Source organism: Streptomyces sp. 3330 (assembly GCF_031456635.1).
Classification (GTDB): Bacteria; Actinomycetota; Actinomycetes; order Streptomycetales; family Streptomycetaceae; genus Streptomyces.
In genome coordinates this window covers 1-42,301 of record NZ_JAVDVA010000044.1, presented here as the reverse complement: position 1 = coordinate 42,301, position 42,301 = coordinate 1, and the positions used below count along the sequence as shown (strand labels likewise).

Sequence of the window (42,301 nt, the reverse complement as noted above, 5' to 3'; positions counted from 1 at the left end):
GCGCTACGACAAACGGGCCTACACCTACCTCGGCACAGTCACCCTCGCAGCACTCATCATCTGGCTCCGCACATGATCCGAGAAACAGCGCCTAGGCGGCGGGCAGGGACACGCGTGCCCAGACGGATTTCCCCCGGGCTTGGGCGTCCGTGGTCCAGCCCCAGGTGTTGCTGAGGGCGTTCACGATGGGCAGTCCCCGGTGGCGCTCGGCCATCGGCGGAGGTGCCGTGAGCCGGGGTCGGAGGTGGCTGGGGTCGCGTACAACGCACAGGAGAGTGCGAGGCCGCAGGGCAAAGGCCAGCCACACTCCGGCTTGCGGATCGTTGTCCTTTGCCGTGTCGGGCCGGCCGTGGCGGACGGCGTTGGCGACAAGTTCAGAAGCGATCTGGACTGCGTCGTCGCAGATGCTGTTCAGATTCCAGCGGCGCACGGTCTGCCGGGTGAACTGGCGAGCGATGTAGCAGCAGTGGGGGGAAGCCACGGGGATCCGGCGGGCGGCAAAGGGAGTGCTGCCCAGACCTGAGCGGACGGCGAGGTTGGGGGTAGAGGCCAAGGGTTCGCCGAGGAAGAGCATCTGCTGTCTTCGTTCGCTGTGTGCGGCAGACGTGGACCGTGGCTGGAATGTGTCCTCGTGTCGTGGCGTCATCGTCCGTCCCCCGGAACTGGTGCCGCGCTGTAAGCACGACGTGCCGTCTTGACCGTCACTATTCCGGGCCGCTCCTCGTTCCTGCAAGCGCGTCTCTGCAATTGCAGAGCTCGAATATTCGCACAGACGGTCGGATCTGCTGTCGGCCCTGAAGGGCTCGGCTGGCTGGATCCGGGTGTGATTTTGAGGGCATGGTGAGGTATGCAGCGGGTGGAAAACGGCGTGAGCGCAGGCGAGGTGCAGGAGGTGCGCTGGTACAAGAGCCGTGACAGCGGGGGGAACGGCAACTGCGTGGAGCTCGCCCGTCTTTCCGGCGGAGATGTGGCGGTGCGCAATTCCAGGTTTCCTGAGGGGCCAGTTCTCGTCTACGCGCGCGAGGAGGTCGCTGCCTTCCTCGGGGGAGTAAAGGACGGCGAGTTCGACTTCGCGCTCTCGTGACGGAGAGTGCATTCGTGGCCATTTGCTGACTCGGTTGGGTTCTGGCTGCCATACTTGGGCCCTCAATAGCCTCATAGGAGTGCCCGTATGGCAGCCAGCCGGAAGGCGCCGTCGATCCTCGGATTTCCGCACCGCCCGGAGTTGGGCCCCGCAGCACATCGCAAGGCGGTTGCCGGACACCTGCGACGCTGCCGCGAGCACGCGGGCATTGCGCCGCCGAAGGCTGCCCGGTTCATCAACATCTCCGCAGCGACGCTCAGCCGCATGGAGAACGGCAAGGCAGTCTTCAAAGCCACCGAGGTCGAGCGGCTTTTCGATGCCTACGGGGTGAGGGATCCGCTCGAGCGCGCCAGGATCGACGAGCTGGTTCAGGAGGCGGCCAAACCGGAGGCGTGGCAGCCGTACGCCAATGCAGTACCGACACTCCTGCGGCCGCTGCTCGCCATGGAACCAGCCGCCCGCCGCATCATCTCCTATGAACCTCAGCTGGTGCCCGGCTGGCTGCAGACCGAGGAATACGCCGAGATCGTGATCCGGGCGGCCCACCCGACCAAGCCGGCCAGAGAGATCGAGGAACGCGTGGCTGTGCGGGTGCGGCGCATTGAGATGTTGCGCCGTGCCGAGACACCGCCTGTCCTCCTGGCGGTAATGGACTCTGAGGTCTTCCGTCGCCAGGTCGGCACACCCGGGGTGATGTACCGGCAGATCCAGCACCTGCTGGCTCTGCTGGAGGAGCTGCCCTACCAGCTCCATCTCCAGATCGCCCCGCTGACAGTGGGCGCGGCCGGGGCCATCGGCCACCCGGTTGTACACCTGCGCTTTTTCACCCCGGAGTATCTGCCCGACATGGTGTACCTCGAGCAGTACGAAGGAGCTGTCTACCAGGAGAAGCCTGCGGAATCCGAGCGTTACCAGGCCATCCTGAACAACCTTTGCGGAGTGGCCAATCCGGTTGAGCAGACACCGGCACTGCTGGAACAGGCACTGGCATCCTGGCGGTGACACCACACGCCGGCAACGCCGCTGCGCGGGTTCAGCGTCTGACGAAGCCGACCCCGCCGTACTCCTCCCACTCCCAACTTCGCTGAGCGGGGGCGTCAATTCGGCCAGGCCGCCACGTGGAGACCTCCACCAGCCCCGGTTCGATCACATCCAGAGGTGCACAGAAGTCCGCCACGTCTGCCCTTTTCCGCACCCGCCCCCAGTGGCCTTGTGTCTGCTCGTCCATGAAACAGCTCACTGTGTCACGGACCTCGGCGGAATCGCTGACGAGTTGGCACACGACCATCACGCTGCCGGCCGGCAGCCGCTGTGCGACCCGGGCCACCAGGTCTGCCGGCCGGTCGCGATCCGGGATGCAGTGCAGCACCGAAACGAACAACGCTGCCACCGGCTCGCTCAGGTCGATGAGCCGGTGCACCGGCTCACTGGCGAAGATCTCCGCGGTCTCCCTCATATCCGCCTGAAGCACGGCCGTGTTCTCGTTGTTTGCCAGCAGCACGCCGCCGATGGTGCGGACGATGGGATCGCTGTCGATGTACACCACCCTGCTGGAGGGGTTCACCCGCTGTGCGATCTCGTGGACGTTGTCCTGGGTCGGCAGCCCCGATCCGTGGTCGATGAACTGTCGGATGCCATGCTCAGCGGCGATCACATGTACCACGCGGCGCAGGAACTCCCGGTTGTTCAAAGCGAGTTCCCGCATGCTGGGCACGTGCTCGAGGAGCTCCTCGCAGGCCGCTCGATCTGCGGGGTAGTTGTCCTGCCCGCCCAAGAGGCTGTCGTACATGCGGGCCACACTCGGAATCGTGACATCCACCCCGTACGGCAAGCTCACGCGCGTTCCCCTTCTGCCCGCACGCCACGGCAGCGTGTTCCCTCATTCACGGAGTGTAGAGAAATAACGCAGCGGTATGCCGGTCAACAGCCGCATCTCACCTCTCAGGGAAGCGCGGCAGCAGACTGTGGAGGTCTCCTGGACGTATTCCGAGTACCTCGGCGATGCGGTCACGGCTTAGATGCATGCGCTTGTCCAGGACGTACGCGTCACGCCGCAGCATCTGCACGACATGGTCGGCGGAGACGTCCGCCGGACCGTACCCCAGTGCACGGTCGACGTGGTCGTGCAGGATGCGCCAGGCAGCCGCGGCAGGGCGGGCGTCGCCCAGGATGGCCGTCCAGGACATCGCCAGCTCGGTGAACGCGGCGGTGACGGCCGCCTCGGCTGCCCCGGGCCGGCCGATCCGTAATGCGGCGTACAGCAGGTACGGCTCGTAGTGACGTTCACGGAAGGCGGTATAGGCCGTCAGAGCGCTGCGAGGGACCCGGTGATCCCGGTGCAGGAAACGGTCTCGCTGCCCTGTGCTGACGGACTCCGGGGCTGACACCCCGGACCGGGCGGCAGGGCGGTGCCCGCTCACTGCTCCTCTTCCGGCACGGCAATGTGCGCCGTCCCCTCCGGCGAGCGCGGGTCGTCGCACATCAGGAAGGTGTAGTGCACTGCCTCCCACAGCGGCTTGAAATCCTGAGGACGTCCTCCGAGCGCACAGACGAAAGCAGCCATGACCTCCCACTCCGGAACGTCAATGCCCGCCAGGACACGGCGCGCCATGAGCGCGCTCACTGCGTTCGAACTCAGACGCTCGATCCGTTCCGGCGAAGGCGACTTGGCCGCCAGATAAAGGCCGCGTACCGCAGCGTGCAACTGCGCGATGGCCGCCGCAACAGGCTGCCGCCCTTGCGCAGTCAGCCCGTGCGCCGACTCGAACAGCACGCGCAGGTCGGCCGGGTCGGCACCGAAGAGACTCGCCAGCGCACACGTCAGGTCCCAGGTGGGAAGGCGGTCTCCCGACAGGACACGCGAAATGAACGACGGCGAGAGCATCGTGGACTCTGCCACTTCACGGATCGTCTGACCGCTGGCCACCTGCAACTGGGTCAGGGCCGAAGCCAGCTGGGCGACAGGGGCCTCGGCACCGTGATCACCAGCCGTGTCCTCCAGACCATCAGCGAGACGGACCGGCTGAGAGCCACGCCACCGGGCGGGAGCAGCCCCTTTCTCGTTGGCGTGGAGGTCCATCATCCTGGCCACCCGCTCAGGCCCCCACCGAGCCCGCGCCGTCTCCGCAGCGACATGCGCAGCCCTGGCCACCGACTCCCATTTCTCACCCCGATGACGGGCATCCTGCACCGCAGCTGCGGTATAGATATCCAGCTCCCGCCGGATCGCCTCGGCCCTCTCCAGCAAGGTGCCGAGCTCCTCCTGCCGCATCTCGCTGTCCAGCAACTGCTGTGCCAACCTACGCACCTCGGCCGCCACCGAAGCGCCCAACGGCCCCTGCTGGGCCGCGGCCGGGGCTTTGCGCGCCTGCCTATCGCGCTGGGACCGGCGGCGGCAGGCAGGGCTGCAGTAATGCCGGGGCCGGCCGGCCCCGGGCTTTTGGACCATAGGGCCCGCACACACCGGACACTGCTGCCGCTGTGACGGATCAGTCGTCACGTTCGTATCCTTCTCCTGTATCCCGCTGAGGCGGGCAGCGCCCGCCTCAGCCTGTGAACCCGAAGCCGGGTGGCTGGTGCCGACCTCAGCAGGCCAGCCACCCGGCGAGTCGGGTCAGTCCACTCGTGCCCAGAGGAATTCGACCCGCGACGTCCGTGATGCGGCCGCACCGACGGCAGCGAACGCCACGCACGTGGCAGCGGGCCACTGGCCCGGCAGAACAAGGGACAGAGCCACCACTACGGCAGGGGCCAGGCCGACCGTGACAGCGAAGGCACGCAAGCGTGCGTAATTCCGGACGGTATTGCTACCGTCCACACGCGTCCCGGACACCACGGTGCCCGGGACGACATTGGGGTCAGTCATCTTTCACCTCTGAATTGACGGCTGGTCAAAATGCTGAGAGGTCCTGGTCTGTTGGCACCACCCTTGGGCCAGGGCCTCTATCTCGGCGTGACACTAGCGCGCCCTGGGATCGCACGGCCAACAGAGTGAGGCATTAACCCGAAACCCAGCCGTATCGATGTGCGAAACAGCTTCGGCAATCAATAAATTCGTTCAAATGCGTCTGTCGTGCACCGAAAGGCGGCCGCATGTGATCGGAATTGATCAATTTCGCCTGCAAGCTTTCTGATACACCGTCTACGGGCGCGTGAAAAATCAGATGGAGCGCACTCCGGCGCGCCCGCGGGCGCACAGGCCACCGCTCCGCTGAGCATCACAGCCCCGGTGCTTTCGCGGGGCGCAAGATAGGGGCTTCTCCGGGGGCTGTGATCCGCAGCAGCTGGCCGCGCCCGTTTGGCCTGACGACGCGACCGACCCACAGGAGCGTGGCGGGCTCCTGTGGAGCAGCTCATGCCCCCGGCCGTGACGGCGGGCCCAGAAGCGTCTGGCATTCAGAGGGCGTCAACCGGCCCCTCGGGCGGCGCATTGCCGATGCAATTGAGCGCTCGGCCTCTGTGGCTGCTCCATGACCGGGCCGCGCACATGGTCAACTGCCAGGGCTCCTGGATCCGACCCGTGGCGGTCCGGCCTGCCGGAGTCCCGCTGCACCAGCTCGCGAACCCTGGGCCGGCGGAGGATGACGCATCCGCCTCCGCCGCTGCTCTGTCGTGTACGCCCCCTTCCGGCGGGTGGCGCGCTCCGCAGGTGCAGGGCGCTCTTTGACGACCTTTCCATCCGCACTCTAGAATCAGTGCCGAATCAGATATCGAAGTATGCATGCATGTTGAAGGTGGTGCACATGCTGTTGACAACCGGCCAGGCAGCCGAAGAGCTCGGCTGCGCCATCACGACGTTCCGGCGCCTCGTGCACGCCGGATTGCTGCCCGGGCTCTCCCGTCGCGGAGTGCGCGTCATGATTCCCCTGCACACGGTGCAGGCCCTCAGCGCACGCCACCACGCCCCCCTGCATCAACTGAGCACCCACGAAATCGCCGTCCTGCGTGTCGATACCGCACAGCCCGCCGACGACACTGACCGTGACTGGATCGGCTTCTCCGCCACCCTCACTCCCGACGGCCTCCTGAGAGCGCTGCGCGGCTGGTGGCGGTGCAATGCGGCGAGCGTCGCAGCCGGGGAAGTGCTACCGGTCACCCTGTCCGGCTATGTGGTGGCGGTCCTGACCGGCCTCGAACGCTGGGAGAAAAACGCCGAAGGCCGCCATGCCTTCCCCGACGCCCGCCTGGCCGGCTACGTCACCGACCTGGCCGCCCCGCACACAGTGATCACCTCCAGCATTGATACCGACCGCCGACTTGCTGAACTGCTGCTAGGCACCCGGCTCACTTCCCACTCGGGCGGGGCCATCGCCTACGTCTCCACGCCCACTACCGACTGAACCCCGGCCCGGACAAGGAAGCCCCCCGATGGACGCACAGAGCTACAACACAGCGCTCACCGAGCTGCGCACCATGCGGGACGAGATCAAGAAGGCGCGGACGCAACTGGCAAAACTGGAAACTGACCGGAACAAGAAGATCGTCCAGCTGGCCTCCTACGAGAAAGCAAAAGCGGAGCGGATCGCCCCTGCGGCCGGCCTGGGCGTCGCCGACGTCGTCGCCATCGCCCCCGCCCTGGCACCCGACAGCCTCGCCGAAAGCGACATCCCGCAGCCGCTGTCCCCCGAACCGCCCACAGCTCGCGCCGCTGACGAACCGGCACCGCACTCGCCGCAGCAGGGAGCAACCGCCCCCGCGATGACCACCACTGCCGGACCCTCCGCTGCGCCACCCCTCCCGGCCCGGACCACAGCCCCCGACCCGCCCGCAGTAGGCGAGACCCCCCGGAAACTGCCCACCATCCCCGCGAGCAACAGCGGTGACGCCTGGTTCACCCACACCTCAGGCCTGGCTTCCACCCGACCCAACTTCACCCAGCAGGCCCGCTCCACCGTCTTCCTCGACACCGACACAGGCGTCCTCGTCCACCGCAACCAGACCCACCGCCTCGACCTCGCCGGCCGCTCGGCCGCCGACATCCTCACTGCCGTCTTCCACACAGTCCCCGACGGCGTGGAACGCATCTACATCACGGCCGGGGACCCCTGGCACCGCGACGCTGACCGCCACCCCTACCTCCGTGACGCGGTCGCCGCCTGGCTGAACGCGCCCGCATTGGACTGGCGTACCGACACCGGCCGTGGACGCGACCGGATGGCTGGGCATTTCGTCCACGCCCGCAACCCTGTCGGCCGCTACCAGCGCGACAACAGCGACAGCCACGTGGAGATCCGCTCGGTGGGGGAGTGGTTCGACCTCGACGGCGACGACCCGGCCACCGTCCGCGACGCGTTCGTGCTGCTGTGGCAGGCCCTGCGCCGCCACTGGAGCGATGCCGTCCTGATGGGCTCGCCCTCCCAGACCGGCCGTGATCTGTGGACCCGCACCATTCCCGCCCGCGGCCAGCACGCCGACGGCTTCCCCGTCCTCTCGGAAGAACTGCGCAGCCTGCTGCACGCCACCGCGGGCCAGGGCCGCAACGAACTCCTCACCCCGCCCCGCGTCCCCGAACAGCTGCCTCAACTCCTCGAGTACGACCGCACCTTCGCCTACGCCAAACACACCTGGAAACCCCCGGTCGGAACCCCCCGCCGCATCACCGCCGCGACCTTCGCAGCCTGGTCGCAGAAAGAGCAGATGCGGGTCCTGTACGGCTGCGGGCACTGGCAGGTACGCGTGACAGTCCCCGCCACCTGGGAGCACGTCGGACTCCTGCCCGCCCCCGCCCCGGGCGACCGCGCCTGGCACTACCCCGCCGAACCCGGCACCACCTTCACCACCTGGGCCGGAGGCCCCGAAATCCACACCGCCCTGTCCAACCCCATCCAGCCGTGGAAGATCGAGATTCTCGACGGCATCCTCTGGGACGACGGCAAACCCCTCGACGACTGGGCCAAAAAACTCAAAGAGACCTGGACCAACCTCACCGCTCAGGCCCACTTTCAGGGCGATCCCCACCAGGCCCGCGCCGCCCACCTCGCCTCCCGCGCCGTGCGCTCCATCCTGTTGTACGGCATCGGCTCCTTCGCCCAGCGCCCCCGCATGGTCACCGGAACCACCCCCCGCAACCTCGAGCGCGACGTCCCACCGGACGCCGAAATCATCGGCTTCGACGACGAACTCATCACCTGGCAGAAACCCACCGGCTTCACCCGCGACCCCAACGCCCACCCTGAATGGGCCGCAGCGATCTGGTCCGGCGCCCGCGCCGCCCTCCTCACCCAGCGCCACCGCGACGACGACACCTACGCCGGAGCCCTGCACACCCCGCCCGGCAGCGTCATCGCCTTCCGCACCGACGCCCTCTACCTCACCCAGCCCCAGAACTGGCCCTACCACCATCAGCCCGGCGACTACCTCCTCAAAGGCCACCTCACCGGACCCCTGGCCGCCCCCACCACCGAAGAGGAACTCCTCACCGCACGCAACGCCGGACGCGCCGCCCTCACCACCGCACGGGAGACGTGATGCCACCCCGCCCCCGCCGCAACCGGCCGCCACACAAGGCCGAGTTGAACGAAGCGGCCCGCCTCGCCGACCGGCTCCAGGCCGCCGGCTACACCAAACGCGACATCGCCCGCATCATCAACCGCGACCCGTCGCTGGTCTCGCAGTTCTACACCAAGAACAAAGGCGCGGCCTTCGTCGCCGCCTTGCGCGACGTACTCACCGCCGTCGAAGCCGGCGGCATCACCGACCTGCCCGAACTGACCGAGATCGCCGCACGGCACATCACCCGCCGCACCACCACCTCCGGCGCCCGGGCCCGGGTCCGCACCAAGGCCGTCCTGATCACCCCCACCGGCTCCGGAACGGGCCGCGTCGGTGCCCAGGCCATCGCCTCCGGCTCCGCCCGCCTGCGCCCCCTCATCGCCGAAGCCGCCCGCCAGGGCCTGCGCCTGGCCTTCACCGTCCGCCTGGCCAAGACCGCATACCTGCGCCCCTCTGGCAGCCGCACCGACTCACCCGGCATTCGCCGCGACGTCATCCAACGCGCCGACCACACCGAAGAACACTCCTACGGCTCCGCCCAGACCGGCGGCTTCGACGCCGCCGACATCGCCCGCCGCGTCAACGCCGCCGCCGGAGACGTCACTGCAGCCATGCATCAATGGCTGGTCGAAACCGGACGCATCCACCCCGACGCCCACATCCTCCACCTCGAAATCCGCACCTGGTGCCCGCGCTGACCGGCCCACCACAACACACCAGGGCCTCCCCGGCACACCGACGTGCAGACGTGGCAACGATGGACAGCGGTAGGTTGAACACCATGGTGCTGTCGTCTGGGGAGCGCGTGAGGGCCGCGATTGCCGCGCTCATGCAGTTGACGGGGGAGACGCAAGCCCACCTCGCTGTGGCCCTGGGAGTCAGCCAGGCACAGGTCAGCCGCCGCCAGTCCGGCGCTGCGGCGTGGCCCCTGGATGACTGCGACCTCGCGGCGGCCTACTACGCCATCGACGTACTCGATCTCCGGGCCGGCCCCACCCGCGCGTGCGAAAGCATGCCGCCGACGCGTCGACCCATCCCGCAGCCCCAGTAGCCACCGACTGCGTAATCCGTACCGACGAACATGGCGGCACGCTGCTGGACTTTGCGGCCAGCCTCGGCATGCCCGCCGTCCCCGCAGGCCAGCAGAGACTCCATGGCCGTGGTGAGTCGGAACGCGGCTTCGCTCAGGTGTAGGTGTGGCACTGTGGATGTGCCGCCGGAGTTGTCGAACGTATGGCACTTGGCGAAGAGGAAGTGATCGGCGGCTCGCGCGAGTTGGTCTTGGCGCCGTGCACCGAGCCCGGCGGCGCGGGGCAGGAAGGCGCTGCAGAACGCGGCAACGTCCGCCTCGTGCCAGCGGTTAGATCCTCTCTCTGAGGCCCGAAGAGTTGATCGCGCACCGCGCGACCAGTCCAGCTCCCCGCGTGCGCCGAGTTCGGGCAGCGCTAAACGGTGCAGCTCGGCCCATAGGCGGGTCGGCAATTAACTCGGCGAAGCACCGATGCGCGGTCGAAGCCGAAGTGTCGAAGGTTGGCGGCAGTTGCTGCCATGTGTAGTCCGTCGTGGTGTCAATCCAAGCCTGAGGTGCGCCCGCGGCGCACCTGCCGGCGGTAGTACGTGATTGCGCACATGCCGACCACGATCAAACCGGCAGCACGGGCCGCTTCGATCGCAAGGTCACTGCCAACCGGGGCGCCGCTTTCCACGACCGTTCGGGCCGCGCTGAGGGCGTGGTACCCCGGGACCCAGTGCGCAGCAACCGTCAGCCATGTCGGATAGGCGGACGGAGGAACGAAGAGGCCCAACGCCAGCGAAAGGAACCACATGGCGAGGTTGATGACGGTGAAGATGTCGCGCACGTAGAGAGCAAAGACACCAAGAAGCATGCCGAGGGCAGCGCTGGAGAGGGCCCCGCACAGCAGGCATCCCAACAGAACAGGCAGCACGTCGTCCGGCAGTCGCACATCGAGGAGCAGCATGCCGACGGGGAGGGTGACGCCCCCAGCGAGCGCCCCGAACAGGGCGTAGGGCAGGGGGCGGAGGAAGAGGGGCCCTAAAGCGTTTGGGCTGATGAGGAGAGCGTGCAGGGTGCCGTAGTAGCGCTCACTCGTCACGGACATCACTCCGCCCGAGAGAGCAGGCAGGCATGCGGCAAGCATGACGCCGCCGGTCAGGTAGAAGGCTCCGTCCTCGACGCTCATGTAGTGACCGAAGAGGCCATAGAACAGAAGATCGAATACGGGTGCAAAGACGAATGCCAGGAGGAAGTCGCTTGGTCTCGACCAGTTGAAAAGAGCTCGGAAGGACAGGTAGTTGGACACCACCACGTGTCGAACTACGGGAGCTGCGTCTAGCGAGGGTTTGCTCGGCATGGTGCGGCTTTCGTGGCTCACCACAGGTGCATACCCCCTCGGGATCGAGACGATTGAGCCGCAGCGTTGACGGCGGCCCATCCGATTGCCCCGTAGAGAAGGCTAAGGCCGAGGCAGGCTGCGATGGCGCGCGCATCCCAAACGCTCCGCGTGGCCGCCCGCAATGCCTCCGCTCCGAAGGTCATGGGCAGAAGCCTGCTGATTGCTTGCACAGGGTCGGGGAGAGTGGAGACGGGAATCAGGACACCCGAGAGCAGCCACAAAGGAGCTACGACGGCTTCAGCCACACTCTCGGCTTTCCGTACCCGGACAAACACGGCAGCGACCATGAAGCCCACTGCGCTCATGGCGAGAAGAGTGAGTGTGGCGGCCACTGTCAGAGCAGGCAGAGCGGTAGCATTGATCCGTGCGTCAAATAGAATATATCCCCAGGCGAGAGTGCCGAGCATGGCCTCGAACCCAAACAGGGCGACAGCGAGGGTCATCGTTGCAATCGCCGAGGGGAAGCGTCCAGGCGCTGCCAACAGGAGTTCGAGTATCCCAAGGCGCCGCTGTTCCTTGATCAGGCCACCCGCTCCGTACATGACTGTGGTCCACATGCCCATGAGGCCTGCCCCCAGCGTAATTTCCAGAGGGGTGATCCGGCCCGACCCGGATTCCGCGATCAGATGCGCCACGGTCGCGTAGAAGAGGGGCAGCAGGAAGGTGAGAGTGATCTCAATCCGTGATCGCGAAAGGTATAGCAGGTAGAAGCGGACGTTGGAGGCGAAGTATCCCAAACCTGCACGGCGATCCGTCATGCGCTTTCCTTGTCGAGGGACTGACTCACCAGCGTGACGTACTTGTCTTCAAGAGTCGGCTCGCGGAGCTGAAGATCCAATAGCTGTACTCCGGTATCTGCTGCAGCGGCCTCGCCAACGACTCGGGACGCCTCGACTCCGGTCTGCGCCGCGAACCGAATGGTCACCAGTTCGCGCCCGCTGAGCGGCTCTAGATGGCAGTTGACGACGTCGGCGCGATCTTCAAGGGCCCGGCACAGGGCCTGGGCGCCCCCAGTGACCTCCGCCCGAACGACGGGGCCGGCATTCGCGAGCGCGCCGAGGTCCTTGCTGGTGCCCTCGGCGATGATGCGCCCGCCCGCGATGACGGCCAGACGGTCGCACAGATCTTCCGCCTCGAACATGTAGTGCGTGGTGAGAAGGATCGTCTTCCCGGAGTGCTTCAGCCGTCTCACAATGTCGCGCACATCGCGTGCGGCCAGCGGATCGAGACCGTTCGTCGGTTCATCCAGGTAGATGATGTCCGGATCGTGGAGGAGCCCGCGGGCTATATGCAGCCGCTGCTTCATTCCTCGGGAGAACGTCTCCACCCGATCGTTCTGACGGTCCGTTAGGCTCAGCATCTCGAGAAGTTCGTTGATGCGCCTGCGTTGCTGTCCCGGGGCAATGCGGTACAGGTTCGCAAAATATCGGAGGTTGTCACGGGCGCTGAGTCGATCGTAGAGTCCCTTGTCGCCTCCGAACACATAGCCGATCCGACTGCGGACCTGATCCGGGTTGCGCACCGAGTCGAGGCCGTTGAGGTAGACCTCCCCGCTCGTCGGAACCAGCAGGGTCGTCAGAATCTTGATCGTGGTCGTCTTACCGGCTCCGTTAGGTCCGAGAAGACCGAACAGCTCGCCCTTTGACACATCAAGGTTCACACCTCTGAGTGCCTCGAATTGCTGCACCCTGCGGTTCATCCGCCAGGCGGATCCTTTAACGACGTCGAAAGCGCGTCGGACATCGCGCATGACGATTGCGGACACTGCCTGCCCTACCTTCTTCAACCAGAATCGAGAGAATTACCGCGGAGCCACCGTGTGAAGTTGCCAAGCAGGTCCGGGTCGTCCCTCGCCAAGATCTTGATCCCCGTAGCGAGCAGCTCATGCGCGCTCCTGAGCAGAGAATCCTCATTCGCCCCGTCGCCAGCAGCCCTAGCCCAGCAGTCCATCACCTCGCTCAAAGGCGTGCCAGGCACACCCGCATGAGAGGTTGCTGCCTTCACGAGTAGATCATTGAGGCCCGACACCCTGCGCAGGTAGACGAAACTACTGAGAATGCCCAAGAAGGCTCCGGCCAGGTCACGTTGGTCTCCGAGGGCCAGGCGTCCTGCGATTCTCTGCGGACGGAACGGACCTTCGCCGGCGAGCGCACAAGCCAGCGTCGACCACGTCACGGCTGCGACAACCTGTTCCGGGGTGTCACAGCGGGCGGCTGGCTGCGCGACGTGTCCTGTTGGGTTGACTACGATGGTGACGCGTGAACGCCCCCACATAGCCGACCCGGGGGGCAGTGACAGCCGGATCTGGCCCAGTGCGTCCACCACATGGCAGCGGTCAGGAGTCAGCAGTTTGCGCGCGACGACGAGCGGGCCGTGTTGCTCCGTCTGGTAGCCGAAGAGGCGTGTGACGGCATGGGGCAAGTGGTTCAGCGCCTCGGCCACTGCCGTTTGACCAGGCCCCCAGTGATTCGTGCAGACCAGCTCGCCCACCGTGCGGTCGGCCAGCACCCGGGGAACCACGATGATGGATGGCCCGCGCACTGTAGCGGCAATGCGACAGGCATCGCCCGCGACCGGTGACCAGTCCCTGGCCATGAGGGCATATTGCAGCGCGTCGGCGGTTGACTCGCGCAGCCAGTCCCCAGCAACCTCGCGCAACCGTACGAGTTCGGGCAGGCCGTCTGCCACAGGATCGCTCATGCACTTTTGCAACGACTTCAGGGCGACGGCAACCTCGGACGCAAGAGGTTCAATCGGCAAGGTTCACCGCTTCCTCTGCAGTGGTGCGCAGGCTTCGGAGGGCGACGACCGCCCCCAGGGAGGGCGTTCGCCCGCGGATGGAAGCCTGTTCTGGCACAGGTGTTTCCGTCACTGCGAGATTGAGGTTCTCGGCCGCTGTCTCCATGACTTGCAGGAGGTGGCCCAGATCGAGGAACACTGTCGGGTAGGCGGTGCTCGCCCGGTACCGCCACTGCACTCGACGTACCGCGAGATGGACGGCTATCAGCACGTAGCCGGGTGCTACGGGGGCGATCGGAATGCCAGGAAGGCGCACTAGCGCGTGAGCCACGGGGTCGTACCCGAGCGTGACGGAGCTCCCGTCGCGCTGGGAGTTCATGATGACGGTGAGGTCGAACGGGTGTGCCGCACCGTGCGACGGAGGGACCCGGAGAGTGCGGGGCAAGGGGCCGAGGGCCGCTGGCCGTAGAACAGCATTGCTGTAGTAGAGGACGTTGCCTAATGCATAGTGCGGACGTTCAGGCGCATCGTGGACGGGATGCGGCAGAAGAGTCCGACGCAGCCCGAGCGGCCACTGGACGGAGACGGCAGGAGGAGCTTCTGCGGCAGCAAATTCCTCCATCTGCCGGAGATCGGTGACCTGTGTATCAGGATCCCTGTAGTCCGCAGGCAGAGCCAGGTTGGCCAGCCGCCAGTCCTGCAGGACCGGTGCCTCCGCGCGAGGGAGTGGGTGGGACGTGGTCGGCACCAGTAGTCCCGCGCGCCGGAACGAATCCACACAGCGGTCAGCTGCTGCTTCGGGCACGCCCGCAGCGATGGCAGCTGCCGCAGCCGCAGCCGTGTTGACGGAACCCAGTTCGACCAGTCCGCGCAAGAAGTCCCAGAGCGTCTCGTTGCTGATGCCCAGTTCCCGTATGGCGCCTTGGTAAGGGTCATCAAGAAACCAATTGCTTGCATGGTGCAGAAGGGAAGCGGTGGGCGAGACGGTCCATGCCTGAAGTGGGGCAGTGATGTCAGCCTCCCAGGAATGCAGGTGCCAGCCCGCTCGGGGTACGGGTGTCCGGGGTGAACCTTGGCAGTGCGGGACAGAGCACGCGCAGAACATGCAGGCCTAGTGCGTCAGTGAGTTCGTCGCCGCAGTCCACCGTGGCGACCGGACCGTCGACAACCTTGAGGATGGAATCCCTGGTACCCGCCTCCTCCGCGTGATCGATCGGTTCCTCCCTGCCGGGCTCCGTACAGTCAGAGCGGGCGGGGAACTGCGCGAGGAAGCGGATTCGGAAGTCCTCGTCCACTGGGGTGTGGCCGATTGGAGGCCCGAACACTATTTGTCCCTCTCGCGTTACCGCGGGCTGAGGAGCGATGTGCATTTGGAAGGCTTCTCGCCAAGCGGCGTTGACTGCGGCATCAGCGGTGAGTGCTGTTCCGCCGCCGAACGCGGCTGTGGGGCGTATCCCCCGCTCGGTGAAAATCACGCATCCCGCCACGTGCCAGTCGCCGTGACGCAGATGCCAGACCTCGCACGCACTGTCTGGCAGAGCCAGGGACGACCCTCGCATCAGGTCAGAAGCCATGCGGGAGTGGATGGAACAGCGGGTACTGTCCGGCTGTGTCCACCATCTGTGTAGTACCGAACGTTCCAGCCATTCACGCAATCCGTGCAGAATCGCACGCTCCTTGGATGTGTGTGCGGACATGCCCGTCGTGTCCGTAGTGACGGGTGGTGTGCCTCGCCACTGGGAGGCAAGGACGGCCTCCTGGAGCGGCAGCCAGGTGGGCTCGCCGTCCAACCCGTGCGCCTGGGTCCACCACATGGGAGCTTCTTCGGCGACGGCCTCAGACATGGCAAGGCCCGGGGGCTGCACCGCGAAGATGAGTTGCTCCCGCGGCCGCCTGAACGAGCAGCGCCGTTCGAATGCTTCGATCCAGCCCAGGGTAAGAGCCTGCTCTGCAGTGGCGGCCATGCCACCGCCGACAACAGCGGGAAACCCACGCGTCCCGCGAGGAACCGTCACGAGCACGTCCGACGACCACACCCCGGCACTCGCATCCTCCACCACCTGCTGCAGAAGCAGGGGTCCGAAAGGAGCGTGAACGCCCAGCCCATCGGGCTTGGAATCGAGGGCCTGCCACCGCTCGTCTCCATACGGATGCTCCCAGCAGTCGGGATGCACCACGAAAGCCTGCGACACACCGGTGCTTGTGGCGACGAACGGGTGTGCCTCTGCCGCCCATAGAGCTCCACAGGAGCGGCAATCGGTCGAGGGAAGCGAAAGTTTGGGAAGGTCAGGTCGGTGCGTCACGCGAGAGCCATCGCGTAGAGCGGAAGATGGAGCGCATCCGGCAAGGTGAACAGATGCCGCGCCACATCGTCGAAAAAGCCTCCGAGAGGACAGTGGGCGACGCCCCGGGTGTCGAAGGCCAGCGCCAAGTTCTGGGCCAGGTGACCGGCTTCGAGCAGTGCGTACCGGTAGCCCCGCTCCCCGTAGCGCGCGCCGACTCCGTTCATGTCGGCAGCGAGAAGCAGAACCGCCTGCACGGTGTCTGCGCGGAGCACGGTTGTGCGGAGGAGCTCCGAGAGGTCCGGCAAGACCGGATTCTCGGCGTCCTTAGCGTGGAGGGAAAGTAGGGATCGTACTGACGGGTCGAAACGGTACGCCCCGGGGCCTGCTCCCTCTATGTCGCTCACGTAGCAGTACACGGAGACGGAGTAGCAGCCGCCGGCGCTCGGGTAGGGCCGCAAGCCAGTGGTAGAGGCAGCCATGGCACTGGTCAAGGCGCCGACCAGTGTCTCCCGCGCCACCCTCGTGGACCGTGTGCGTCGGGAACGACGGGCACGCAAGATGCGGTCCAGATGCTCCGCATCGTCCGGGCACGCAACCGCCATGTCGGCCTGAGGCTGCGTCTCGGTTGCGGCCCTGGTATGCGCCCACAGGTCGGCAGGCCGCGGTTCCGGATAGTTCCCGTACGTGGATTGTTCGTGGAACGCCAGAGCGCCTTGCAGGTAGTAGTCAGTTGGAATGTCCATGATCCCTGCTAGCCGGCGGCAATAAGGTAGAGGCTCGACTCCTCGAACCGGTTGGTCCCGATGAGGTCATCAGCCAGAACCGGCTGGTGTGCGGGCGTCGGAAACGTCGTGAAGCCGAAGGCCGTCAGGGTCACGAGGTAGCGCTGGGCGAACTGCCCGACCAGGGTCAGCAAGGTGCGGTAGGCCCGCGGGTCGCCCTCGTAGCGCAACATGTGCCGTTCCCACACCGCTGACAGCAGCAGCGCGCACGAACCGCTGCTGGCCCGTTCCTGCCCCGTGAACGCAGTGCGAACTTCCTCCCGGAGATCTCCTGCTCGGACCAGTGAAAGGCGGTGCCCGGCCGGGTCGTAGTGGTAGAGACCTGGTGGGATTCCATCGACGTCGAACGAGACGAAATACGTCTCCATGTCCGCGTACGCATTCTCGAGGAGCGCGGACGGTCGTGCGACGTACTCCTCTTCTGCACGACGCCGCATCGCGACGAGCGGCTTGTTGGCGTCTAGCAGTACGCGGCTGACCTGTTTGGCATCCATCACCTCGCCTGACCAGGGGACGTGGGTACGCCTCGCCAGCAGAACCTCTCCCAGGTCACGCGGAGGGTATTCGCGCGGTTCGGGGAGAACGAGGAGTCGGTCGGTGTCGATCTGCTTCCAGAACGTCGGGAGACCGTGCCTTGCGATCCGTTCCTGCAGTACGTCGTCGGGGCTGTGAGGATCGGCCGCATCGACGACGTCGCAGTAGTTCTGGCCCTCCGAGAGGCAATGCAGCACCAGTGCGTCGAGCCAGCCGTACCTTTTCCACTCGTGGACTTCGGGCATCAGTTCGTGTTCGTGGTCGGCGTCCTGCAGGACGCCGGCTGCGATGAGCTTGGTCACGAGGCTCTCAGCTGCCGCGGCATCGCAGCCGAACACGTCAGCGCACAGTTTGATCAGGTCAGGTTCGCTCATGTGCTGTCGTACCCGTCCGAGCAGGGACAGAACGCGGACGTCCGGCACCTTGACCGACCGGCGCTCCAAGAGGAGATCAAAGATCACCGGAGAGCCGAGGCGAATCCGCATGAAGTCGTTAAGGCGGTACATGGTCATAGAGGTCAGGCCTCCCAACCGATGGCCATGAACGACATCGCCGGGTTCATGAGCCTGTCATTTCCGAGCAAACCAGCAACTGCCTGTTCATTCATGGAGAAGGCACGGAAGGCTGTCTGTCCGAGCATGCGTGAGACGAGAGACGCAGTTTCGAGTACGTGCCCTGTGTCGTAGTGCAGGACGCGGTAGGAATTGCTTTCGCGGTATCGGTACATGCTGACTTGTACACGTGTAGTGAGCAGTATGAGGGCTGCTGGCGAAGCGATGCGCCACCGTGGTACACCAATGATGTTTGCGGCCACCCAGTCCTCGTCCAAGCCGTCCTGGAGTTGTTCAAGTTCGTGGTTCTTCACGCCGTAGTGGTAGACACCGCGGGCGAGACCGGCCACGTTCAAGGCGAAGACGTAAGCCTCCGTGGGATGCCGACTTCCGCCGGAGGGGCTGGTTTTGGTGATGTGCTCACCCGTCACCGGCAGCTTCTTGGTTCCGGTTTGACCGAAGCCGAACCACAGGATCCGTGACAGGGTCAGTGCGTCCAGTGCGGGAGCGGCCTCAGCTGTTTCGAGGGCGAGCTCATCCAATGCGGCCGTGACTGAGACACCGAGCGTTCGCCCCGGTTCTGGGAGTGGCGTGATGCGCGACGAGACAGCGGGCATATAGACGGGCGGCGGCGCCTCCGCAGAAGAGTACTCGCGCATCAGCGCCACATCCTGACGCTGCCCGTCTTGGTGCCTGTAATCGATGCGGGGAATTGCATCGGTCGATGCGTGATAGGCGAATGCATCGCCCCATCCGTACTCGTCCCACAGGGCCTTGCCGGAGAACAGCTGACGTTGCTCACCGGATTCGTCATCGCTGACCAGAATGGCCGCTGCGAGCAGGCGATCCACCTCCGGTCGGGCAACTGCAGCGGTCACCCCCGTAAGCGCGGCGATGCGCTCTGCGGCCGCATCGATCGAGGTCCACTCCTGGAGTTCACTGAGGAAGACCATCAGGTGCGTGTCGCTGAGCGTGCCGCCGCCGAACGAACGGGCCTCACGAGGGCTTCTCAGGTAGACATCGCCAGCGACGCTGCGTATCTGGAGATCAAGCGCACATCGAACTTTCAACGCACCGTTTCCTTGTCTGAGGTAGTGGTCGAAATCTTCAGCAGTCCTGGAAGGTCAAAACGATCCGGTCGGGACCGGTGACCGTGCGGTAGTGCCTCTCCAGCGCCACCGGCAAGGCGTAGCCTTGGCCGCTTTGAGTGAACACCTTCCGGCGGAGGCCGGCGGCCTGATTGCTGAGTTCCTGGGGCGCGTCAAGGGAGTTACGAGCAGCTGACTCTCCCGCATAGATGTCACCGAGGACGGCGCGAACTGCTGCGTGTGCGTCTTCCCAGTCGACATGCATCTGCCCCGCTTCGACACGGAGCGCGCCCGACACGTGAAGCGCGGCGGCCCAGAGGCAGCCATGTTCTCCGTCGAGCGACTTCCCGATGCCGTTCGCCTCCGGGTCCAGCGCGTTGCCTACCCGCACGGACCGCATTAGCCGCTCAGCCAGGACTAGCTCCTGGGCCAGCCTGGCACGTTCGCCTAGCTCCCCTTCCAGGACCCCTAGAGCGACGAAGGCGCTCATATCCGTTCGCATTTCCTCGACTGGCCCGTAGTCCATGCCGAGGGAAAGCTTGTGGCCCGGTTCTGCGAAGAGAGGCATAGGGCCACTCGCGTGCATCATCTCGTGCAGGGTGAGCCAAAGCGTGAAAGCATCGTCGATTTGCTGGTCTGAGGCATCGCACAGTGACGAGAGACGCGTGTCGATGCGAAGACCGTCTAGGAAGGGCCTGGTGAGACGGTCGAACCGGGCACGGATTATGTTGTGCAAGATCAAAGACCGGCGGGTCTCGTGCTGGCGGGCGACATCTGACCACCCGTCGAAGTAGAACGGGGTAAAGAGGGCGATGCTACTTGCTCCGGCTTCTTCGAAAGGGCCCACCGCAGCGGTCATGTCGTAGAACTCAACGAGCCGGTCCATAAAGGAGCATGGAGCACCGAACATCGCCGTGCCGATTCGATTCGCTGCCTGTTCCAGCATGGCGACCGTCTGCGCGGCATGAGGCCGACGCTCAAGGATGATAAGCCCCATGCTCGACGGGCCATTCTCAGAAGTGCGTATGGGACCCAGATAGAAGTTCACCTGTTGCCCGCGAGAGTGAGTGAACGCGCTGACGGCGTCGTCCCAGGAACCTCCGTGCAAACCTGTCGCAATGCCGTTGAGGAGTCCTTCGCTTATTCCTGCAACGGCGAGATGGGAGCGGACAGCCGTGAAACGCTCAAAGACTTCGCTGTGCGCGGCACCTTGGCGAACAGCAGCGCAAAGGAGCCGCCACTCGGAGTGCCCCGCCAGCGCACGGGATGCGGGTCCGTTCAGATGGACGTGGGCCGGCTTGTGCTGCTGGCTGATAAGCAAAGTGCTCTCCTTACGGGTAAACAGCCTCCGTGGTAACCGGGTTGAGATGTCGAGTCACCTAGGCATGTCAGATGTGTCTTGCCTGGAGCCGGTAGCGGACCTCTAGCTCGGCAGGCTTCTCTCCGGTGGGACGGACTCGCTCGTCGAGTCGCCAGCCGGACCTTTCGTAGAAGGTGCGCGCGCGATCGTTGCGTTCAAAAACCCAGAGAGTCGCCTCGGCTACGCCTTGCTCCGACCAGTACTGGGCGGTCGCTGACATCAGGGCGTGCCCCACTCCGGCGCTCCAGAGCGAAGGATGCACGTAAAGGGCGTAGAGCTCCATGACGCGATCACCTTTGAGGTCTTCGTCTCGGACCGGTCCGAAAGACGAGAAGCCCACGACTTGATCGCTTGACTGTGCCACCAGGAGCTGCGTACCTGCCACCGTCGAGGAGGCCACCTGCTCACGCCAGAAATCTGCCGACCTGTCGACATCCAGTGCTTCCAGCTCTTCTGCAGAAAGGATTTCGCTGTAAGCCTGTCGCCAGGTGACGACTTGGATTTCGGCCACCTCTTGCGCATCTCGAGGTTGCGCTGCCCTCACGAGAGGGATAGGAGAGCGCATTCTGCGTTCCATTCACCAGTGATGTCCCCGGAGTGGGGACGGAAAAGAAGTGGGTCAGTGCCGCAGAGGCAGCACTGACCCACCGCCGTCAACTGCGTTCTATCGGATACAGCCCTGCTTGGGCATGATCTGGGCCGGTTCGACTTCGGAGACCTCGATCTCGAAGATCGGGGCGATGAGCTTCTCGGTGTCGACGTCGTCGGTGCTCAGACCGGTCTTTGCGGTCTCTTCGATCGGAGAAAGCATCTCAACTCCTTACGTGGCAACTGGACTGACAATGTGAAAGTTACGTTGCAGATTTTTCTTGCGCAAGATCCATCCCGTCATGACAGGAGGCGCAAAGAGGGCCACGCGCTGCCTGTAAGAGTGTGCATGGTGTGCCCATTTCAACCACTTTGCTGTTGATCTCGTCGATGGATTTCGGCCGCATGCAGTCTTCGAGGTGAACGTCACGTTTATTCAGGTCGGCCTGGAATCTGGCTCGTTTCTTGCCGTCTGGCTCATTCGTAAGGGCTGCTAACTCCGATGGTCACGGTCCCCGGCGTAGTCCTCCCGCTTGGTACCAAGCGGGAGGACTACGAACCGCCCGATGCGGCAACGCGCCACGTCCTCGCCCTCGTTCGCACCCGCCATTTCTATGCCGATACGACGCTCCTTGAACTCACCCATGAAGGGGCTGCCTTCTGGCAGCAGGGGCACCTGCGCCGCAACGGAGGCCCGATCCGTAACCACTGCCTCACGGTTGCAGCGATCGCCGCTGGCCGTGCATGCCGCCGTCAGTTGTGTCTGCCGCCCTGCTGCATGACCTTGAGGAAACCGCCTATCCGCTCAGCCGTCTGGCTGACTGATTCGGGACCGACATCGCTGGCTTGGCGGCCGCCATCCCCACCTCCCTGCTCGGTCCGAGCCTGCCGGCCGGCAGCGTCACCGAACTGTCAACACCCCCTACTGGCCCGTCGCAGCAGATGACCGTGCTGACCATCAGACTCGTCGGCCGGTTGCACAACTTGCGTACCAGCGCCTGTCTCCCTCGGTCACCCGCTACTGAACGGCCCGCGAAACCCTTGAGGTGTTCGCCCCGGTGGCCCGCACAGCAGGCCTTCACACCGTCGGCCGCGAACTCGACGATCTCGCGACAGCCGTTCTCCGCACCCTCCGCGCACGGCACATCCGCACGCGTATTGACCATCCGCACCCTGCTGCTGCCCACTCGGCAGCGCGCACGCTGGTAGGAGGAATGGAAGCTGAACTGGCCGCCCACGCCACCCGCCGCGCTCGCATCCGTTTCACTGCTCGTGTCCTGCGCAGCACGCCAGGCTGTCCATGACACTGCGCCGCCCTACCGCCCAACAACGCCGATGGTGAGTGTCGCGGTCCCCGCCAGGGCCCTGCTGGGAGCACCTCAGGGGTGCGATGGGCCATGGCGCTCGGAGACCTGACTGCCTGACTGCCCGGCGGCGGCACACGGCCATGCTGCATGGCACGGTCCTACCCCCTGGGAGGCAGTCGAGGAACTCATTACCGCCCTGCGTGCCGAAGCCGCCCCCCTGCGACCCCTCTGGGACGCCGCACGCGCTGCCGCAGCCGGCCCACCGCTGCCGCTGTCCGCAAGTTCCCCTCACAGCCCGCCCGTCGAGGTCTTCGGATGACACGACACACCCCCCTGCGGCCCCACCGCACCTCACCGGCACACGCTCTAGCCCTCTACCCCCGCGGGGAAGCCCCGTCCGTCCTCCGGCCAGCTGCGCTGACGCCGGCCTTGCCCCCCGCCTTCGAGGCCTTCTGCACTCTCCACCGCGACCGCTACCTCGCCTACGCACGTGCACACCTGCCCGAGAGGGATGCACACCGTGTGGTGCGACGGGCAATGGGTGAACTCGCCGTCAGATGGCCCCACATCGTGGGCCATCCCAACCCCGCTGCCCGGGCCTGGACGCTGCTGAGCACCCGCATCCGTTCCCAGAGCCTGATCCCGCCGCGGCTGATCGACTGCCCCGCCTTGCAGTACGACGCCCTGGTGCTGCACTGCCTGCTCGACTACAGCAGCACCGCTGCCGCCGAGGTCATGGGACAGGACCCGAGTAAAATCCGCTACCTGGTGTGCTCGGCGCCTCCGCAGTCCCGCAAGGCTGCCCGCGAACTGGGCCTGTCAGGCTGATCGTCCCTCATCGGTGTCCCTGTGGTGCGGGGGGACGGGGGAGAGACTGTGCAGGCTCAGCTGTCCACAGCTTCTGTCTGCGGCTTGGCCGCGGTGGTGTAGAAGACGGATGTGCCCTGCCGGGTGCGCTGAGCCTGGTTCTTGGCAACCAGCCCTTCGAGGGTGGTGCGTACGACAGTGGTCTTGACGCCGCGCTCGGGGTGGGCCTGGCCGAGGGCCGTGGCGATCTCCGCTGCCGAGCGGGGTTCGCTCTGCTCAAAGAGGTAGCCGCGGACCAGGCCGACCAGAGTCGGCTGGGTTGTCTTCGGGGCCTCGGCCCCGGCTGCCTTGATGGGATCCTTCTTCCCGGCCGCGGTGGCACCGGACTTGGGCGCGGTCTTCTTCTTCGGCTGTGCCCGCTTGCCTGTGCCGGACTTGGCAACCGTCCTCTTGCGGGGAGAAGGCACCGTGATGCCGTCCGACGCCACAGACTCAGCCTGCGTCGGCACTGTGTTGATGGCCTGCTGGATGCTGAGCAGTACGGTGTGATTGCGCTGGAGTGCTGCCAACTGCTCGCTCAGGACGGTGATTTCGCCGCTGATACGTTCCTGCTCTTTCGTATTGTTTTCGAGGTCGCCAGTGACCTAAGCGGCGTACTGCGAGGTCAGTTCGGTGGTGGAAGCGTACTCAGACATGAGGTGCACAACCTTCCCAGATTGAAGCTGGAGGCGAGGGGGCTTGCCGCACACACGAGTCCCTCCTCCCGGCTGATATCGGGCAAGAACGACGTCAGTGCACAAGGCCCTGCCGTAGAGATACTACGGACCGCTGGAATAGACCCGCGCATTTGTACGCCGATGTCAGTGAATGGCGGGTCTGAACTGGGGTGCGCGGCCGGGGAATCGAGGGTGGGCATGGCGCAAGGGCAGATGCCAGATCGTCTCGTCGGTCTCCCGGTTGTGATGCCACACCGCCAAGGTGCGGATGGCCACCAGCCTGTCCATGAGTTCTCCCATCTGACTCGGGGAACACCCGCACAAGCGGGCGAGAACATCCATGTCGGTGCCATGTCCAGCGGGCTCTGAGGAGTACACCGACAGCACAAGTGCCGTAAGTCGCACCACTGGCGGTGCTCCGGCAGGCGGGACGAGAGGCGCGCCGTGAAGTGCCCAGTGAGCGGCGCGACGGCGCGCGCCACGGCCCGGAGCCTGGTCCAGGACTGCGGCATCGAGCAGGCGCACCGTGACCGGGGCCGACTTCAGGACCGGCATCTCCAGCCACCGGCCCTGGGCCAGTTCGGCCCACAGTTCCTGACGTCCCCGCAGGCGCATGCCGCGCAGCAGGCCTGCCGGGAGCCGGACTTGACTGGAGGTATCAGCACGCAGGGCGCACTGCAGGGCCAGCAGCCGGGCGTCGGGGGAGGTGAAGTGAGGGAGTGCCGATGCCAGGTAGGTGAGCATTTCCCGCACGCGTACCCGTTCGTCGAGTCCGGTCCGCGAGCTGTCACGTGCAGGGGCCGATGGAGTGCTTTCCGGACCGACTCTGCGAGGGCCGAGCAGCGTGTCCGGCACGACGGCGGTATGGCTCGTCGCCGCCGCGCAGGCCGCACAGGCGTCGGCCAGGCGCCAGGTGCGGCCGCTGCGGTCACGGGTGAGGACAAGCAGCACCGGCCCGCCGCAGCCGCGGTGACGCGGATGCCAGGAGCAGCCGCGCTCGCGGCACTGGCAGGTACGCAGATGGAGGGGCAGCGTGTCGGCGCGGGCATGGCAGGCCAGATGCGCCAGGGCGATGGAACGCGCGGAGGACGCCTTGAGGGAAGGGGGAGGGGTGGTGCAGTGAGGGCAGATGAGACATGGTCCGTCTGCCCGCGGACTCAGTTCCACCGTCCAGATACGCCGCACTGCGCCCTGCGCGCCGGCAAGCCTCATCGGCTGGTCGTCCTCCCGTCCGTCCACGCGGCGATGACCGGTGCCCCGGCGGCTGAAGGGCCGGGACCGGACGCACCGTAGTGCAGATTCCTGCACCGCGAATGTCACTCCCGCACCGGCAGATAGTGCAGAAGTCTGCACTGACAGGGCAGGGTCCTGCACCGTCGGATGGTGGAGTGACGATCTTGCCGCCCGACCCCGACTTCACCGCGCTGCGCGTCGAGTTCGCGCGCCTGCGGGGCGAGCGCGGCTGGACCTTCGATGAACTCGCCGGCCGCAGCGGCCTGGCGCGGCGCACCCTCATTGACCTCGAACACGGCCGCACCACCGGCAGCCTCACCACCTGGCACACCCTCGCCCACGCCTTCGATGTTCCCGTCGAACACCTGCTGGGCACCCTGTGCGCGGACCACACCCCGCCCGGCGACCACACCTCCTGAAGCCGCCACCGCCACGCCCTCGCGGCACCCGCGAATCACCCGAACCGACGAGCAGGCATCGAACTGCCCGCCAGGCTGTCGTCTACATGTTCGGGAACTGTGCGCCATCCGGAGGGCACGCGCGCCGCCGCATTGCCCACCACCGCACGCGACCTGGCACCTTCCCGCCATGCACCCCCACCCCGTCTCCTCCGGCCGCCACTGGGACGGCAGCCCCCGCCGCATCCGTCCCCGCCGCTCTCTGTACATCGCCGCCCACAGCCCCAGCCGTCTTCTGCGCGCCGGACAGACAGGCCGCTGCCGCGACTGCGGCAACCGAATCGACTGGCACCAGCGCGCCAACGGCCGGCCCCTCGCCCTGCACCCCGCGGAAGTCCCCGCCGCCGATGTCCCCGCCCCGTGCCGCTGGCATCTCAACGGCGGCATCGCCCATCCCCACGACGACGGCAGCGGGTGGTGCCGCATCCCGCACGCCGTGCTCTGCCCCCAGCGGGTCTCCCTCGCCCGCACCGGCCCACGCCTCACCCCCCTCCGGCGCCACCTCGCCGTCCGAACCCGCCGCCTGATCGACACCGGCACCCTCACCCCAGCACCCTGCACACCCGCCACCACAGCCCCACACACCGACCGAGGCCACCCCCGCCGCCCCGTCGTCCGAATCCTCCTCACCCACTACCTCGGCGACCGACCCACCGCAGACATCCGCTGCATCGCCCAGACCCGCCACCGCCACCGCTGCACCCACCCCGTACACGACCCCCGCATCCCGGCCGGCCGTTGGAGACTCCTGCCCACAGCACCCCAGCCCGGACAGCTCACCCTGTCCGCACAACTGATGGCCGTCTACGACCTCCAGCACCTCGCCTACGCCGAGCAACTGCGCTGGCGTACCCAGCGCTGCCCCGCCCACGCCACCGCACCCGGCGCAGCCGACCTCACCCCGGCCGCCTGGCAGCCCTTCGACCCGCTCCTGCACGCAGCCCACATCCACCCTCACCTGCCCCCGCCCACCGCACAGCGTCGCCCGCAGTAGAGCGACGCCATACCACTCTGGGAAGCGTCCTCACCTGAGTACCCAGCCCGGCCCAACACGCCGCCGCATGCCGCAGGGCCCCTCGCCGCTAACCACAACACCATCCGCCTGACCCCCTCGGCCACCCGCTCGACACCAGCGGACACGCGCTCAGCCGACCTTCTTGAGGAACCCGCACCATGACCCCGACCGACGAACAGACCGCCGCAGCCGACGCCTTCCACGCCGGAGCCCACCTGGCCCTGCAAGCAGGCGCCGGCACCGGCAAAACCACCACCCTGAACCTGCTCGCCCGCACCACCACACGCCGCGGCCGCTACCTCGCCTACAACCGCGCCATCGCCAGGGACGCCACCACACGCTTCCCACCCACCGTCCAATGCAAAACCGCCCACGCCCTCGCCTACGCCGCCATCGGCCACCGCTACGCCCGCCGCCTAAACGCCCCCCGCCGCCCGGCCTGGCAGACCGGACAGGCACTCGGCCTCACCAAAGCCATCCGGATCGGAGAACGCGAGCTCACCCAACGCGCCCTGTCCAACGCCACTCTGCGCACCGTGACCCGCTTCTGTCACACCGCCGACGAGGCCATCACCCCCAGCCACGTGCCTCATCTGCGCGGCCTGGAAGCCCACCATGTCGAACTCGCCGCCCACCTCATTCCGTTCGCCCGCAAAGCCTGGGCAGACCTCCAACACCACGACGGCCGAGCCGTCCGATTCGACCACGACCACTACCTGAAAATCTGGGCCCTCGCCCGGCCACGCATCGACGCAGACTTCCTGCTCCTGGACGAGGCCCAGGACACCAACCCCGTCGTCGAACAGATCTTCCTGAGCCAGCGCGACCACACCCAACTGATCATGGTCGGCGACTCAGCCCAGGCCATCTACCACTGGCGTGGCGCCAAAGACGTCATGACCGGCTTCGACGGCACCCAGCTCACCCTTTCCCAGTCCTTTCGCTTCGGCCCCGCCCTTGCGGCCGAAGCCAACCGCTGGCTGCACCTCGCCGATGCCCCCATCCGCCTGACCGGTACCCCTCACCTGGCCACCGAACTCGGCCCCGTCACCCGCCCGGACGCTGTCCTGTGCCGCACCAACGTCGGCGCCATGGCCCAGGTCATGACCCTCATGACCACCGGATGCCGAGTAGCCCTGGCCGGCGGAGGAGACAACCTCCAAGCCCTCGCCCTCGCGGCCCGCGACCTGAAAGACGGCCGCCGCACCCACCACCCCGAACTGGTCCTCTTCCCCTCCTGGGGGGACCTGCAGGACTACGCCTCCCACGACCCGGCCGGCCGGGACCTACAGCCCCTGGTCAACCTCATCGACACACACGGCACCGACGCCATCCTCACCGCTGTGGCCCACCTGGTTCCCGAATCGCACGCCCAGGTAGCTGTCTCCACCGCCCACAAGGCCAAGGGACGCGAATGGCACCACGTGCTCATCGCAGACGACTTCGCCCGCCCCCACGACAGCAACAGCGACCAGCCAGGCCAGAGCACATCCCCTGCCCCCATCGACGACGCTGAAGCCCGCCTAGCCTATGTGGCGGTAACCCGCACCCGGCAGCGCCTCGACCTGGGAGGACTGTCCTGGATCCATAACCACCCCGACGGCACAGCTCGCTGAGGTGGGGGAGAGCGCCTTGTCTGTACATGGCTGCCGCTGGCATCTCGTTGACCGCCGGGGCGCAGCCAGGATGTCGCTAACCGGAGGAGTGATCGTGTCACGGGGGGGGCGTCCCTGCTCGATGAGTTCGCCGGCGTCCACGACGGCGATGCGGTGGGCCAGGGCGGTGTCCAGATCGTGGGCGATCAGGACGAATGACAGGTCGTCTCGGTCCTGGAGCAGCGCGGTGAGGATGTTGAGGATCTCCCGGCGGGTGATCGTGTCGAGGCTGGAGATGATCTCGTCGCAGATGAGGAAGCGAGGCCGGGTGAGCAGGGCGCGGGCGAGGGCCGCGTGTTGGAGTTCACCGCCGGAGAGCTGCCTGGGCCGTCTGCGCACCAGTCCTCCGGGAGGCCGAGACCGGTCGCCGCGGCCAGAGCCTCCTGCATCGCGGCGGAGGTCTCAGTGCCGCGCAGCCGTATTGCGGTGCGGGCGATCTGGTGCAGGACGGGTCGGTGTTCGGCGAAGGCGGCGCGCGTCCTGGAAGACGTACTGCACGGCTGCCAGTTGTGTACGGCTGCGATCGCGCAGGCTGCGGGGCAGCGGTATACCGTCGAGGAGGATCTCTCCGTCGTGGTCGCGGTGGAGTCCGGCCAGGCAACGGGCGAGGGTGGTCTTACCGCTGCCGGAGGCACCGACCAGGGCCGTGACCTTGCCGGGCAGTGCCTTGAGGCTCACTCCGTCGACGACATTGGCGGTGCTGGGTGACGCATCGCTCGGTGGCCGCTGAGGTTGTGCAGAGGTGCCACCGGTCCGCGACCTACACGGACTGCGGGGCGCCAGCTACCGACAGCACCGCGACATCTGCGATCGACGGAAACAACAACTTCTTCAGCCAGGCAAAGCCGAGCCGACGCGGCCCCTGGCATCCAGGCCTTTCATAGCAGCCCGCTGCGCACGCCCGGTCCACGGTGTATGGGCCGTCGGCGGACGGGATGGAAGTGGGGGCGACCAGTGACAACCGTCGACCTACTCAGCACGTCGCCACTCCACCCCCGCTTTCCCTGCGCTCAGCCGGCAAGCGGCAGAGTCATGGCCGCCCGATACGCGGCCCGCCACCCGGCTTCTCGAACACCTTCAACAACCCCTCGAATGTTTCATCCGCACCCCGGTGAACGTCTCCACCCAGTGCAGATTCAGGGTGGGTGTCCACCTCAGTTGTGGCTTCCCCCGAGCAGCCCGCAGGCCTACGCGGTGATCGAGTCAGCGTCACGTGGGCATGAGGACTGGTCAGACAGGTTGTCTGCGATGACAGTTGGCGGAGCGGTGGCCCAGGACGTAGATGGCGTGGCCTCGGTAGCCGGTGGATGGGCGAAGCGAGTCGGCGGCGACGTAGAGGCTCGGGTTTCCGCCTCGGCGCAAGTGATTCTCTGTGGCCTTACTGTGTGCTTGGTAGGTGGGAAAAGGTTTTCCTCTCCATGTTGATCTTTTGGGTTTACGGCCGTTTGCGGTCGAACTCTTTGGGATTCCCTTACCTGTTGATGGTGAGTGCATCGCTCGCTCTATCTATCTTCTTTGCGTTTCTAATGTCGCCTATGGGTCGACTTCGTGCAATTGGTTCTTCCGGCGGTTGATTGACGTGAGGTGACCGCCCGGGCTTTGATCACCCGGCTGTGATGAATCTGTAAATGCAAGGTGGGGGACATGGGGCGGGGCGGGGTGCGTCGTATCGGCGACGCGGGCGTGAGCGGCAGACGGGTGTCAGGGCATATGGCCTGGCTCGTGGCATCGGCACTTCTCGTGCCCGTGATGGGCGCTGCTACTGCCCAGGCGGATGCCGCGACAGCATCGGAAGCCTCGCCGGTGACGGCCGACGCCAGCGACCTGTCGCCCGAGGCTCTCGCATCGCGCAAAGCCACAGACTCCGGTTCGCCGGTCGAGGTCGGCGCGGAGACGACTCCCACCCAACTGGTTACGGCCCAGCCTGACGGCACGTTCACCGTCGAGTTCGATCCAGTACCGGTGCGCATCAAGAAGGCATCCGGGTGGGTCCCGGTGGACACCGACCTGGAGACGACTTCGTCTGGTGCCGTCGTGCCGAAGGCGGCCGCGGCGGACGTCACCTTCTCCGGAGGTGGCTCGAATGACCCGCTCGCCATCATCACGCGGGACGGAAAGACGTACAGTGTCGGTTCCCCGTGGACGCTGCCGACGCCGAAGCTGTCAGGCTCCGCAGCGACGTATGCAGATGTCATGCCCGGGACAGATCTGGTGGTGCAGGCCACGCCGGACGGCTTCAGTGAAAATCTGGTGGTCAAGTCCCGCGACGCGGCTCAGAACGAGAAGCTGTCGAGCATCGTGTTTCCTGTCTCCGCGGACGGTGTCTCCGCCTACGACACGCGTGCAGGCGGAGCAGCATTGGTGGACGACCAAGGGCGCCCAGTGTTCACCACTGGTACCGCGCTGATGTACGACTCGTCGGTGGTCTCCGCCTCCCCAACGGGTTCGGCCACGGCTTCGAAGGCTTCGTACACCGCGGCGACCACCGCGTCCGACCCTGCTGCGGCCTCGGGAGATGGCGCGTTGGACGATCCGGCCCCGGGGGCCAGGTCGCAGGTCATGGACGTGACGGTTTCTGACACCGCGCTGACGCTGACGCCCGACCGTTCGTTCCTCGACGACCCGGACACCACCTACCCCGTGGTGCTGGACCCCCAGACGACCAGCGCCTCCCTCTCCGGCTGGACGACAGTGTGGTCGAGCTCGCCCTCCACGTCCTTCTGGAAGACCTCGCACTCCCTCGGCGTGGGCTACGACGCCTGGGTCGACAACAAGAAGGCCCGCTCGCTCTACCAGTTCGACACCCACACCCTGGGCGGCAAGAAGATCCTCTCGGCAACCTTCACGGCGTTGGAGGTGTGGTCGGCGAACTGCACAGCCAAGGCAGTGCAGTTGTGGCGCACCGGGTCGATCTCGTCATCGACGAAGTGGTCGGCGCAGCCATCGTGGTCTGCCCAGGTGGACTCGGTCACCGCCGCCAAGGGCTACTCGTCCTCGTGCCCTGGCGGAAACGTCTCCTTCAATGCGACGAATGCCGTCAGCTACACGGCCGGACAATCCTCCGCCACCACCACCCTCGGTCTGCGCGCTAGCGACGAGGACGACGAGATCGCCTGGAAGCAGTTCTCCTCCCCTTCGGACACCAAGCCCACCCTCTCGGTGACCTTCGTGTCCAAGCCGTCCACGCCGACCGGCGTGAAGCTGTCCAGCCCGAGCGTGGCGTGCGCGACGAGCCTCGGCACCGCCGCCGTGATCCGTGACGCGACCCCGACGCTGACGGCAGCGCCGAAATCGGCGGACGGCTCGCAGTCGACACTGCGCCCCAACTTCGAGGTGTACCGCTACGACGCGAACGTCGGCGACCCCCTGGTCGGCTCGGGCAGTCCGTCGGCCTACACGACATCGGGCACGGCCGGTACATGGACGACCGCGGCACTCACCAGCGGCCAGACCTACTGGTTCCGCGCCCGTAGCCAGTACAAGTACACCTTCGGCATCACGACCGGCTACATGTATTCAGCCTGGAGCACAGCCTGCTGGTTCAGGGTCGACACCTCCGCTCCCGTCCAGCCGGACGTCGACTCCGCGACGTATCAGGAGTGTGCGAGTCCGGACGCACCGGATGTGTGCACGGCCTACGGCGGTGTGGGCGCGCCTGCGTCCTTCACGCTCAAGGCCAATGGCGCGACCGACGTGGTCAAGTACACGTACCAGCTCAATGACAACCCGGTGCGGACCAAGACCTTCACGGCCGCGACGGCCAGCTACGCCATCTCCCTTGCTCCCGATGTACGCGGTGTGAACACCCTCACCGTGCAGACCTGGGACTCGGCGGGTAATGCCTCGAGCAGCTACACCTACACGTTCAAGGTCGCGGCCGGGGCGGGACCGCTCTCCCAGTGGTCCATGGACGAAGGCACCGGTGCTACGGCGTCGGACACGATCGGCGGCAAGACCGCAACGCTGGCCGGATCGGCCACCTGGTCCGACCACGCGAGGCTCGGCAAGTCGGTGCAAGCCAACGGCACCACATCGTATGCGGCCACCACCGCCCCGGTGCTGGACACCACCAAGAGCTTCACGGTGTCCGCCTGGGCCCGCCTGGACGACCTTTCCCACAACTCCGTGGCCCTGGCCCAGGCCGGCGTCAACGGGTCGGCGTTCGCCCTGTACTACTCGACCTCCTACAACGCCTGGGTCTTCAACCGGTACACCACCGACGTCGTAGCCCCGATCATCGTCCGCTCGAATTCGACCGCTCTCCCGGAGGCCGGTGTCTGGACGCACTTGATGGGTGTGTACGACGCGCAGGAGCAGACCATCCAGCTCTTCGTCAACGGCATCCCCCAAGGTGCCCGCGTCGCCTACACCACCGCCTGGCAGGGCACCGGCGGACTCCAGATCGCCCGGGGCCAGTACGGAGGCCACTACTCCAACTACTTCCCCGGCCAGGTCGACGAGGTGACCGTCTGGAACCGGATCCTCTCCGAGGAGGAGATCGCCGACCTCCAGGCCACCACCGACGCGAGTACCGGCCAGGCCCGGCCGGGCCTTGCCGCCGAGTGGGCAATGGAAGAGACCTCGGGAACGAGCGCCGCCGACTCCTCCGGATACGGCCACCCGGCCACGGTTGCAGCCGGCGGCACCTGGACCACCGACACCGACGGCGGCAAGGGCAACGTCCTCTCCCTGACAGGGACGTCGACGGCCAACGCCACCGCGACCGGCCCCATCGTCGACTCGCAGGGCGACTTCACCGTGGCGGCCTGGGCCAAACTCGACGCGTCGGCGCTGTCCGACACGTCCGTGGCTCATCACATGAGGATCGCCACTCAGTCCGGAGGCGTCCGCGACTCCTGGGGCCTGTGGTACGACCAAGCGGCCGGCTCCACTCAGGGCATGTGGGTATTCGGCCGCACCACCGCCGACACCACCAGCGGCACCGTTGTGACAGTGCCCGCCAACATCGCCTCGGCCCAGCTGGTCGACCCCGGTGACTGGACCCTGCTGACCGGTGTCTACGACGGCGCCCACCATCAGCTGTTCCTCTACGTCAACGGCGTCCGGCAGGGCGCCCAGGGCGACACCGACACCGACAACGACACCGGTGACGGCATCGTCTTCACCCAGCCCTGGCAGGCCACCGGCACCTTCAACATCGGCCGCGGGCGAATCAGCACAGGCGCCTACAGCGACTACGCCCACGGCCTCGTGGACGACGTACGGGTGTGGACGGGCGTGATGTCCGACACCGCCATCGACCAGATGTACGTCAACGAAGTGCCCATCCCTCTGTAAGACCGTCCGCCGGCACGGCGCACGCGACAGATCAGCAGCGGACCTTTTACACGTCACACGATGGGGAGTGCAGTCATGGGTGGGCTACGGCAGACACGGCTGTGGGTCGTCGCTGTCACAGCGAGCGCCCTGGTGGCCGCGGGGCTGGGCACAGCCCCGGCCGTCTGGGCGACCGAGCGGCACGGGCACAACACGGTGGACACGCCCGACGTCAAGAACGGCACGGCCGAGCCCTTCAAGGCCAAGAAGTTCGCGAAGAAAGACCCGGCCAAGGCCGCCGCCGCCCATACAGCCGCCGCAGTCGCGAAGCCGGCCGCGTGGCCCATCGCTTCCTCAGCCACCCTGCCAGTGGCGGGCAAGGCGGCCCTGGCCAAGGCCACTTCGGTCGGTAAGCTCCCGGTCAAGGTGAGCGCCCCGGCGAAGGGCGCTGCCCCGGCCAAAGTGGCCGTCAGGGTGGCCGCGCACAAAACCGCAACCGCCCTGGGTATCAACGGCACAGTGCTCTCCGTGGCCCGCGCAGACGGCCGGAAGGGCGCGGCCAGCACCCGGCTGACCCTGGACTACTCAGGCTTCGCGAACGCCTACGGCGGCGACTACGCCTCCCGCCTCACTCTCGTACGCCTCCCGGCCTGCGCGCTCACCACCCCAGCCCTGAAGAAGTGCCAGGCCACGACACCCGTCGCCACCACGAACGACGTCAAGCACCGCACCCTGACCACGACGGCCACGGTCAGTTCCTCCGCGGTGACCGCTTTCGCCGCGACCGCCACCGCCCCCTCCTCCGGCGCCGGTTCCTACCAGGCGACCTCCCTCAACCCGTCCGCCGCGTGGAACGCCGGCGGCTCCAGCGGTGACTTCACCTGGTCGTACCCGCTGTCCGTGCCGCCTTCCAACGGCGGTCCCGCTCCCAATCTGGCGATCACCTACGACTCGCAGAGCATCGACGGCCGGCTGCCGTCCACCAACAACCAGCCGTCCTGGGCCGGTGAGGGCTTCGACCTCTCCACCTCCTACATCGAGCGCTCCTACGACTCCTGCGACGACGACGGCCAGAGCGACAAGAACGACGAGTGCTGGGCGAACGACAACGCCACCCTCGTCCTCGGCGGCAAGTCCAGCCCCCTGATCAAGGACAAGACCAGCGGTACCTGGCACCCCAAGACTGACGACGGCGAGCGCGTCGTCCACTCCACTGGCGCCACGAACGGCGACGACGACGGCGAGTACTGGACGGTCACCACCGAGGACGGCACCCAGTACGTCTTCGGCAAGAACCGCCTGCCCGGCTGGACCACCGGAGCCGCTGTCACCAACTCCACCTACACCGCACCAGTCTTCGGTGACGACTCCGGCGAGCCCGGATACGACCAGGGCACCGCCTTCTCCGGCCGGGCCCTCACCCAGGCCTGGCGCTGGAACCTGGACTACGTCGTCGACCCGCACGGCAACGCGATGTCGTACTGGTACACCAAGGAGACCAACTACTACGCCAAGAACGGCACCACCACCGCCAACGGCACGGTGTACGACCGCGGCGGCTACCTGAGCCGGATCGACTACGGCATCACCGCCTCCACTGTCTTCGGCACCGCTCCGGAAAAGGTCACCTTCACTACCGCAGAACGCTGCCTGGTCACCAGCACCGAGGACTGCTCCTCGCTCACTTCCAGCACGGCCTCGCACTGGCCGGACGTGCCGTTCGACCAGATCTGCGCCTCCGGCAAGGTGTGCGACGCGACCGGGCCGACGTTCTTCTCCCGCAAGCGCCTCACCGGCGTCACGACCAGCATCTGGGACGCGAGCCTGGCGACCCCGGCCTACCGCGACGTCGACTCCTGGGCGCTCGCGCACTCCTTCCCCGACCCCGGGGACGGCACCTCCGCCGGTCTGTGGCTGAAGTCCATCACCCGCACCGGCAAGGACGGCGCGACCACGGCCATGCCGCCAGTGACCTTCGAGGGCATCCAGCTCTTCAACCGCGTCGACACCACGCACGACAACATCGCCGCCCTCGTCAAGTGGCGTGTCCGCACGATCACTTCAGAGACCGGCTCGGTCCTCACGGTCAACTACTCCGACCCCCAGTGCGTCGCGGGAACGACCATGCCGAGCAGCCCGGACTCGGACACCCTGCGCTGCTTCCCCACCTTCTGGCAGCCGCCCTACACGACCGACCCCCAGCTGGACTGGTTCCACAAATACGTCATCGCCCAGGTCACCGAGTCCGACCCGACCGGCGGCGCCCCGCTGAAGGAGACCGACTACACCTACAACGGTGCTCCGGCCTGGCACTACGACAGCGACAACATCACCGCTCCCGCCAAGCGGAAGACATGGTCGGTCTGGCGCGGCTACGGCAGCGTCACATCGACGTCCGGTGACGCGCAGTCCACCCGTACGAAGGCCGTCTCGACGTACTTCCGTGGCATGGACGGCGACAAGCAGGCCGACGGGACCACGCGCACCGCCAAGGTGACCGACTCCACCGGGACCGCGGTCGCGGACGCCGACCCGCTCGCCGGCACCGTACGCGAATCGATCACCTACAACGGCAGCGCCGAGGTGTCGGGCACGATCACCGACCCGTGGATCCACCAGACCGGCACGGACGGCACGCGCGCCTCCGCCTACACCCGCGCCCAGACCGTCCACACCCGCACCGACCTGTCCTCCGGCGGTACCCGCGACACCACTGTCACCACGACCTACGACGCCACGACCGGCGCGGCGCTCACCGTCGACGACTCGGGCGACGCCGCTGTCACCGGAGACGAGCAGTGCACCCGCACCACCTTCGCCGACAACACCACCGCCTGGCTGCGCGCCTTCCCCGTCCGGGTAGAGACGGTCGACGTGGCCTGCGGCGCCACGCCCAACCGCCCGGACGACGTCGTCTCCGACGTCCGCACCCTCTACGACAGCCAAGCTTTCGGCGCCCCACCGACGATCGGCGACGAAACCTCCACCCAGCGGCTGTCCTCCTACAGCGGCAGCACCCCGGTCTACCAGACGGTCTCCACCAGCCACTACGACAGCCAGGGCCGCGTCGACTCGGTCAAGGACACAAACTCGGCAACCGTCAGCACCACCCAGTACACCCCCGCCACAGGCGGCCCGCTCACCAGCACGCTCACCTCCGATGCCAAGACGTACGGGACGACCACGACCTTCGACCCCGCCCGCGGCGTCGCCACGTCCGTCGTCGACCCCAACGGCAAGCGCACCGAATACGCCTACGACGGTCTCGGCCGCGTCACCGGACTGTGGCTGGCCAACCGGTCCAAGGCCTCGAACCAGTCCGCGAGCCTCGTCTACAGCTACTCCGTCTCCAACACGGCCGCCTCGGTGGTCACCACCGGCAAGCTCAACAACGACGGCACGACCTACGACACCACCTACGCCCTGTACGACGCACTGCTGCGCCCCCGCCAGACGCAGACCCCCGCGCCGGGCGGCGGCCGCGTCATCGCCGAAACCAAGTACGACAGCCGAGGCCTCGCGGTAGAGGCCGACGCCGACTACACGGACACGTCCAACCCGTCCGGCACCCTGGCCACCATCACTTCCGCCGTCCCCGCCCAGACCCTCACCACCTACGACGGCGCGGGCCGGCCCACGGCAGCCGACTTCTACGCCAACGGCGCCAAGCGGTGGACGACCTCCACGTCGTACGGCGGCGACCGCACGACGGTCACACCGCCCAACGGCGGCATCGCGACGACGACCCTGACAGACACCCTTGGCCGTACGACCGAGACCCGCCAGTACGACAACGGCAGCCCGTCCGGCTCGTACACGTCGATCAAGTACGCCTACGATGCGAAGAGCCGCCTGAAGTCGGTCGTTGACGACGACGGCAACACCTGGTCCTACGGCTATGACCTGATGGGCCGCAAGACCACCGCCACGGACCCGGACGCCGGCACGACGACCACCGCCTACAACGAACTGGACCAGGTCGCCTCCACGACCACCGCGGTGGGCACCGCCGAGGCGAAGACCCTCAGCTACTCCTACGACGTCCTCGGCCGTCAGACCGACTTGTACGACGGCACCACCAAGGACGCCGCCCACGAGCTCGCCAAATGGACGTATGACTCGCTCGCCAAAGGCCAGCCCACGTCGGCGATCCGCTACGTCGGCGGCAGTTCGGGCAAGGCGTACATCAGCCAGGTCGGCGCCTACGACTCCCTGTACCGGCCGACCCTGACGCGCGTCACGATCCCCTCGGTCACCGGCGAGGAAGCCCTGGCGGGCTCGTACACCTCGACGATCGGCTACAACCTCGACGGCACCGTCCAGGTGACCTCGGACCCGGCAGCCGGCGGACTGCCCTCCGAGTCGCTGGAGTACGGCTACAACGACCTGAGTATGCCCACCACGCTCAAGGGCGCCACGGACTATGTCCAGAAGACGAACTACACCAAGCTCAGCGACATCGGTCAGGTGACGCTGGGGGTGTCCTCGTCCGACACCGCCAAGTGGCTCCAGATCACCAACACCTACGAGGACGGCACCCACCGCCTCAAGCGCGAACTCGTCACGGACGACGCCCAGACAGCCCCCGTCCAGGACACCGCCTACACCTACGACGACTACGGCAACCCCAACAAGGTCGCCACGCACGCCGACGCCACCGACGACGTCCAGTGCTACCGCTACGACGGCCACGATCGCCTCACCGAGGCATGGACCGCCACCGACGGCTGCTCCGCCGACCCCTCCACCGCCGTCCTCGGCGGCCCGGCCCCGTACTGGCAGAGCTTCGCCTACGACGACCTCGGCAACCGCAAGACACAGGTCGACCATGCGACGACGACGGGCGGCAACGACAGTACGACGTCCTTCGTCTACCCGACGCCGGGCACCAGCCAGGCCCACACCCTGAGCTCGTCCACGACGGTCACCGCGGGCACCACGACCTCGAAGTCGTACACCTATGACGCCTCAGGCAACACCCACACCCGGACGCTCGACGGCAAGACCCAGACGCTCGACTGGGACAACGAAGGCCACCTCGCCAAGGTCACCAACGCGGACGGCACCTCGGCTTCCTACCTGTACGACGCGGGCGGCAACCGACTACTCTCCCGGGACGTTTCGGGCACCACGCTCTATCTTGGCGACACGGAGGTCCGCCTCGCCAAGGGCACCACGACGACCACGGGCACCCGGTACTACAGCTGGGCCGGGCAGACGATCGCGGTCCGCAGCAGCACCGGCAGCCTGCAGTGGCAGGTCACCGACGCCCACGACACCGCCGAAATCGCGGTCGACGCCAACACCCAGGCGATCACCCGCCGCCGCCTGGACCCCTTCGGCAACACACGGGGCACCCAGCCGACCGCGGCCACTTGGCTCGGAGACAAGGGCTTCGTCGCCGGCGTCAAGGACACCACCAGCGGCCTGACACACCTGGGAGCCAGGGAGTACGACCCGACCATCGGCCGATTCGTCTCCGACGACCCGATCCTGGAACTCACCGACGCCCAGCAGATCGACGGCTACACCTACGCGGCCGACAACCCGGTCAGAGGCAGCGACCCCTCCGGCCTGCAGATGCCCGTCGACCAGGGCTGCACCAGCTGCGCGCAGGCTGACCAGAAGTCCACTCTGGTCGACACCGGCTCGGTCAACGACAGCGGAACCCACCACAGCGGTGGAGGCGGCGGCTCCCACGGCGGTGGCGGCAGCTCGCACCACAGCTGCGGCTGGTCCCTGTCCTGCCACGTCTCCAATGTCGCCCACAAGGCCTACCACGCCGTCCAGCAGCATCCGGTGATCGCAGCCGTGGTAGCCACAGCAGTGGTGGTGGGCGTGGTCGCCTGCGTCGCCGCCACCGCAGGCGGATGCGCAGCCGTTTTGGTGGCGGGCGCCGAGGGCTTCACAGCTGGTGCTGAGGCGGGCAGCCTCGGAGGGGCCCTGGTGGGCGCATCGGTGGGAGTAGCGGCCGAAGGCGGCGCCGTCATTGCCGGGTCGATGGGCATCGCGGGGGCCGGTGCGGCGGCCGTCGCGAAGGGCACCGAGACGGCCTCGGCAGCCAAGGCAGCGACCCGATCTGGGGCGAAGGCGGCGGACAATGCTGCGGAGGGGACGGCCGCGGCCGGCGCGGCCAAGGGCGGTCAGCGAGGGGAGACGGCTGCACCCCGCAGCGGCGCGGCTAAGTGCGACCACAGTTTCCTGCCTGCGACCAAGGTCCTGATGGCCGACGGCCACGAGAAGCAGATCAAGGACATCAAGCCGGGCGACAAGGTCCTTGCTACCGACCCCGAGACCGGCAAGAGCCAGTCCCGCACCGTCGAGAAACTGATCACCACTAAGCACGACAAGGACTTCGCCACCGTCACGATCCGCGACACGGCCAATGGCAAGCCGTCGAAGATCGTGGCTACGGTGACCCACCCGTTCTGGGTGGAGTCCGAGGGGGCTTGGGTCGATGCGGGTCACCTCAAGCCCGGCATGACCTTGCACGAGGCTTCGGGCGCGGTAGCTCAGATAGCTGCCGTCAAGATCTGGCACCGTCCACACCTGACCCATGATCTGACGGTCGCTATAACTCACACGTACTATGTTGTGGCAGGCGTCGTCCCAATCTTGGTCCACAATTGCGACTTGAATACAGACGGGTATCTGTATCGCGGTCTTGCTGTGGGGCACGATAGTTACGATGCGGCCACTCAAGGCCGTGCGATACCTCTCGGAGGTAATGCCAGCATAGAAAATCACGTGGGTGGAAATAACACGGATTCCGTCTTTACATCTTGGTCGGATGCTCTCGAAGTTGCGGTTGATCATTCTCAGAGCCTGAACGGGAAATGGGTTGGGGAAGGTGTCATAATGCGCATCAAGGTGGCAGATATAGATCCACTCGTGGGCCCATCGAGGAATATTCAAATCCATGGCAGTCAATGGGATAAGTCATTCTTCGAAGATGAGCATCTGCTTGTCGGGGAAATTCACGCCCCGGAAATTAGTTTTGACTTCGGGGAAACCTGGGCAAGTGTTGCGGGTGGGTGAAATGAAAGAGCTATCTGTAAGTGAACTGCTAGCCGCATTCGGATCCGACTCCGAGGCCAGTAGTAGGGCTAAAAATGCACTACGCTCTGGAGCGCATTTCGACGTCTGGTCCGATCCCGTTCCGGCGACGAGGCTCCTGGGTATCTGCCGGGCGAGGATGGTCACCTTGCGGCGGCGTGGCAAGCCGACTTTCGGTGTCGCGGAATGCCTTGCGGGTCTTGCTGGAATGGGTGATAGGGGCCTTCTTGTGTCCTACGTGGACGATCGTGAACGAGCTGGATTCTATTTTCAGCTCTACCTCGACCCGCATCCGCTTAAAGTAGTCGGATGTGTAGGAGTCGATATCTCACCCGGAGATGGCCCCATTGCTAGTCCCGAATAGGCGACGCTGAGCGTGCTCTCTGAATTTCCGCTCGGAATGGAATGAAGCACTGTCGACTGTTGCATCCTCTTGTGTGATCGAGGGTGTTCGAAGGTGCGTAGCGTCTATTTGCTTCTATTTCAAGAACTTCCAGTCGGCTTAGTGGTGAGGTATCAGGTGAGCGTCGTGACCGTGGTGAATCGCGAAGGCGTTGAGGGAGTTCCCTCCATGGTGGCCAGGGCGATGGGGCGGGAATGGTACAGAAATCATCTGGCCAGCATGGACCCGTTGCGGGGCGCGCGGCCGGAGGGGGCTCACGTGGGGTATGTAGCTGACGCGGCGCTGGCTGCCGGGGCGACGGGTCATCCGGTGCTAGTGCTGGCGTCCAACGGGCGGAGGGTCGCGGCCCGTCTCGTGGACACGGGAATCGCGTCGGTATTCGCGTGCCTCGGATTTATGGCTGCGGCGGCAGCCAGCGACGGCGTCGCACTGCTGGTCCTCATGCCAGTGGGGTTCGCCGCGGGCGGACTGCTCTACTTCCTTCCTCTTGTGCACTGGTGGGGCACAACGGTCGGAAAGCGGATTTTCGGGCTGCGGGTAGTCCGGTTGTGGTCGGACGGGACGCTTCCGCCTTCTTGGAAAGACACGTTTCTTCGGGAGTTCGACCGGGGGGCCTTCTTGTCACTTCCGGTGCTGAATCTGCTGGTCGGCGCGATGCTGTTGATGCAGATGGCGAAAGACCGGGGGACCTATCACCAGAGCAAGTACGACCGTGCGGCGCGCACCGCTGTAGTGCGGTACTGACAACTCCACCATCTCGTCGCATGGTAATGGGTGCTGGTTGTTGGCCCCCCGAGGGACAATCGCACCGCTATACAGGCGATTCGCCCAATGCCCCGGCTCAGACCGTCCTTCCAGAGGAGCTACACCCCCGGCATGCGATCTTCCGGATGCGGGCCCCGTGGGCGAGGTCAGTACCGCCAGTGCCAGCGGTTGTCCGTCGAGTCCAACCGGCAGTAGATCACGGTGCCCGACGAGTTCGTACCCGAGGTTCCCGCCAACGCCTTCGGGCAGTACTGCCCAGCCTGATAGCAGTTACCGGCCGGAGACTTCGGTGTGCACCCGGCAGGCTTGGGCGGCGCGTAGATGGGCGTGGACTTCGGCGACGTATGGATGGGCGTGGGTTCGGGCGAGTCCGTAGGGGTGGGCGTTGACTTCCGCTTCCCCTTGCGCAGGCACAGGTCGTAGGTGTCGTCGAAGTAGATCGCGTAAGACTTCGGTCCGATCTTTTCTGCCCGGCAGACCAGGCTGTTGTTGTGCCGTGCGATCGAGGACAAGTCCGTCACGGAGGACACCTTGTGGTCCTCGTTGTAGGTGTAGACGTTGATCTCATAACCCGCCTCAGCCAGCCCGTCGCCGTGGGTGTGTGGACGACGGCGTAATTCCCCGGGGCGACGGTCACGTAATTCCCCAGGTCCTGGCCTTTGTGTGGGGCTAGGTTGTTAGAGGCTGTCCGGT

The 42,301-nt window shown here is 66.3% G+C and carries 31 protein-coding genes and 2 pseudogenes; 12 read left to right on the top strand and 21 right to left on the bottom strand.

Annotated features, from left to right (window positions below):
- Positions 1-91: 91 nt before the first annotated feature.
- A complete protein-coding gene (locus J2X68_RS38435; RefSeq protein ID WP_310437258.1) occupies positions 92-574 on the bottom strand; it encodes an ATP-binding protein in 483 nt (160 codons plus the stop codon).
- Positions 575-847: 273 nt separating this feature from the next.
- On the opposite strand from J2X68_RS38435, the gene J2X68_RS38430 reads away from it, so the two are divergent.
- Together J2X68_RS38430 and J2X68_RS38425 are read left to right on the top strand one after the other, a co-directional pair.
- Entirely contained in the window at positions 848-1,084 is a 237-nt protein-coding gene (locus J2X68_RS38430) for a DUF397 domain-containing protein (protein WP_310437257.1), read from the top strand.
- Between the two features lie 87 nt (positions 1,085-1,171).
- Entirely contained in the window at positions 1,172-2,086 is a 915-nt protein-coding gene (locus J2X68_RS38425; protein WP_310437256.1) for a helix-turn-helix transcriptional regulator, read from the top strand.
- 31 nt (positions 2,087-2,117) lie between these two features.
- Here the strand turns inward: J2X68_RS38425 and J2X68_RS38420 are convergent, their stop codons facing one another.
- The 3 genes from J2X68_RS38420 to J2X68_RS38410 all read right to left on the bottom strand — a co-directional run bounded on the left by J2X68_RS38420 (position 2,118) and on the right by J2X68_RS38410 (position 4,382).
- Positions 2,118-2,921 (bottom strand): SAM-dependent methyltransferase, encoded by an 804-nt coding sequence (locus J2X68_RS38420; protein ID WP_310437255.1) that lies wholly within the window; start codon positions 2,919-2,921, stop codon positions 2,118-2,120.
- Between the two features lie 97 nt (positions 2,922-3,018).
- Positions 3,019-3,504: a hypothetical protein gene (locus J2X68_RS38415; protein WP_310437254.1), complete on the bottom strand. Its 486-nt coding sequence runs from the start codon at positions 3,502-3,504 to the stop codon at positions 3,019-3,021.
- On the bottom strand, positions 3,501-4,382 hold the full coding sequence (locus J2X68_RS38410; protein WP_310437253.1) for a helix-turn-helix transcriptional regulator: 882 nt from the start codon (positions 4,380-4,382) through the stop codon (positions 3,501-3,503). Before J2X68_RS38410 ends, J2X68_RS38415 begins: the two co-directional genes overlap by 4 nt.
- 1,426 nt (positions 4,383-5,808) lie before the next feature.
- On the opposite strand from J2X68_RS38410, the gene J2X68_RS38405 reads away from it, so the two are divergent.
- Genes J2X68_RS38405 through J2X68_RS38395 form a run of 3 tightly spaced genes read left to right on the top strand, consistent with a single transcriptional unit; the run spans position 5,809 to position 9,273 of the window.
- The gene (locus tag J2X68_RS38405; protein WP_310437252.1) at positions 5,809-6,423 is read left to right on the top strand and encodes a helix-turn-helix domain-containing protein; all 615 of its coding nucleotides are present in this window, start codon (positions 5,809-5,811) and stop codon (positions 6,421-6,423) included.
- A 28-nt stretch (positions 6,424-6,451) separates the two neighbouring features.
- Positions 6,452-8,551 carry a hypothetical protein gene (locus tag J2X68_RS38400; protein WP_310437251.1) on the top strand — a complete coding sequence of 700 codons (2,100 nt, stop codon included), beginning with the start codon at positions 6,452-6,454 and terminating at the stop codon, positions 8,549-8,551.
- Positions 8,551-9,273, top strand: a complete 723-nt coding sequence (locus tag J2X68_RS38395) for a helix-turn-helix domain containing protein (RefSeq protein ID WP_310437250.1) — start codon at positions 8,551-8,553, stop codon at positions 9,271-9,273. The genes J2X68_RS38400 and J2X68_RS38395 overlap by 1 nt, the downstream gene beginning before the upstream one ends.
- Positions 9,274-9,947: 674 nt before the next feature.
- Here the strand turns inward: J2X68_RS38395 and J2X68_RS38390 are convergent.
- From J2X68_RS38390 to J2X68_RS38330, 13 genes and pseudogenes are all read right to left on the bottom strand, one after another.
- Positions 9,948-10,139 (bottom strand): annotated as a pseudogene (locus tag J2X68_RS38390) (IS5/IS1182 family transposase); the annotation flags it as partial.
- Between the two features lie 4 nt (positions 10,140-10,143).
- Positions 10,144-10,902 (bottom strand): ABC transporter permease, encoded by a 759-nt coding sequence (locus tag J2X68_RS38385; protein ID WP_310437249.1) that lies wholly within the window; start codon positions 10,900-10,902, stop codon positions 10,144-10,146.
- 62 nt (positions 10,903-10,964) lie between these two features.
- Positions 10,965-11,747: an ABC transporter permease gene (locus J2X68_RS38380; RefSeq protein ID WP_310437248.1), complete on the bottom strand. Its 783-nt coding sequence runs from the start codon at positions 11,745-11,747 to the stop codon at positions 10,965-10,967.
- Complete coding sequence (locus J2X68_RS38375) at positions 11,744-12,754, bottom strand: ABC transporter ATP-binding protein (protein WP_310437247.1); 1,011 nt, start codon at positions 12,752-12,754, stop codon at positions 11,744-11,746. Before J2X68_RS38375 ends, J2X68_RS38380 begins: the two co-directional genes overlap by 4 nt.
- Before the next feature lie 17 nt (positions 12,755-12,771).
- Positions 12,772-13,689, bottom strand: a complete 918-nt coding sequence (locus tag J2X68_RS38370; RefSeq protein WP_310437246.1) for a hypothetical protein — start codon at positions 13,687-13,689, stop codon at positions 12,772-12,774.
- Positions 13,690-13,738: 49 nt separating this feature from the next.
- Complete coding sequence (locus tag J2X68_RS38365) at positions 13,739-14,602, bottom strand: hypothetical protein (protein WP_310437245.1); 864 nt, start codon at positions 14,600-14,602, stop codon at positions 13,739-13,741.
- 139 nt (positions 14,603-14,741) lie between these two features.
- A complete protein-coding gene (locus J2X68_RS38360; protein WP_310437244.1) occupies positions 14,742-15,920 on the bottom strand; it encodes a YcaO-like family protein in 1,179 nt (392 codons plus the stop codon).
- Positions 15,921-16,027: 107 nt separating this feature from the next.
- The gene (locus J2X68_RS38355) at positions 16,028-16,615 is read right to left on the bottom strand and encodes a SagB/ThcOx family dehydrogenase (protein ID WP_310437259.1); all 588 of its coding nucleotides are present in this window, start codon (positions 16,613-16,615) and stop codon (positions 16,028-16,030) included.
- 149 nt (positions 16,616-16,764) lie between these two features.
- Positions 16,765-17,841 (bottom strand): SagB/ThcOx family dehydrogenase, encoded by a 1,077-nt coding sequence (locus J2X68_RS38350; protein ID WP_310437243.1) that lies wholly within the window; start codon positions 17,839-17,841, stop codon positions 16,765-16,767.
- A 5-nt stretch (positions 17,842-17,846) separates the two neighbouring features.
- Positions 17,847-18,950: a SagB family peptide dehydrogenase gene (locus J2X68_RS38345; RefSeq protein WP_310437242.1), complete on the bottom strand. Its 1,104-nt coding sequence runs from the start codon at positions 18,948-18,950 to the stop codon at positions 17,847-17,849.
- Between the two features lie 37 nt (positions 18,951-18,987).
- The gene (locus J2X68_RS38340; RefSeq protein ID WP_310437241.1) at positions 18,988-20,289 is read right to left on the bottom strand and encodes a DUF6421 family protein; all 1,302 of its coding nucleotides are present in this window, start codon (positions 20,287-20,289) and stop codon (positions 18,988-18,990) included.
- 67 nt (positions 20,290-20,356) lie between these two features.
- The gene (locus J2X68_RS38335; RefSeq protein WP_310437240.1) at positions 20,357-20,839 is read right to left on the bottom strand and encodes a GNAT family N-acetyltransferase; all 483 of its coding nucleotides are present in this window, start codon (positions 20,837-20,839) and stop codon (positions 20,357-20,359) included.
- A 153-nt stretch (positions 20,840-20,992) separates the two neighbouring features.
- Positions 20,993-21,139 carry a hypothetical protein gene (locus tag J2X68_RS38330; protein ID WP_159106605.1) on the bottom strand — a complete coding sequence of 49 codons (147 nt, stop codon included), beginning with the start codon at positions 21,137-21,139 and terminating at the stop codon, positions 20,993-20,995.
- A 1,621-nt stretch (positions 21,140-22,760) separates the two neighbouring features.
- Between J2X68_RS38330 and J2X68_RS38325 the strand changes: the two genes are divergently transcribed.
- Positions 22,761-23,051: a hypothetical protein gene (locus J2X68_RS38325; protein ID WP_310437239.1), complete on the top strand. Its 291-nt coding sequence runs from the start codon at positions 22,761-22,763 to the stop codon at positions 23,049-23,051.
- Positions 23,052-23,107: 56 nt separating this feature from the next.
- Here J2X68_RS38325 and J2X68_RS38320 read toward each other — a convergent pair whose 3' ends face one another.
- Positions 23,108-23,599: a hypothetical protein gene (locus J2X68_RS38320; RefSeq protein WP_310437238.1), complete on the bottom strand. Its 492-nt coding sequence runs from the start codon at positions 23,597-23,599 to the stop codon at positions 23,108-23,110.
- A gap of 291 nt (positions 23,600-23,890) precedes the next feature.
- Positions 23,891-24,985, bottom strand: coding sequence for a hypothetical protein (locus J2X68_RS38315; RefSeq protein ID WP_310437237.1), 1,095 nt, complete (start codon positions 24,983-24,985; stop codon positions 23,891-23,893).
- A gap of 149 nt (positions 24,986-25,134) precedes the next feature.
- On the opposite strand from J2X68_RS38315, the gene J2X68_RS38310 reads away from it, so the two are divergent.
- From J2X68_RS38310 to J2X68_RS38300, 3 genes are all read left to right on the top strand, one after another.
- On the top strand, positions 25,135-25,398 hold the full coding sequence (locus J2X68_RS38310; protein ID WP_310437236.1) for a helix-turn-helix transcriptional regulator: 264 nt from the start codon (positions 25,135-25,137) through the stop codon (positions 25,396-25,398).
- 169 nt (positions 25,399-25,567) lie between these two features.
- The gene (locus tag J2X68_RS38305) at positions 25,568-26,431 is read left to right on the top strand and encodes a DUF6083 domain-containing protein (protein ID WP_310437235.1); all 864 of its coding nucleotides are present in this window, start codon (positions 25,568-25,570) and stop codon (positions 26,429-26,431) included.
- Positions 26,432-26,610: 179 nt separating this feature from the next.
- Positions 26,611-28,068 (top strand): UvrD-helicase domain-containing protein, encoded by a 1,458-nt coding sequence (locus J2X68_RS38300; protein ID WP_310437234.1) that lies wholly within the window; start codon positions 26,611-26,613, stop codon positions 28,066-28,068.
- Here J2X68_RS38300 and J2X68_RS38295 read toward each other — a convergent pair.
- Positions 27,976-28,785, bottom strand: a pseudogene (locus J2X68_RS38295) (ATP-binding cassette domain-containing protein). The gene J2X68_RS38300 and the pseudogene J2X68_RS38295 sit on opposite strands and share 93 nt — an antisense overlap.
- Before the next feature lie 1,515 nt (positions 28,786-30,300).
- Between J2X68_RS38295 and J2X68_RS38290 the strand changes: the two are divergent.
- The 3 genes from J2X68_RS38290 to J2X68_RS38280 all read left to right on the top strand — a co-directional run bounded on the left by J2X68_RS38290 (position 30,301) and on the right by J2X68_RS38280 (position 41,587).
- Positions 30,301-33,405, top strand: a complete 3,105-nt coding sequence (locus J2X68_RS38290; protein ID WP_310437233.1) for a LamG-like jellyroll fold domain-containing protein — start codon at positions 30,301-30,303, stop codon at positions 33,403-33,405.
- A gap of 75 nt (positions 33,406-33,480) precedes the next feature.
- On the top strand, positions 33,481-40,422 hold the full coding sequence (locus tag J2X68_RS38285) for a polymorphic toxin-type HINT domain-containing protein (RefSeq protein ID WP_310437232.1): 6,942 nt from the start codon (positions 33,481-33,483) through the stop codon (positions 40,420-40,422).
- A 475-nt stretch (positions 40,423-40,897) separates the two neighbouring features.
- Positions 40,898-41,587 (top strand): RDD family protein, encoded by a 690-nt coding sequence (locus tag J2X68_RS38280; protein WP_310437231.1) that lies wholly within the window; start codon positions 40,898-40,900, stop codon positions 41,585-41,587.
- Positions 41,588-41,754: 167 nt separating this feature from the next.
- Here J2X68_RS38280 and J2X68_RS38275 read toward each other — a convergent pair whose 3' ends face one another.
- Positions 41,755-42,129 carry a hypothetical protein gene (locus tag J2X68_RS38275; RefSeq protein WP_310437230.1) on the bottom strand — a complete coding sequence of 125 codons (375 nt, stop codon included), beginning with the start codon at positions 42,127-42,129 and terminating at the stop codon, positions 41,755-41,757.
- Positions 42,130-42,301: the final 172 nt, after the last annotated feature.

Excerpts from the sequence above, each read along its gene's own strand:
- J2X68_RS38425 (WP_310437256.1), top strand. The coding sequence starts at position 1,172 with ATGGCAGCCAGCCGGAAGGCGCCGTCGATCCTCGGATTTCCGCACCGC.
- J2X68_RS38435 (WP_310437258.1), bottom strand. The coding sequence starts at position 574 with ATGCTCTTCCTCGGCGAACCCTTGGCCTCTACCCCCAACCTCGCCGTC.
- J2X68_RS38380 (WP_310437248.1), bottom strand. The coding sequence starts at position 11,747 with ATGACGGATCGCCGTGCAGGTTTGGGATACTTCGCCTCCAACGTCCGC.
- J2X68_RS38290 (WP_310437233.1), top strand. The coding sequence starts at position 30,301 with ATGCCCGGGACAGATCTGGTGGTGCAGGCCACGCCGGACGGCTTCAGT.
- J2X68_RS38350 (WP_310437243.1), bottom strand. The coding sequence starts at position 17,841 with ATGACCATGTACCGCCTTAACGACTTCATGCGGATTCGCCTCGGCTCT.
- J2X68_RS38395 (WP_310437250.1), top strand. The coding sequence starts at position 8,551 with ATGCCACCCCGCCCCCGCCGCAACCGGCCGCCACACAAGGCCGAGTTG.
- J2X68_RS38330 (WP_159106605.1), bottom strand. The coding sequence starts at position 21,139 with ATGCTTTCTCCGATCGAAGAGACCGCAAAGACCGGTCTGAGCACCGAC.
- J2X68_RS38355 (WP_310437259.1), bottom strand. The coding sequence starts at position 16,615 with ATGGCGGTTGCGTGCCCGGACGATGCGGAGCATCTGGACCGCATCTTG.
- J2X68_RS38405 (WP_310437252.1), top strand. The coding sequence starts at position 5,809 with ATGTTGAAGGTGGTGCACATGCTGTTGACAACCGGCCAGGCAGCCGAA.
- J2X68_RS38400 (WP_310437251.1), top strand. The coding sequence starts at position 6,452 with ATGGACGCACAGAGCTACAACACAGCGCTCACCGAGCTGCGCACCATG.
- J2X68_RS38370 (WP_310437246.1), bottom strand. The coding sequence starts at position 13,689 with ATGAGCGATCCTGTGGCAGACGGCCTGCCCGAACTCGTACGGTTGCGC.
- J2X68_RS38430 (WP_310437257.1), top strand. The coding sequence starts at position 848 with ATGCAGCGGGTGGAAAACGGCGTGAGCGCAGGCGAGGTGCAGGAGGTG.
- J2X68_RS38305 (WP_310437235.1), top strand. The coding sequence starts at position 25,568 with ATGCACCCCCACCCCGTCTCCTCCGGCCGCCACTGGGACGGCAGCCCC.
- J2X68_RS38325 (WP_310437239.1), top strand. The coding sequence starts at position 22,761 with ATGGGTGAACTCGCCGTCAGATGGCCCCACATCGTGGGCCATCCCAAC.
- J2X68_RS38285 (WP_310437232.1), top strand. The coding sequence starts at position 33,481 with ATGGGTGGGCTACGGCAGACACGGCTGTGGGTCGTCGCTGTCACAGCG.
- J2X68_RS38300 (WP_310437234.1), top strand. The coding sequence starts at position 26,611 with ATGACCCCGACCGACGAACAGACCGCCGCAGCCGACGCCTTCCACGCC.